This window comes from Hufsiella arboris (assembly GCF_009834875.1).
Classification (GTDB): Bacteria; Bacteroidota; Bacteroidia; order Sphingobacteriales; family Sphingobacteriaceae; genus Hufsiella_A; species Hufsiella_A arboris.
Window position 1 is genome coordinate 114,693 of sequence record NZ_WVHT01000006.1, and the last position, 57,671, is coordinate 172,363.

General features: G+C 40.9%; 57 protein-coding genes and 1 tRNA gene (2 of these 58 cut by a window edge). 22 read left to right on the forward strand and 36 right to left on the reverse strand.

Going from position 1 to position 57,671, the window contains the following annotated elements; translation table 11 throughout:
* From GS399_RS13615 to GS399_RS13675, 13 genes are all read right to left on the reverse strand, one after another.
* On the reverse strand, nucleotides 1–289 hold the 5' portion of the coding sequence (locus GS399_RS13615) for a relaxase/mobilization nuclease domain-containing protein (RefSeq protein ID WP_160845200.1). It extends 923 nt beyond the left edge of the window; only the first 289 of its 1,212 coding nucleotides appear in the window; its start codon is at nucleotides 287–289; the stop codon falls past the left edge of the window.
* A 1-nt stretch (nucleotide 290) separates the two neighbouring features.
* A complete protein-coding gene (locus GS399_RS13620) occupies nucleotides 291–710 on the reverse strand; it encodes a plasmid mobilization protein (RefSeq protein ID WP_160845201.1) in 420 nt (139 codons plus the stop codon).
* 189 nt (nucleotides 711–899) lie between these two features.
* Nucleotides 900–1,499 (reverse strand): hypothetical protein, encoded by a 600-nt coding sequence (locus GS399_RS13625; protein WP_160845202.1) that lies wholly within the window; start codon nucleotides 1,497–1,499, stop codon nucleotides 900–902.
* Nucleotides 1,500–1,681: 182 nt separating this feature from the next.
* Nucleotides 1,682–1,978, reverse strand: a complete 297-nt coding sequence (locus tag GS399_RS13630) for a hypothetical protein (RefSeq protein ID WP_160845203.1) — start codon at nucleotides 1,976–1,978, stop codon at nucleotides 1,682–1,684.
* A gap of 295 nt (nucleotides 1,979–2,273) precedes the next feature.
* The gene (locus tag GS399_RS13635; RefSeq protein ID WP_160845204.1) at nucleotides 2,274–3,245 is read right to left on the reverse strand and encodes a DUF8464 domain-containing protein; all 972 of its coding nucleotides are present in this window, start codon (nucleotides 3,243–3,245) and stop codon (nucleotides 2,274–2,276) included.
* Nucleotides 3,246–3,275: 30 nt separating this feature from the next.
* Complete coding sequence (locus GS399_RS13640; RefSeq protein WP_158993882.1) at nucleotides 3,276–3,551, reverse strand: hypothetical protein; 276 nt, start codon at nucleotides 3,549–3,551, stop codon at nucleotides 3,276–3,278.
* On the reverse strand, nucleotides 3,520–4,059 hold the full coding sequence (locus tag GS399_RS13645) for a DUF8464 domain-containing protein (RefSeq protein ID WP_160845205.1): 540 nt from the start codon (nucleotides 4,057–4,059) through the stop codon (nucleotides 3,520–3,522). The genes GS399_RS13640 and GS399_RS13645 overlap by 32 nt, the downstream gene beginning before the upstream one ends.
* A 274-nt stretch (nucleotides 4,060–4,333) precedes the next feature.
* Nucleotides 4,334–4,615: a hypothetical protein gene (locus GS399_RS13650; protein WP_160845206.1), complete on the reverse strand. Its 282-nt coding sequence runs from the start codon at nucleotides 4,613–4,615 to the stop codon at nucleotides 4,334–4,336.
* A 200-nt stretch (nucleotides 4,616–4,815) separates the two neighbouring features.
* A complete protein-coding gene (locus GS399_RS13655; protein WP_160845207.1) occupies nucleotides 4,816–5,493 on the reverse strand; it encodes a hypothetical protein in 678 nt (225 codons plus the stop codon).
* A gap of 126 nt (nucleotides 5,494–5,619) precedes the next feature.
* A complete protein-coding gene (locus GS399_RS13660) occupies nucleotides 5,620–6,405 on the reverse strand; it encodes a helix-turn-helix transcriptional regulator (RefSeq protein WP_237487949.1) in 786 nt (261 codons plus the stop codon).
* Nucleotides 6,406–6,548: 143 nt separating this feature from the next.
* Nucleotides 6,549–7,115, reverse strand: coding sequence for a GNAT family N-acetyltransferase (locus tag GS399_RS13665; protein WP_160845209.1), 567 nt, complete (start codon nucleotides 7,113–7,115; stop codon nucleotides 6,549–6,551).
* A 251-nt stretch (nucleotides 7,116–7,366) separates the two neighbouring features.
* Nucleotides 7,367–7,636 carry a hypothetical protein gene (locus GS399_RS13670; RefSeq protein ID WP_160845210.1) on the reverse strand — a complete coding sequence of 90 codons (270 nt, stop codon included), beginning with the start codon at nucleotides 7,634–7,636 and terminating at the stop codon, nucleotides 7,367–7,369.
* A gap of 3 nt (nucleotides 7,637–7,639) precedes the next feature.
* Nucleotides 7,640–8,065, reverse strand: a complete 426-nt coding sequence (locus tag GS399_RS13675; protein ID WP_160845211.1) for a helix-turn-helix domain-containing protein — start codon at nucleotides 8,063–8,065, stop codon at nucleotides 7,640–7,642.
* Between the two features lie 153 nt (nucleotides 8,066–8,218).
* On the opposite strand from GS399_RS13675, the gene GS399_RS13680 reads away from it, so the two are divergent.
* The 5 genes from GS399_RS13680 (at nucleotide 8,219) to GS399_RS13700 (ending at nucleotide 15,614) form a co-directional block, all read left to right on the forward strand.
* The gene (locus tag GS399_RS13680; RefSeq protein WP_160845212.1) at nucleotides 8,219–9,991 is read left to right on the forward strand and encodes a HEPN domain-containing protein; all 1,773 of its coding nucleotides are present in this window, start codon (nucleotides 8,219–8,221) and stop codon (nucleotides 9,989–9,991) included.
* Between the two features lie 194 nt (nucleotides 9,992–10,185).
* Nucleotides 10,186–13,599: a DEAD/DEAH box helicase gene (locus GS399_RS13685; RefSeq protein ID WP_160845213.1), complete on the forward strand. Its 3,414-nt coding sequence runs from the start codon at nucleotides 10,186–10,188 to the stop codon at nucleotides 13,597–13,599.
* A gap of 28 nt (nucleotides 13,600–13,627) precedes the next feature.
* Complete coding sequence (locus tag GS399_RS13690) at nucleotides 13,628–14,287, forward strand: helix-turn-helix domain-containing protein (RefSeq protein WP_160845214.1); 660 nt, start codon at nucleotides 13,628–13,630, stop codon at nucleotides 14,285–14,287.
* 62 nt (nucleotides 14,288–14,349) lie between these two features.
* Nucleotides 14,350–15,258: a HEPN domain-containing protein gene (locus GS399_RS13695; protein ID WP_160845215.1), complete on the forward strand. Its 909-nt coding sequence runs from the start codon at nucleotides 14,350–14,352 to the stop codon at nucleotides 15,256–15,258.
* A gap of 113 nt (nucleotides 15,259–15,371) precedes the next feature.
* Nucleotides 15,372–15,614, forward strand: coding sequence for a hypothetical protein (locus tag GS399_RS13700; RefSeq protein ID WP_160845216.1), 243 nt, complete (start codon nucleotides 15,372–15,374; stop codon nucleotides 15,612–15,614).
* A 328-nt stretch (nucleotides 15,615–15,942) separates the two neighbouring features.
* On the opposite strand, the gene GS399_RS13705 is transcribed toward GS399_RS13700, so the two are convergent.
* From GS399_RS13705 to GS399_RS13720, 4 genes are all read right to left on the reverse strand, one after another.
* The gene (locus GS399_RS13705; RefSeq protein ID WP_160845217.1) at nucleotides 15,943–17,280 is read right to left on the reverse strand and encodes a site-specific integrase; all 1,338 of its coding nucleotides are present in this window, start codon (nucleotides 17,278–17,280) and stop codon (nucleotides 15,943–15,945) included.
* 220 nt (nucleotides 17,281–17,500) lie between these two features.
* A tRNA-Ile gene (locus tag GS399_RS13710) sits at nucleotides 17,501–17,574 on the reverse strand.
* Nucleotides 17,575–17,662: 88 nt separating this feature from the next.
* Nucleotides 17,663–18,508 (reverse strand): DUF6515 family protein, encoded by an 846-nt coding sequence (locus GS399_RS13715; protein WP_237487950.1) that lies wholly within the window; start codon nucleotides 18,506–18,508, stop codon nucleotides 17,663–17,665.
* Nucleotides 18,509–18,664: 156 nt separating this feature from the next.
* Nucleotides 18,665–21,283: a T9SS type B sorting domain-containing protein gene (locus tag GS399_RS13720; RefSeq protein WP_160845218.1), complete on the reverse strand. Its 2,619-nt coding sequence runs from the start codon at nucleotides 21,281–21,283 to the stop codon at nucleotides 18,665–18,667.
* Between the two features lie 200 nt (nucleotides 21,284–21,483).
* Here GS399_RS13720 and GS399_RS13725 point away from each other — a divergent pair, with 200 nt between their 5' ends.
* Both GS399_RS13725 and GS399_RS13730 read left to right on the forward strand, forming a co-directional pair.
* A complete protein-coding gene (locus GS399_RS13725; RefSeq protein WP_160845219.1) occupies nucleotides 21,484–22,116 on the forward strand; it encodes an HAD family hydrolase in 633 nt (210 codons plus the stop codon).
* 44 nt (nucleotides 22,117–22,160) lie between these two features.
* Nucleotides 22,161–22,466 carry a phosphoribosylpyrophosphate synthetase gene (locus tag GS399_RS13730; protein WP_160845220.1) on the forward strand — a complete coding sequence of 102 codons (306 nt, stop codon included), beginning with the start codon at nucleotides 22,161–22,163 and terminating at the stop codon, nucleotides 22,464–22,466.
* Nucleotides 22,467–22,523: 57 nt separating this feature from the next.
* On the opposite strand, the gene GS399_RS13735 is transcribed toward GS399_RS13730, so the two are convergent.
* Nucleotides 22,524–23,735 carry a proline dehydrogenase family protein gene (locus GS399_RS13735; protein ID WP_160845221.1) on the reverse strand — a complete coding sequence of 404 codons (1,212 nt, stop codon included), beginning with the start codon at nucleotides 23,733–23,735 and terminating at the stop codon, nucleotides 22,524–22,526.
* Between the two features lie 57 nt (nucleotides 23,736–23,792).
* Between GS399_RS13735 and GS399_RS13740 the strand changes: the two genes are divergently transcribed.
* From GS399_RS13740 to GS399_RS13755, 4 genes are read left to right on the forward strand one after another with little or no spacing between them, the layout of a single operon-like run.
* Nucleotides 23,793–23,999: an RNA-binding S4 domain-containing protein gene (locus GS399_RS13740; RefSeq protein WP_160845222.1), complete on the forward strand. Its 207-nt coding sequence runs from the start codon at nucleotides 23,793–23,795 to the stop codon at nucleotides 23,997–23,999.
* A complete protein-coding gene (aroB, locus tag GS399_RS13745) occupies nucleotides 23,999–25,063 on the forward strand; it encodes a 3-dehydroquinate synthase (RefSeq protein WP_160845223.1) in 1,065 nt (354 codons plus the stop codon). The genes GS399_RS13740 and aroB overlap by 1 nt, the downstream gene beginning before the upstream one ends.
* Nucleotides 25,060–25,989 carry a sterol desaturase family protein gene (locus GS399_RS13750; RefSeq protein ID WP_160845224.1) on the forward strand — a complete coding sequence of 310 codons (930 nt, stop codon included), beginning with the start codon at nucleotides 25,060–25,062 and terminating at the stop codon, nucleotides 25,987–25,989. The genes aroB and GS399_RS13750 overlap by 4 nt, the downstream gene beginning before the upstream one ends.
* A 12-nt stretch (nucleotides 25,990–26,001) precedes the next feature.
* Complete coding sequence (locus GS399_RS13755; RefSeq protein ID WP_160845225.1) at nucleotides 26,002–26,442, forward strand: acyl-CoA thioesterase; 441 nt, start codon at nucleotides 26,002–26,004, stop codon at nucleotides 26,440–26,442.
* On the opposite strand, the gene GS399_RS13760 is transcribed toward GS399_RS13755, so the two are convergent.
* Together GS399_RS13760 and GS399_RS13765 are read right to left on the reverse strand one after the other, a co-directional pair.
* Nucleotides 26,431–26,958: a toll/interleukin-1 receptor domain-containing protein gene (locus GS399_RS13760; protein WP_160845226.1), complete on the reverse strand. Its 528-nt coding sequence runs from the start codon at nucleotides 26,956–26,958 to the stop codon at nucleotides 26,431–26,433. The genes GS399_RS13755 and GS399_RS13760 overlap by 12 nt on opposite strands.
* 158 nt (nucleotides 26,959–27,116) lie before the next feature.
* Nucleotides 27,117–28,103: a potassium channel beta subunit family protein gene (locus GS399_RS13765; protein WP_160845227.1), complete on the reverse strand. Its 987-nt coding sequence runs from the start codon at nucleotides 28,101–28,103 to the stop codon at nucleotides 27,117–27,119.
* A gap of 604 nt (nucleotides 28,104–28,707) precedes the next feature.
* On the opposite strand from GS399_RS13765, the gene smc reads away from it, so the two are divergent.
* Nucleotides 28,708–32,244, forward strand: coding sequence for a chromosome segregation protein SMC (smc, locus tag GS399_RS13770; RefSeq protein WP_160845228.1), 3,537 nt, complete (start codon nucleotides 28,708–28,710; stop codon nucleotides 32,242–32,244).
* A 1-nt stretch (nucleotide 32,245) separates the two neighbouring features.
* Here smc and GS399_RS13775 read toward each other — a convergent pair whose 3' ends face one another.
* From GS399_RS13775 to GS399_RS13800, 6 genes are all read right to left on the reverse strand, one after another.
* On the reverse strand, nucleotides 32,246–32,758 hold the full coding sequence (locus GS399_RS13775) for a DinB family protein (protein WP_160845229.1): 513 nt from the start codon (nucleotides 32,756–32,758) through the stop codon (nucleotides 32,246–32,248).
* Between the two features lie 132 nt (nucleotides 32,759–32,890).
* On the reverse strand, nucleotides 32,891–34,465 hold the full coding sequence (locus tag GS399_RS13780) for a S41 family peptidase (protein WP_160845230.1): 1,575 nt from the start codon (nucleotides 34,463–34,465) through the stop codon (nucleotides 32,891–32,893).
* A 23-nt stretch (nucleotides 34,466–34,488) separates the two neighbouring features.
* Complete coding sequence (locus tag GS399_RS13785; RefSeq protein ID WP_160845231.1) at nucleotides 34,489–35,103, reverse strand: HAD family hydrolase; 615 nt, start codon at nucleotides 35,101–35,103, stop codon at nucleotides 34,489–34,491.
* Nucleotides 35,103–35,522, reverse strand: coding sequence for an ATP-grasp domain-containing protein (locus tag GS399_RS13790; protein WP_160845232.1), 420 nt, complete (start codon nucleotides 35,520–35,522; stop codon nucleotides 35,103–35,105). Before GS399_RS13790 ends, GS399_RS13785 begins: the two co-directional genes overlap by 1 nt.
* Nucleotides 35,522–36,178 carry an ABC transporter ATP-binding protein gene (locus GS399_RS13795; protein WP_160845233.1) on the reverse strand — a complete coding sequence of 219 codons (657 nt, stop codon included), beginning with the start codon at nucleotides 36,176–36,178 and terminating at the stop codon, nucleotides 35,522–35,524. Before GS399_RS13795 ends, GS399_RS13790 begins: the two co-directional genes overlap by 1 nt.
* A 12-nt stretch (nucleotides 36,179–36,190) precedes the next feature.
* Nucleotides 36,191–37,048 carry a ThuA domain-containing protein gene (locus GS399_RS13800; protein WP_160845234.1) on the reverse strand — a complete coding sequence of 286 codons (858 nt, stop codon included), beginning with the start codon at nucleotides 37,046–37,048 and terminating at the stop codon, nucleotides 36,191–36,193.
* A 114-nt stretch (nucleotides 37,049–37,162) separates the two neighbouring features.
* Between GS399_RS13800 and sucC the strand changes: the two genes are divergently transcribed.
* The 3 genes from sucC (at nucleotide 37,163) to GS399_RS13815 (ending at nucleotide 40,222) form a co-directional block, all read left to right on the forward strand.
* Entirely contained in the window at nucleotides 37,163–38,356 is a 1,194-nt protein-coding gene (gene sucC, locus GS399_RS13805) for an ADP-forming succinate--CoA ligase subunit beta (protein WP_160845235.1), read from the forward strand.
* A gap of 183 nt (nucleotides 38,357–38,539) precedes the next feature.
* Complete coding sequence (locus GS399_RS13810; protein WP_160845236.1) at nucleotides 38,540–38,989, forward strand: SRPBCC domain-containing protein; 450 nt, start codon at nucleotides 38,540–38,542, stop codon at nucleotides 38,987–38,989.
* 981 nt (nucleotides 38,990–39,970) lie between these two features.
* Nucleotides 39,971–40,222 carry a carboxymuconolactone decarboxylase family protein gene (locus GS399_RS13815; protein WP_202409464.1) on the forward strand — a complete coding sequence of 84 codons (252 nt, stop codon included), beginning with the start codon at nucleotides 39,971–39,973 and terminating at the stop codon, nucleotides 40,220–40,222.
* A 35-nt stretch (nucleotides 40,223–40,257) separates the two neighbouring features.
* Here GS399_RS13815 and GS399_RS13820 read toward each other — a convergent pair whose 3' ends face one another.
* From GS399_RS13820 to GS399_RS13840, 5 genes are all read right to left on the reverse strand, one after another.
* Entirely contained in the window at nucleotides 40,258–42,135 is a 1,878-nt protein-coding gene (locus tag GS399_RS13820; protein WP_160845237.1) for a PAS domain S-box protein, read from the reverse strand.
* 229 nt (nucleotides 42,136–42,364) lie between these two features.
* Nucleotides 42,365–43,033 (reverse strand): response regulator, encoded by a 669-nt coding sequence (locus GS399_RS13825; protein ID WP_160845238.1) that lies wholly within the window; start codon nucleotides 43,031–43,033, stop codon nucleotides 42,365–42,367.
* A gap of 180 nt (nucleotides 43,034–43,213) precedes the next feature.
* The gene (locus GS399_RS13830) at nucleotides 43,214–45,121 is read right to left on the reverse strand and encodes a DUF294 nucleotidyltransferase-like domain-containing protein (protein WP_160845239.1); all 1,908 of its coding nucleotides are present in this window, start codon (nucleotides 45,119–45,121) and stop codon (nucleotides 43,214–43,216) included.
* On the reverse strand, nucleotides 45,118–45,816 hold the full coding sequence (locus GS399_RS13835; protein WP_160845240.1) for a 3'-5' exonuclease: 699 nt from the start codon (nucleotides 45,814–45,816) through the stop codon (nucleotides 45,118–45,120). Before GS399_RS13835 ends, GS399_RS13830 begins: the two co-directional genes overlap by 4 nt.
* Nucleotides 45,817–46,405: 589 nt before the next feature.
* Complete coding sequence (locus tag GS399_RS13840) at nucleotides 46,406–47,032, reverse strand: class I SAM-dependent methyltransferase (protein ID WP_160845241.1); 627 nt, start codon at nucleotides 47,030–47,032, stop codon at nucleotides 46,406–46,408.
* Between the two features lie 55 nt (nucleotides 47,033–47,087).
* Here GS399_RS13840 and GS399_RS13845 point away from each other — a divergent pair, with 55 nt between their 5' ends.
* The 4 genes from GS399_RS13845 to GS399_RS13860 all read left to right on the forward strand — a co-directional run bounded on the left by GS399_RS13845 (nucleotide 47,088) and on the right by GS399_RS13860 (nucleotide 49,947).
* Nucleotides 47,088–47,783, forward strand: a complete 696-nt coding sequence (locus GS399_RS13845) for a DUF3291 domain-containing protein (RefSeq protein WP_369410126.1) — start codon at nucleotides 47,088–47,090, stop codon at nucleotides 47,781–47,783.
* 22 nt (nucleotides 47,784–47,805) lie between these two features.
* Nucleotides 47,806–48,048 (forward strand): hypothetical protein, encoded by a 243-nt coding sequence (locus GS399_RS13850; RefSeq protein WP_160845242.1) that lies wholly within the window; start codon nucleotides 47,806–47,808, stop codon nucleotides 48,046–48,048.
* 289 nt (nucleotides 48,049–48,337) lie between these two features.
* Entirely contained in the window at nucleotides 48,338–48,670 is a 333-nt protein-coding gene (locus tag GS399_RS13855; RefSeq protein ID WP_160845243.1) for a YtxH domain-containing protein, read from the forward strand.
* Nucleotides 48,671–48,876: 206 nt separating this feature from the next.
* Entirely contained in the window at nucleotides 48,877–49,947 is a 1,071-nt protein-coding gene (locus tag GS399_RS13860) for an NHL repeat-containing protein (RefSeq protein WP_160845244.1), read from the forward strand.
* 54 nt (nucleotides 49,948–50,001) lie between these two features.
* Here the strand turns inward: GS399_RS13860 and GS399_RS13865 are convergent, their stop codons facing one another.
* Nucleotides 50,002–50,217, reverse strand: coding sequence for a DUF3820 family protein (locus GS399_RS13865; protein WP_160845245.1), 216 nt, complete (start codon nucleotides 50,215–50,217; stop codon nucleotides 50,002–50,004).
* Complete coding sequence (locus GS399_RS13870) at nucleotides 50,217–50,825, reverse strand: 2,3-bisphosphoglycerate-dependent phosphoglycerate mutase (protein WP_160845246.1); 609 nt, start codon at nucleotides 50,823–50,825, stop codon at nucleotides 50,217–50,219. The genes GS399_RS13865 and GS399_RS13870 overlap by 1 nt, the downstream gene beginning before the upstream one ends.
* A gap of 136 nt (nucleotides 50,826–50,961) precedes the next feature.
* Here GS399_RS13870 and GS399_RS13875 point away from each other — a divergent pair, with 136 nt between their 5' ends.
* Nucleotides 50,962–52,584, forward strand: a complete 1,623-nt coding sequence (locus GS399_RS13875) for a DUF6600 domain-containing protein (RefSeq protein WP_160845247.1) — start codon at nucleotides 50,962–50,964, stop codon at nucleotides 52,582–52,584.
* Between the two features lie 275 nt (nucleotides 52,585–52,859).
* Here the strand turns inward: GS399_RS13875 and rbp are convergent, their stop codons facing one another.
* From rbp to GS399_RS13890, 3 genes are all read right to left on the reverse strand, one after another.
* Nucleotides 52,860–53,171: an RNA-binding regulator gene (gene rbp, locus GS399_RS13880; protein WP_160845248.1), complete on the reverse strand. Its 312-nt coding sequence runs from the start codon at nucleotides 53,169–53,171 to the stop codon at nucleotides 52,860–52,862.
* A gap of 96 nt (nucleotides 53,172–53,267) precedes the next feature.
* The gene (locus GS399_RS13885) at nucleotides 53,268–53,660 is read right to left on the reverse strand and encodes a DUF1398 domain-containing protein (RefSeq protein ID WP_160845249.1); all 393 of its coding nucleotides are present in this window, start codon (nucleotides 53,658–53,660) and stop codon (nucleotides 53,268–53,270) included.
* Between the two features lie 48 nt (nucleotides 53,661–53,708).
* Entirely contained in the window at nucleotides 53,709–56,129 is a 2,421-nt protein-coding gene (locus GS399_RS13890) for an alpha-ketoacid dehydrogenase subunit alpha/beta (protein ID WP_160845250.1), read from the reverse strand.
* A 126-nt stretch (nucleotides 56,130–56,255) separates the two neighbouring features.
* On the opposite strand from GS399_RS13890, the gene GS399_RS13895 reads away from it, so the two are divergent.
* Both GS399_RS13895 and GS399_RS13900 read left to right on the forward strand, forming a co-directional pair.
* On the forward strand, nucleotides 56,256–56,648 hold the full coding sequence (locus tag GS399_RS13895) for a DUF1573 domain-containing protein (RefSeq protein ID WP_160845251.1): 393 nt from the start codon (nucleotides 56,256–56,258) through the stop codon (nucleotides 56,646–56,648).
* A 67-nt stretch (nucleotides 56,649–56,715) separates the two neighbouring features.
* A protein-coding gene (locus GS399_RS13900; protein WP_160845252.1) for a pyridoxal phosphate-dependent aminotransferase crosses the window boundary here: on the forward strand, nucleotides 56,716–57,671 show its 5' portion. The gene runs 271 nt beyond the window's last position; only the first 956 of its 1,227 coding nucleotides appear in the window; the start codon lies at nucleotides 56,716–56,718; the stop codon falls past the right edge of the window.

Here is a 57,671-nt window from a genome sequence, read left to right on the forward strand (position 1 = left end):
AACCCATTCCCTCTAACCATTTTTCGGCAATACCAGTTAACTCCGATTTGCTGTGATCCCTGCTTTTCGTTGAAATGGTAACATGCAGCTGTGGGTAAACAATGCGTTTATTCTTATCGGTTACAGCCTCCAGGTAATTGACATAATCCTCTGCGCGTGGGTTAGAAAGTCCGGATAATGCGCCGAAATTCTTTACCTCCATCAATTCACCTTTGTCCAGCAGTATTTTGGCAAAACTGTAGCCGACACCCTTAAACGAAGATGCAGGCCTTAAAAATTTTACTATCATATCAGCCCCGGATTAGACGTATAATTTGCCGGAGCGATTTTTCGGTATCGTTACGGATTCGGGCATATTCCCGGAAAAGCAGGTTAAACTCCTTTACCACCATCTCATCAAGCCGCCCCCGCTTGTTAAGGATATTTGCATGCCTGGCCAGCTGGTTAATGTTATTTCCCGCCCGGCCTAATTCTGCGCCCATTACATCCAGCCGATTTAAAACTTCGCGGGCGTTAACCAGTTGTTTATGCTGGCTGCCTAACAGGCGGTGCCGGATCAGGTCGGTATGGTTCATACCGAGTTCCTTTTCCAAAGCAACAAGCTTGTTGTATTCATCCTCGGTCAGCCTCGCCCGGATAAAGCGTTCCTTTTTTCCCTGCTGTAATTCGGGTCGTCCCGATTTCTTAAAAGGCTTGCGGGGTTGATCCATCGGCTTATTTTTTTAAAAGGAAAACCAAGTTGCGCAGGTTTTCCCATCCCATGCCGCTTTGCGGCAATGGGCAAGTAAGTTTTTGTGACACAAAAACACAACTTGCCGCTTGTAAAACAAACGGGGGGCTGTATAAAGGGCTATATGTATATGCGGCTATATTCAGGCGCTGGCAAAAAAAAAGCCCTGTTAAAACAGGGCCAATTGTACTGAATTTATTTGTGCTTGTTTAATCGCATTCAGGGTTAGCAGGATAACACTTTGCTTAAAATTGGTGGTGTCGGTATGGCCGATGACGGCGGTCATTTTAGCCTTTAGGTCATTTAAGCCTGCTGTTAAGGCCTCCTGACGGCTGTTGAATTGTTTATCGTAAACGGAGATACGCGACCCGCCGCCAGCCATCCCATAATTATAATCCAGGGTATAAGTCCATATAGGGTTTTGTCCCCGGCCTAAATAAAGAATACTGTGTTCGCTGAACCTGTCGGGATTCCCTAATATAATATCCTCCCGTTCCAGGAATTTTGGTTGAATAAACCAGCCGTTTTTATCAAAACCTATTTCCGTAAAGCCAAATTCCAGTCCTTTACGATAGGCATAAACATTCATGGTCATGTGCCTCAAATCATTTCCAAAGCTATTAAACCAGTCCAGTTTAGCTTGGTTATTTTGTTCTACCGCTTCGAGCATCTCGTTTAAAAGATGTTTTTCATAAGGCACAAGGCAGCTTTTGTTGATATAATCCGTAATTACGTTTTGCGATTGTGGGCTTAAAATCAGATTTTCCATAACATACATTTAGTTTTTTTATGCAGGTATGAAAAGCGTTTGCCTGACCTGTCAAGGGCCGTGATGCAATCACGGTTTATATACCCTTGACGGGTCAAAAAGGCAAAACGCAATACCTTTGCATACTAAAAAACTAAATGGTTAAGGAAAGCTGGCCAGCAAAAAGAAAAGTATTAAGGACATCAATCAAGCAATTTGTCCTCTAAGGATTTGACCTTTATATCTGAGATTCTATGCTTCTCCTTCAGTTCCGCAATTTGCCTGCGGTATTTTTCGCATTTGATCCGCAATTTGTGACTACCGTGCAGATGTCCCATCTTCCAGCCTTCCGAATAAGAGGACGTTTCATAAAATTCTGTTGGGTCAAAGGGCGCATAACTGCCTGAATACCATTTAAGGAAAGAATAATAAAGGTATCGGCCGGAAAAATAAGTGAGTGTAACGACAATGATTTTTGTCCAGGTGATGGTGATTTCCATAAGTGTTAATGTTTAAATATGAATAGGTAACTATGCAGATAGCGGTATAGGTAGCTATGCCAATAAAGGTCTATCGGACGATATAAATAAGCACATAGCTGTTTAGCTATTTATACCGATAGCTGATTAGCTGAATAGTTATTTATATAAATATTCGGATAGTTGAATATATAATTAAGTGGATATATAACTAAAGAGATATTCCTATAGCTGTATAAACAGCTAAGCGTTTATATAACTTACTGTCTATCCAGTTAGCTGTATATTGGTATATCCGTATATATAGCTAAAGGAATTACCTGCGCAGGCCGGTCTTTACCAGGTTACTGGTATCAGCAGAAGGTAGGCGGTAGAGGTTATCCAGTTCGGATACCAGCCTTTGATTATAATCCTTGAAACCGGCATAATTTGAGGCGCTGTTATGGGTCAGCGGATAGGCATTTAGAAAAGTCCGGCTTGCATCTTCACCGGCATCATCATTATCAAAAAATATGGTTCTATCATTAAAATCTGAAGCCCGTTTGATGGCCGCTTCGATAAATGTTACCCCATTTAATAAAATGACTGTTTCACCGTCATCCCGTTGTTCAAACTTCCAGCTGAGGTAATCGATCATTCCTTCAAACAAGGCCAGCCGAGCAGAGTCACCGGGAATTATGGTTAATCCCTTCGGGCCGAGGCATCCTTTAAAGTAAGGATTGTTGACTTCCCAACCACCATTCTCATTTTTCCAGCCTGCCGAAAAAAAGTATTTGCGGAGTTTTTTCTCATCCTCGATGTAATAATAAACCTCCTTTAAGTGCTGATGAGCAACCGGCCATATGGCCCTGGATTGCAGGTAGTTTGTAATGGCTGGATTATTACCAAGATCCCTTACTTCTGAAATCTTATAATTAGGTATTTTGGTTGCTTTTCTTGGCCTAAAGTTTTCGCGGCTTATAGAGGGTGCTGCTCCTGGTTCTATATTACAGGTTTCATTTATTCTCTCTAATACGTCTCTGAAACCGAGTGGGTACCAATAGGCCAGCGCAAGGTCAATCACGTTGCCGCCTTTAATGCCCGATGGATTAGCGCCACCCCAATCGTACCAAACACCGAGTTTGTCATCAACACAAAAAGAGGGTGTGCGTTCTTCACGCAGCATACTCAAATAAAAAAGTTCTTTGCCGGATTTGTAGGCCGGGTGATAGCCCAACCGGGCCAAAAAGTCAACCGGGGACACCTGTTCCCTGATTTCCTGCGCATTGTAGTTAATTAATGTATTCATTTGTTTTGCAATTTGTAAATGGATCTAATCTTACAGATAGCGTAAAAGTTCGATTGATTTGGCTATCGCCGCTACTTCCAGCCTATCAATGCGCCAAACGGCGGAATGATCCCCGTCTTTGCGTATAGTTAGTATTCCTTTTTCAGCCCAATTTTCGATATTGGCCCGCCCGTATTTTCGGAATGCTTCCGACTTTTTGAGGTAGGGTTTCAGTTTACCTACTTTGGTTAGCGCCTGGATCGCGCCCATTTCGGCAGCTTCCCGGATTATAAGTTTAAGCTGCTGCGTTGATAGGGTCAAATCCATCGCCAGAAGATTTAATGAGCGTTATTTGTTCCTGGTTGAAGCATACCGTTACTGAGTTGAACTTGAGCGCTCTTATTTTTGCTGCGCTTAAAAATTCAGGATAATTCAGGATCAGGATGTTGGGGTAATACTGCTTATTAAAATATCGCCAGTAGAGGTAAGCGGTAAAGTCCTCGAAAATAACGAGGTGGCCAGCTTCACCAGAAATAAAGGTCATTCCTTTGGGGCCAAGACAACCTGTGAAATTGGGATGCCTGATTTCCCATCCACCATTTTCGTTTGGCCAGCCAACTGCGCAAAAGTCCTTACGCTTTTTATTTTGGTCTACTTTATAATAGTAAACCTCCCGAAGGTCAGCGGTTACCAATTCCAATAGTCCCTCAGTTCGCAGACTTGCGCGAACAGCTGGTGTTTCGCCCAATGGAAGCGTTTGTTGAACATGATAATAAGGCAGTTTAGTCGGCTTTCTTTTCCGACAATTACGGTTTTGCTTGTTCGTTGTATTCATCGTATTATTATCTAAATGGGAACCGGCAATGGGTAACGAACCCAAATAATTCACTTTTACCGGTTGATGAAAAATCCGGGATTACGTGCGTTGGCCTGTACAGACCATGCCCAAACGGGCTGCCCAGGGTTCGCTGTTGTCCAGTCCCGCCTGTGCTTTTGCATAGCACGGGTTGCTGTAGCTGCTTCCTGATTCCCGGCACAATGCCGGGTAATGCTTCATCCCATGATGTCAAAAAACGTTCGTTAACCTGCCCGCCGAAGCGGGCGAAAGTTTATCTGTCCGAAACTGGCAGATAGGTTCCGCGATTACTGGCCGCTGCAATAGATTCCAGTTTTTCGCGGTCAATCCCCGATTTTGAGATATAGATTTGGCCTTTTAAAGGTTTGAATAAGCCTTCGGAAATCCAGCGGTCAACCTGTGAGCGGCCATACAGCCGGTAGGCTTCCGCTTTACTGACCATCGCATTTTGAGAGCTTGTTTCTGATAGCGCTTTAGCGGTGCCACCAGTAACAGATTCGAGAAAAATACGTGTCAATTCAGCCTGTTTTATCATTATCCCTTTGGTGATTATGGGAGCAAATAACTCGGTATTTTGAACGCTCAAAAAGCGCAAAATTTTGTTGCGCCCAGAATTGCGCCCTTGCACCCAGTTGATTATCAGTAAATTATACCAATTGGGTTTTTAAGATATATTGAACAGACAAAAAAAAGCCTCCCAGGGATGGGAGGCTTTAAAATGAAAATAGGAGACGGTCAGTAATTTCTAATTTGTATGATGAGTTTTTCAAGGGTCGCTATTGCGGCATCCTTATCGGTTTGCTCGATACGATAAGTGCTTTTGCGCATACTGTCCCAAGAAATATTTTTTATTTTGTCAGTGGACAGATATGGAACTATGGTTCGGAAAACCAAACTTAGCGAACTGGCTATAACCACTTTGGTATCGTCGGCAGCTTTAAGTATAATACCGATCTGGTCTGCGCTGAGCTTGCATAATATTTTAGAAATCAATCCAGGCCGTGGAGGTGTATTATTGGGAGCGTTAGTTGTTTCCACTATATATTTGCCATAGCGCTTTTTAAAGGCCAACCCCATGTCCCTAATGTATAGAACTATATTTTCGCCGGTTGCAGCCAATGGGTGATCATCCGGGTAGGCTGACAGGTTTTGCACAGCCTGGTGTTCCAGTAGCATCAATGAGTCATAATATTGTGTTACCACGGCTTTTATCTTTTTGAAAGAAAAAAGGTAAAAGGTATTCGTTTTTAAATCCTTTAGTACCTCCTGCAGTTCCTGGTCAAATTTACTTTCAATTATTTCAAGCTGCTGGGATTGCAGATCAGCCACTTTTGTTTTTTCCGGATTTAATGTTATTTCAATTACTTCGTCCAGCCATGCATATGGATAGACATTAAAACTCTTGTTTCGCATATTCCATTCCACTAATTTTTATTGTCACACATCTGAACCTTCAAATATCCGTGACCCTAAAAATCAATTCAATAGGTAATTTCCCTCATTTTTAAACAATAGGTGAAAACCACTACCTTGTGATTTTTAGTTAAATAACTTATGCAATAGCGAAACCTTGTTTTTTACATTCGTTTTTTCGTAAATATTTTGAATATGGTTTTCGACAGTTTTACTTGCAATAAACAGTTTTTCAGAAATTTGACGATATGTACAGCCTTGCCGGATTAGCAGCACAATTTCGATTTCACGGTTAGTCAGTTTGTAAAACCTACACAATTCCTCAAACAATTCGTTTTTAGGCTTAAAACTTTCAATTGAAACAAGTCGCTCGTACTCTGCCCTGGCATTCTTTATAGACCGAAAAATAAAAAGTACGGTTATGCATATTATCCCTGTGTTTGTACATAGTACCTCGACTAATTGATTGGTTTCAACTATGCCAAATAATGCTAAAGAAATCCATGGAGTTATAGCGCAATACATCGAAATCTCTTCAAAATACTTGTGATTGGTTCGGTCAGAGATATGCTTTCTCCTGATTGCCTGATACATTACGTAAAGTAAGACGATTGCATAAATTAACGGCGCAATCATTCCGTATTTAATATCAAAATTTAAATTTCCGTTGATGGCATAAACCAATACAAAAAATATTATATAAGGACCTATTAAAAATAGGGGTACGCCAAAAAGTGCATGCCATCGTAAAGTTTGTAAATCGAAAGCTTTATAAAAATAAAACGGAAAGTACGAAGCCATAAGAAATCCACTTCCGTATGCCACCATTTCCTGAACTGAAATAGGTATTTTGATTTTAGGATCGGGGAAAAGTCCGCCAGTAATATTATAAAAAAGTAAAAGTATTAGCAAAATTAGATAAAGCAATCTATTCTTGTCCTGAGGTCGAAATAAATAGTAAAAAAGCTGAAATAAGAACATTCCGGCTTCCAACAGTATGAAGATGAACGTGACTATATGAATTTGAGTGCCAAAGACTAACATACATTTATATATTAGTCTACTTTTAGAAAATAGAGTTTATATCCTAATTCTAATTCAGCGTAAACTTCGAATCCAAATTTTTTGTACCATGGAATATTATTGATGGTTGACGTTTCCAAAAATATTGGCAAATTCTCGGTTGATTTTACTTCAATCAAGTCAGAAAGCAACTTACTTCCGATTCCTTTGTGCTGCCAGCCAGGTAAAACTCCTATAAACCAAAGATATGCCATGTCTATTTTGGGGTGAAGTTTTTTTATGGCACTTTCCCTATTTAAAGCTTTTAAAACCTTTAATATTCCAATAGCTTTAAAAATTAATTTAATATCTAACCAAACCGCTTTTATACTGAAGTGCTTCTTTTGAGGATATAAAATTAAAGCGCAGGCTTTTTGATCATCCGATAGAAAAACATCTCCAAATAAGTAACATTGCTCGAAGGAGTATTCCATCAAGGCGGCTATTTCATTTTTATTTCTCTGATGGTTTATTATATAATTTACGCTTTGATTGTCGTAAAATGATTGTGATAAAATTTCAATAACGATTGTCTTGTCTGAATAATCTGCTCTCTTCATATTATGATAACGATTATGGGTAAATTAATAGGCGTAATATATATTAACTCAACGTAAAAAATAATACGTGATTAAATACCATTACGCAACATTAGACTGATAATGTTGCTTATTAATTAATATAGTTAAGGATATTACGTTATTATGACGATTCGCTAAAGAGTGCGATTTTTAAATGCCCTGGGCGGGCCTTAAGATAATAGGTATTCAAGCTATGTTGAATTATCTTGAATTAGTTGCAGAAACGAAGATTATTCGTTTTCAAAATGTTTATTGTAAAGAGCAATGATATCCTTTTTCAAATCTAATGGAAGATCATAGTTAGATTTCCAAATTAATTTTCCTGTAACAGCCTCGCCTGGCGACGACTGAATAATATCACATCCCTCAAGAACATCTTCCATTTCGTGTATTTCGAGGTAAGGTTCATACTTGTCTTCCATTTTTTTAATTTCTGGATCAGTAACAAATTCCTGCATTCTATCGCTGTAGGATTTCGGTTGTACAAATAATGTTTCCATGTTTTAAAGTTTACTTTTTAACATATCTATCTTTTCTCTTTCACTTGCTAATAGTCTTTCGTAAAGCTTTTTATTTTCCTCGATAACTTCCAACCATTTTTCAATCGGATTGAATGAGCAATGGTAATTTTGCGATCCTACTGCGCCTTGATTAACACTATTATCATTAAATGTATTAAAGTAGGTGACGGCTGCTTGTTCGTCAAAATTTTTGATTGCTTCTACAGGTACTTTGAGGATTTTTGCGACTTGTTGAAGAATATCATCTTCAATTACTTCTTTCTGTTCCAATAATGATACTCTTTTCTGACTCCATTCTTCGCCCAATTCAAAAGCCAACGCCTCTTGCTTTATACCGAGCATTTCGCGGAAACGTTTCACGTTTCTGCCTTGGTGAATTTGATTGGGCTTCTCGGCTGATGAATTCATTTCTATAAGTCTTTTTTAACAAAGGTAAAAAAAATAGCATTGTAAGCTAAAAGCACTTACCAGTGGAGTCAGAATAAAATAGTCGTTTTTTTTTCTAAAGTAATCATTTTCAGAATAGGATAGAAACTCGTTGTAGACGTCTTTTGAACCATTATGGGAACGATAGACTTAAAAACAATTGGAAATGATATCGCCGAAAATATATCGGTCGAAAAAATTTACTGCATTCAAAACCTAAGTAATGACAGTTATTATCTTATTATAATAATAAATCCTGCTTGTGATAAAAAATTTACGGAGCTGGAGCCATTTGTAAAAATGGCTACCGGTGATAGTGATAAGTTTTCTTACAATTTCGTTCATTTTGAGGAATTTTTAAATCAACTAAAAAATGGCAACTTACTATTCCATTTTTTTTGTAACGATGTTAATCTTATCTATAATCGATCAGGATGTGTCAATAAGCCTACATTTTCTTCTGAAGATTTCGTAAAATGGAAAACGGCAGCTAAGTCAAATTTTGAGGAAGGAGTTAGAAAGACGAAAGGCTTTATTGATGGAGCCAATTTTTTCAGCGAGAGAAAAAATGATGGCTTAACAGTTTATATGCTTCACCAATTTATTGAATTAACATTTCGCACACTTGAGTTAGCTTTGCTTGCTAAAGAAAAGAAAACACATAATTTAAGAACACATCAAGAGTTAATCGCTCCGTTTCATCCGCACCTTCATTTATTATTTCCAGAAAATTCAGACGAGGAAAGAGATATTCTTAAAACTCTAAATGAGTCATATTCTTCCGTTCGATACAAACATAATTACCAGGTAAATGAGTCCTACATCCCGTTATTATTTCATCGAGCATACCTTCTACAAAAACGAGCGGAACAAATTTTTGATCATTTCAATCTGCTACTTGATGAAACAATTGTTTTTTTAAATCAATCAGTCCATGAGGCATTGCCTGATAATACCATTTGTAACGACGATGAAACATCTAAAAATGAGATTTCACAATTTGAAATTTTAGGAGATGAAGCAACTTCAAATTATTCAAAAACATTGGATTACTTTTTAGCCGAATTTATTAAAAAATACGCGCCTCAAGTGATTTACAACTTTGGTAATATTCACCACAGTAAATCAACAACTGGCTGCTTTTTAAGACCGTCCAAAAAAGAGTCCGTCCATATGTTTTTGGTGGTGATTTTACCAAACGCCGGAATTCAACTAATGAATGAAATGCAAGAATATGCAAATGCAAATTTTTCCGGGGGGCAGATAACAATTGTCGCTCAAAGTTGGGAGTACATTTTTGCCGCAATGAACAGTGGCAAAACATTTTACAATAATATTCTCCGCAAGGGAATATTATTATACAAAAAAGGAGAATCAGAGTATGACAAACTTGTTATTCCCGAAATTGATCATATAGCTGTTTTAAATTCAGCTGAAAAGGTTTACAAAGTTCGAAAAGAAACGGCAGAAGGTTTTTTATTAGCTGCAAAAAACTGCTTAGAGGCTGGTTACTTCAACAATGCCTTGTTTTTTTTACATCAAGCCACAGAGCAGGCTTGTTTACAATCAATTCGATTACACATCGATTATCGATGTGAGGTACATAATATTGGCCGGTTACTCGATTTGGTAGAATGTTTTAAACCAGGGTTGAAAATCCTACTAAAATGTTCTGTCAATGAAGATAACCGTCTATTCAAGCTATTAAAGGACAGTTACTCATCAAGCCGTTATAGAACTGATTTTAAAGTCGATAAACAAGACGTTATTGATCTTTATGATCAAGTCAATTCTTTTGTTACTGAGGCCGACGTTATAAGTTTTAGTAAGCTTGGACACTTAATAAATTCCGCACACGAATTTGCCCAAGTTCAAAATGATTTGAGACCGGCGCTAACGACGACATAAGCGGGTCTTTACACTCAACTGCTCTCCCCAAAGCCTTTTGAAACATCCGCTATTATTATTGGAGCCTGCCTCCGGTCAGATTGGAATCCCCACTAAAAAACAAATTAGTCATTTCAATGGGTAAAAAGGATGAATATGAATTGAATTATGGGAGTGCATTATAGATAATTGAATCATTCCGAAATCTGTACACCATGGCAAATAAAAATAAATCAAAAACAACTCTTCGTGACTCATCAAGTCCATATCGTCTATCCCTCGATGAAAAAACGCACTTACCACCATTAAGTGAGATTACTTCGTCTGATGATGAAGACGCAAATAAATCCAGATATCTACACTATCGCCCCTCTGACTTTAAACGAGGAACGCTATTCGTTGATGTCCATCTTTCGCAGGAAACTCAACAAATAAAAATTTCGATCAATCCTGATTTTTTGATGGTTTCTTGTGATTGTAATTCGAAAGTACAAAAGCTTTGCCGACACTTATTTAGAGTTTTCTCTGACCTGCTCAAAGAAGAAAAATATAACTTTTTCAAGAGATATACTGAATTCCCTTATTCCGATTACGATTTTTTCGATAAATACTTAAAGCTTGACCATAAATATTGGCGACATACAGAAGCGATACCAAAAACTGAGTTCGGGAAGATATATAAATTTGAAGATTCAATTAAGTCCGAGAATATATTGCCATTATCGGTTTCTATTCCGCCCCCGTACAGAGAAGAAAGCGCTGAAGCAAATTCAATAATCTTTGTGATGTCAGGAATAAGATATGTGGCGGAGATCCCATTTTTAATACCTTGTATTTCAAAATTCAACGTAAGAACTGGTAAGGTTTTGAATTTTATTGAATTCAAACATCCTGGTGACTTATCAACAGGTAAAAATCTTGTACAAAAAGCGCTGAATGCGTTTAGCGAGGATTTCAATCAGCTACTCGGATTTAATAAAAAGCCAAGTGAACACAGAGAAACCGAAAACATATCACAAACGAGGTTAATAGCATTCAATTATTGGAAGTGCTTAGTTCCAATACTCGCGGAGACCGGAGATGTATTTTATTATAGCGGGTTCGAGAGGAAGGTTGATCTAAAAGGAAAACCTAAAAAATCCTACATGGAAAAAATTGATTTTTCTATCGAAAGAACAAAAATCTCATTCACATTAGAACAACACGACGGTTATTTTAAATTGCTCTGTCATGCCCAAATATTAGATAGAAATGTTAAAATAAATTCTGTTTACCCTTATTCATCACCGTTTTTCTTCACGCTTCATGATAATACAAATCTTTACTATCAGTTCAGGTCATTGGAAGAGGGTAATATCATCTCCGAATTCCATAGAGCAAATTACTGTTTTACAATCCAATCGCAAGATCTTGAAGAATTTAACAAAGATATACTCGCACCAATAGCTGTCGATTATCCAGTAGCTTATAAATTTCTTTCTTTTCCGAAAGAAATTCAACTAAATATCGTTGAAAAACGAATTGTCTTAGAGGATCATGGCCATTATGTTTCATTTAATCTATTAGCACTGTATGATAACGGTGCGCTCTTTTCTGTGCTAACAAATGGTAGCGCCAATTTGATTTACAAATTTGAGACGATCCAAATCCAACATAGGGATAAATTAAACGAAGAATTGTTTAAAGAATCTTTCGTCAAGTTGCACCCATCGTTTAAAATCCAAATAAATGACAACGCCCTATTTTTATCAAAAGAGTCTTTATTGGATGAACAATGGTTAGCTAAATGTCAATATTTAATGTCAGATGTAACATTTGTAGGTATAGAAAGTATTATTGACTTGAATCTTCATCTCGGCGAACCAATAATTAAAACAGACGTTCATCAGGGCGCCGACTGGTTTGATGTTTCAGTCTCAGTAAAATTTGGTGAAGAATTAATGACACCTGAAGATATTCACAACGCTTTAAAAAAACGATCTCCGGTTACTAAACTTAAGAACGGCAAAATTGCCTATTTACCGGACAGTTTTTTCAATAGGCTATCCAAACCCTTCAGGCATGGAACTTTAACCGAAAAAGGTGTTAAAATTCCTCGGCAGCAATATACTCTAATTGATAAATTATATGATAAGTTAGCTAAGCCGAATCTTGCAAAATCCCTACTTGAAACTACCCAATTATTTTTAAATATTGACGACGCACCATTAATTGAAGTTCCCAACAACGTAAACGCCATCCTAAGGGGATATCAAAAAATTGGTTTCACTTGGATGGCCAACCTAAGCATTCATAAATGGGGTGGACTACTGGCAGATGACATGGGTTTGGGTAAAACCTTACAAGTTTTAACCTTATTGCAATATATAAAAAATAATGCCCAAATATTCTTTCCTCATTTATTGCTTGCTCCCACATCTCTATTATTTAATTGGAAAGAAGAAGCGGAAAAATTTTGCCCTGAACTAAATGTTCTTTTTTTCCATGGTTTTAGTCGAGAAAAAAATCCCGAGGAATTAAATAAATACGATTTAATAATAACTTCCTATGGTACATCCTCAGTAGATATCGAATTTTTAATGACAATGCATTTTCATTATCTCATTCTTGACGAGGCGCAAGCCATTAAAAATCCTTATTCGCAACGTTATAAGACAACCATGTTAATTCCAGCAGAAAACAGAATCGCGCTAACTGGAACACCAATTGAAAACAGTACCACCGATCTTTATGCTATTATGAATTTTATAAATCCTGGTTTTTTTGGCACCTTAAAAATGTTTAAAGAAAACTTATTGCCAATTGACAATAATGATAATCAGGAACGGAATGATACAATTGCTGAACTGATTCGCCCATTCATACTGAGAAGAACCAAAAAACAAGTTGCCAAGGATTTACCACCTAAGACAGAGATGATTTTATGGTGTGAAATGGAATCAGAACAGCGGAGAATCTATGACGATTATAGAAAGCTATTTAAAAAGAACTTAGTTGAACGAATTGACAGTGAGGGGCTGGAAAGATCAAAATTCTATGTACTTGAAGGCTTAATGAAGTTAAGACAAATTTGCAATTCTCCGCTCCTAATGAAAAATGCTCCACAGTTTCACACTACTTCGTGTAAAATAAAAGCATTAATGGATCATATTTCTGAAAACTCACTTGAACACAAATTACTTGTATTTTCTCAGTTTACGAGCATGCTTAGTTTAGTTAGGAACCAGCTTGAACAGCAATCAATTTCATATTGCTATTTAGATGGCAAAACGACACCTCTAAATCGTAAAAAAGAGGTTGACACATTTCAAAATGACCAGTCTATTAAAATTTTCTTGATTAGCCTTAAGGCTGGCGGAGCCGGTTTGAATTTAACTACTGCCGATTATGTTTACCTCCTTGACCCATGGTGGAATCCTGCAAAAGAGGATCAAGCTATTGATCGTTGTTATAGAATTGGTCAAGATAAGCACGTGATGGCTTATAAAGTGATCTGCAAGGACACTTTGGAGGAAAGGATTCTCGATATGCAACAACGAAAGAAAAGGCTTGCGGAAGAAATAATACCAACCGACGAAAGCATTTTACGCACTATGGGTAAAGAGGAAATTTTAGGCTTATTGGACTAAACTCATCGTTAAAAATAGAAAGTAAAATATGGAAGTTGTAGTAAATGCCGAACGTACTTATAGTGGAATAATTAGTCAGGAAGAATTCAAACGTCGATGGGCGCTTATTAAAGCAAGAATATTAAGTGGCTATTCTCAAGAAGATTTAGCTTTTCTTTTAGGAAAACCGCCATACTTCATAAGAGACTATGAAGACTTGAATGCAAGCTCAAAACTCGCTTTGGAAGATTTAGAAATCTTGTCGGTTGTTTTAAAAAATCTTTACCCAGAGATCTTACCGTTTGACCGCGATGAGACAGGCGAAAATGAAAAACGTCTTGTAAGAGGAGCTGCAAGAGAAATCGCCGGCATATGCTATTACACGTTCACTCATCCCTGGACTATTGATGGCAAAAATATAAAAATTGTAACTGAAGAAAAAGTGCTTTGTGTTGGTGTAAATACCCTACTGGAAATTAACAACAATATTTATGAATCGTTACTCAATTTGATCGCGGAGGGTTGTTTCAATAATTGGTGTCGACCATTGGAATTATTTCAATTGGTCAATAAGCAATTGAATACTCGAAAAGCCTCCATAAGACCGAGTTACTTAATTCCTGCAATTTACAAACTCATAGCTGAAAAAAAGCTTAAAATGACCTCTGACCGTTTTCGCTTTTGCTATAAGGTTCAAGACGAAGAATAACGTTAACTAACTATTAAGCAGATTAAACCCATTAGACAATTTCCTCTTAAATATTAAAAATCATGAAAAAGCAAAAATTAAAACTTTTAAATCCGATTCAGCCAGTCGATGTTGAATCGGCTCAACTTAAATTAATTAGTGATAAGATTCTCCAACAATTTTCAGTTGAAAAAATTATATGTTTTGGAAGTAAAATTAACAATATTCAAACCCGAAGCTGCTTTGCAATAGAACAAGACCTTTCCGCCACTTCAGAAGATTTAAACAGCTTTAGTCTATTAGTTGTACCGGTAACAGGTGAGGTGATCCACGATATTAGCATTCAGCAAAGAATTGAGGAGGATTGCAAATTTATCGCGAATATCGCAGTTGTCGTTGATAGAATGGCTAATATAAATCAAGCCTTATCAAATGGCAGTTCTTTCTACACTACCATTTACCATAAAGGGAATGTGATATTCGACAATCAAAAAGAGCTATTTGTAACTCCGGGAGTTGGCGAGAATACTAATAAAAGAGTAATCAAAAGGGAAAAATTTTGGGAGCATTGGTATTCCCTTTCATCGGGATTTTTGAAAGGGGCCAAATATTTCGGACAAGAACAAAATAATGAACTCGCAGTTTTTATGCTTCATCAAGCACTGCAACATTGCTACTCTGGTATGTTGAGAGTACTAATTGGCTATAGGACAAATAGCAATAGTTTACGAAGATTACTTCAACTTATAGAAAATGCCTTACCAGATTCATCTTTAGCACCCTTTAGAAAAACAACACCAGAGTATGCAAGATTAACCGCACTATTATTGAAGGGTTTTAGTGATGCCAGATACAATGATAAATTTGATGTTAGCGCCTCAGATGTGTCAAAATTAATTAGCCGGATTGAGGAGATTTTAATAAGCGCAAATGCCACTTGTCAAGACAGACTTTTGGCTATAAAAGAAGGTAAGGCTAAATTGGTGGCGTAAAAGCAGTTGAATCAAGCAAAAGTTTGTAGTTACTAAGGAAAGGATGTTCAAACTATTTGGACACCCTTTCAATACTTTGTTATCAAATTACTCAACAACTAACCTTTTTCAAAATGGTCAAAAAAAGATTCCCATTGGTAGCGCTCGCACATTTTAATGATATGGATGCCGCCAAATTGGCGATAGAAATTGAAAATTCCCTAAAACGCTTGTCGCAAATCAAACCCCGCAACCACCGCGAGGAACTTTCACTGAAAAGTAATTATCACCGGGTAGAAGTCCTCAAAATAATATTGAAGTATCAAAAACACCCGGATCTGCAGCCAAGGGTGGAAGATATCGCTACACTCTCGTAATCAAATTCATAGTTGGAGTCAAATGAATATTAGGAACAATATTCTACCATTGGAACTTTTTGTAAATTACTTTCCTGTTTAGGGAACGCATTCTTGCTTTCCTTGTGATAAGGTTTAGGTTAAAGTCCCTGGCAGCGAGTGTTCGGGACTTTTTATTCTACTATCTACTCATCCTTTTCGCAAAATAAACAAGAAACGAAATCCATACTCCAAAACCTACAATGAAAAAAGGTAACTTATTTGGCGACGTAGTAGCGGCAAGGAATGCACCAGTTCCGATTATGCAGGTAAGACAAAATAAAATGAATGTTTTCATGATATATATATTTTATGCGCTTACAAGGCGCATGGTTTTCCGGTGTTCTATTGGGTCATTTAATTCATTTATCGTAGATGTTTGTGGCTTGGCAGGTTTAGGTTTATTCAATCCTCTGAAAAACCTCATTACAGCTGCCTGTACTTTATCAACGATGCTCCAATCTTTTTCGATATAAATGTCTGTGATTTTGTGATCACCGTCTACATGGTTTAACGCTTCTGCAATACTATCTTTATCCATATGGCATTTATTTCTTGCAATGGTTGCAAAGGTGTGCCGCGCCCAATAAAAGGTAATATCTGGAACGCCCGTTGTCGTACGCAATTGTTGCATTCCCTTGCTCAAAGCTGTATCCAATCCATTATAGGTGCTGTATCTATTCTGTAACTTACCTATGTATTTTTCAAGCAATGGTCTTGCTTCGGGAACAATCTTTATACTTATAAATGCATCATCATCGCGAAGACCACTTGTTTTTGATCGGTTGTATTCTAACCTTGTACTTTCCGGTTCATAGCTACTAAGGTTGTAGAAATCTACAGCGTTCATCCCACACATATAAAAGCTTAGCATAAATAAATCCCTGGCCAACTCTGCGCGACTGTCGGGGTTTACCGCACACTTTTTTAGTTTATTGACCTGCTCAGCTGAAATGTTTCTTTTTTTGGTTTTTGGAGGTGCGCCGATTTTATAAACTTTAAACGGATAATGTTTGATTTTAATAACGCCGATATCCTCATTATTATAAATCTTTCTGGCCTCATTGAATAGCGTTCGTAAATCGCGCATATGGGAGTAAATACCTCCGGTCTGCATACCTTTTTCTGTTGTTGTTACTTCCTTACCTAATTGGTTAACCCGCACCATTGTACGGTCGGTTTGCAACCATTTTTCGTAGGAGAATAGCATACCGGAATTAATCTCTGAAATTGATACGCTCTGCTTTTTAAAATAATCAATCAGGCTGTTTCGGACAGCCCGATGATTATCGGCGGTTCCATCTCTTTTAGCTTTCCGTAATGAAGCAATGTGCTGGGCACAAAAGGCAATAAAATCCACCTCTTTGTCCTTGTTAATTAAATAGGCTTTTAAATCATCACAGGTAAAAAAGTCCAATTTGGGAGCAAGGTCGCCAATGGTTTTTCTATAGTCCGTTAGTGTTTCGTCTAACGATTTAAGGATATGTTTATCCTTGATTTTTAAGTTCCCATCAAGTTGCCGGGCGGTTACATAATGGTTGGTTTCGATAAACCGGCGGACATCTTTGTGGAAAACTTTGATTTGTACGTGGAAGGTTCCATCCTCCCTTTTAAATTGGTCATAAACCACAGCATTTACAGTTGCCATAATCTTGTTTTTTTAGGCCACGTAAAAACGTCATGACGGAATAGTGACGGTTTTGCGCGAAGTTCAACAAATAATTATGCAAGTCCTGACGTTGTGAAGTTTTTACGGTGTCAGCGCCGTGGAATAAATCCGACTCAAAGATATTAAAAAAAGGCCGTTTCCGTTACAGAAACGGCCTTTTACCGGAGAAAAACAGGACCATTACTGTCTGTTTCCCTTGTGCGCCCACCTGGGCTCGAACCAGGGACCAAAAGATTATGAGTCTTCTACTCTAACCGACTGAGCTATAGGCGCTGCTTTGATCAGGGTTAGCACCTGATTTTTGCGAGTGCAATTTTAAGAATTTCAGGCGGTATTTAAAAACATTTGATCCCTAAAATTATTATTTAACGCCAACCACCTTATAACCAGGACCAACATTATCTTTGTAATCTTCGTAATAGACACCGGAAGGCGACACATATACTTTCTGATTTTTAATATAAACTTCTTTTGAACCCTCGGGCAGCTCACTTACAATGTCACCGACTTGTGGCACGCGATCGGTTGTGTTTCCAGAAGCGTTGTCGTTAGTATAATCGTCGCCAATAGATTCGTTTCCTGTTGTACTTTCGGTATTTAACACACCATCTTTGCCAACAATTTTGTATTCGGTTTTGCCATCACTGCCTGACTGAGGCTGATAAAAAGTTCCGTTGTATTCGTAATAGTTCTGGTTGTCGATTGTTACTTGTTTTGCCTTTGACGGCAAGTTGGGTATTATCGCACCAAGCGGGGCCGTTACAACTTCATAATTGTCGTTGTTCTGCCGATAAAATGTTCCTCCTGAATAATAGTAAGGCATTCCGCCATACGAGAACGGATAATAGCCGAATGGAAGAACATTAATCCGAAAGCCTATCGCCGGCCCGAAATAATGGTAAGGATAATATGGTCGGTAACCATAGTAACTATAACCGGGACGGTAATAGCCGTAACCGGGACGGTAATAACCTGCTGACGGACGCACATAGACTCTCGTGTTTCCGGCATAATAATGTGAGTAAACTGGCCGACGCTGGTATAATTCTGAATAATGTCCGCCGGAAGAGTAGTTTCCGCCGTTGGAATGGTATCCTGAAGAACCTCTTGTAGGACGCGGACCACGTGGTTGTGCTGTTGCGTTAAACAGTGTGAGCGTTAAAAAAACGGTCGCTACTGCGAGCGAACCTTTATGAAGATAATTCATTTGATCTTATATTTCACGTTTGACGATCAAAGTCGCCAAAAGGTTAATTTGAATAACGTTAATTTTTGTTAATAACGTACGAATTTTCTGCAATCGTATAGGCATTTAAATTTTTGCTTCAATCTGTTAGCAAAGCAACCTAAAGGGTCACTGACGTTACCTGATAATGGTAATGCTTCCGCTCATTGTCCTGTTTTCTGATGCGAGGTCGATCACATAATAATAGGTCGATAAGGGAAGCGGTGATCCGTTGGAAGTACCATCCCAGGCTTGCTGATATCCTTTTGACTCGAACACGAGCATCCCGTTCCGGTTGAATATCCTGACGGTGCAGGCGGGAAAGCTGGCAATTCCGGTTATGTTCCAGAAGTCGTTGATTCCGTCGCCGTTCGGAGTAAAAGTATTTGGAATTTCGACCTTCACGACGATCTTCACCTCAATAGCCTCACTTACCGCGATATTACCGCACACCGCCAAGGGTGTAACTTCGCATGTCACATGGTCTTTATTATTCAGAGAGCTACTCGTAAAAACCTGGCTATTTGCCCCAACATTATCCCCGTTCACTTTCCATTGATATTTAACGCGACTGCTTGCATTTTCAACTGTAGCAGTGAACGTAATCGGAGTTTCCGGGAATACGCCGTTCTTGTCCGCCTGAATGGTTACAGATGGCTGTACCGGGGCAATGAAGCTGAGTTTAATGTCATTTGAGTTTCCAGGAAATCCTGCCACACAGGTGTTATCGTTATTTATACAGCTACAGCTAACTATATCTCCATCCTTAAGGACAGCGGAACTAAAATCAGCAGTTTTATTTCCGGTACTTTTTCCGTTCACTACCCAGTCGTATGAAACGTTGGAGCCGGCGTTTTCTGAAATCGCGTTAAACGTAACCGATGAACCGGCACACTGGCTGTCGTATTTTGCCTCAATCCTCACTTTTGGTGGCTCTTGTAACTTTACAGTCAGAACTTTTGAATCAGGAGCGGCATCGATATAAAGCGAAGGATCTCCATGTTGGGAAATAGTTATTGTTGTCGTCCCTATGGTTTTCACAGTGACTATTCCATCGTTTGAAATGGTTGCTACCGACGGATTGCTACTTCTATATTCAAGAGGCACCACGGCATTGGATCTTAGCGCTCCAACCTGGAACGGAGCGTCACAGATCGTTTTTGATTCTGGCTGCGGCAACAGGACACGCAGGTATTCTTTAAACGTAAGAATCATCTGAGCCGGCGCGGCATCTTCGAACCGATCATCGCCCTGTTGATTGGCTGTGAGAGTAATCACTCCCGGACGCAACACATGAATAAGGCCGTTCTCTATCGGATAAGCTATCGTGGGGTCACTGCTTGTGTAAACAATTGGTGTGCGATTGTTGGTGCTTGTACCTTTCGGATCATAATTGTTATCAGCTTCAAGATCCCCTCCTCGTTGAGGTGGTAGCGTAATAACGGACGGACGTTTTGTAGACGTAGTGTACACTGCAATGTTAACGATGGTTTCGCTACTGCCGCCGGAATTAAATGCGGTAACTTTATAATCAGTGGGCGGCCACGTTGTTGTCGGCGTACCGGTGATGGCACCTGTCGCAGAATTAAAAGTCAGTCCCGGCGGTAGCTGTTTGTCGATGGTAAACCCAGATATGGTCACTCTTCTCACAATGCCGATATCTCCTAAATACATATAGCCTTTTCCGTCCAGGGTGAGTCCAATAGGGCCGGTAAGTCCGTATGGAACTACCGTTGAGACTGAACCGTTTGGAGAAATCCTTTTTATACTGTATCCGTTCTGTTCGGCCACATAAATGTTCCCCGTCGCATCGGCGCGCAGTTCACGGGGGAAACTCAAACCTGTAGCTAACGTGCTGACCATGCCGTCGGGTGTTATTTTACGCACGGCGCCGTTACTGGCATCTGAAATATAAATATTCTGCCCGGCATCGACGGCAACCGCGGTTGGCGTGTTAAAGCGGGCAGACTGGCGGGGGCCGTTCGTAAATCCGGATGCCTGGCTACCTGCGAAGGTGGCAACTACTCCGTCCGGCGTTATCTTCCTGATTGCATTATTAACCTGGTCGGCAACGTATAAATTGCCTGCCCCGTCAAGTGCAAGTCCGCGCGGATTGTTGAAACTTGCATTGCTGCCTGTCCCGTCGACTAATCCTGAGGCGCCATTTCCGGCCAGGGTTGAAACCATCCCGGAAGGACTGATCTTGCGGATCTTGTGATTACCCTGGTCGCTTACATACAAATTGCCGGCGTCATCAAGCACCAGCGCGTCAGGCTCGTAAAAAGTTGCAGCGGTTCCCAGCCCATCGGTCGAGCCGGATGCACCATAAGCGCTGCCGGCGAAAACAGACAACACGCCTGTCGGGGTTAGCTTCTTTATCTGGTTTAAATTCCAATCCGCAATAAAAACATTTCCGTCTGCATCCACCGCAACTCCGGTTACTGTCGAAAAACCATATGAAGCAATATCCAACGTTCCGTAGGCACTTGGAGGAATAGTCCCGCCGGTATTAACCGGAGTTAAGACAGGAATGGGTTGATTAATAATATAGTTTTGCGGCGAATCGTAAACGATCTTCGGGGGCGGCGATGTGAGGGCAATATCCTTTACAGTAATTTGATCGCTGTTTACTTTCATTACAGTCTTTGCTATATCACCGTTCGGCTTTATAGTAAATCTGGAAGAAAGCGTTTGGGAATATCCCACAGCTGTAGCAAGGCAAAAGAAGCTTGCGATGGATGCTTTTAAAGCATTCATAAATGTGATAATTCGGGTTAGGTGCTAAAATAAACGCCAATGATAAAAATATTAACTGAATAAATTAACCTTAAATCCTGTTTAGGGCAGAGCAAAAACATCCTGTCAAAAAATCTGCTTGCTGTCATCGACAGGGAAATTAAGATTCGCACTTTTACAAAACATCCGCATATTTGCCGTCACAAAAGCACGACAGCTCTATGGAGAATATTAAAAACATCATTTTCGACTACGGCAATGTGATCTTCCTGATCGATTTCAAAAAAACTCAGCATTCCTTTACAGAACTTGGCATTGAAAACGTCGAACGATTTTTCGCGCATACCGGGCACCACGCTATTTTCGACCAGTTTGAACAAGGACAAATCACCGCGGCACAATTCCGTGACGGCATTCGTGAAATCACCGGCAAACCGGATCTAACGGATGATCAGATCGACAATACATGGAACTCGTTGCTTATCGGCATACCACCTGCCAACTATGATATCTTAATGCAGGCAAAAAAGAAATACCGTACTTTTCTATTAAGCAACATCAATGAAATTCACCTGGATTACATTAACAACTACTTGCAGCAGGAATACCATATTCCCTCAAATGATGTTTTTTTCGAGAAGATCTATTACTCTCACCTAGTTGGCAAGCGAAAACCTAACAGGGAAATATTTGAACAGGTTCTCAGTGAAAATAACCTCAATCCGGCTGAAACCTTGTTTATTGACGACAGTCCGCAGCACCTGAAAACCGCCGCCGAACTGGGTATTCAAACGCATTTAATGACGGCGGACGATTCGCTGGAAAAATTCATGGACAGGAATAATTTATTGTAATATTATTCCTAAACAATTGGGAAAATCTAACTGTTAATGTGGGTATGAAAGATTACAGGACCATGGTAGATGCTTTAAACGACTTGAAAAGTCGTGGCTTTACCCTTGATTTTAACTTGGCCAAAGATGCGTTGCACAGCAGCGATAAGACGATAACTCTTCACCCGGATGATTTTGAGATTGCTGAACTTTACAGATTTGAAGGCCCGTCTGATCCGGCTGATAACTCAATCGTTTATGCGATTAAATCAGATAAGTACAACATTAAAGGAACCTTCATAGACGCCTACGGTGTGTATTCCGACGATATTTCGGAAGATCTGCTGAAAAAGCTGAACACACCCGGATAAAAAACTTGAGAGGTCAGCGTCAAAGCAATTATTAGCAACGATGCTGACTTCTCATTACTAACTTCTCCCCGATCTCCTTTTCTTCTCCTTAATTATCAGGCCTAACTCCCGGCTGGTTTGGCCGGCAATCGAAGTATTCTCCTGTGCTCTCCTGAATAAATAAGGAAGTACGGCCTTTACAGGACCATATGGAACATATTTAGCGACATTATAACCGGCGTGGGACAGGTTAAAGCTTAGATTGTCGCTCATACCTAATAATTGTGAAAAGAATATATTGGGATGATTATGCCGCACAGACAACTTATCGGCAAGTTCTGCAAGCAGTTTGCAGCTATTTTCGTTATGAGTGCCGGCAACAAAGGCAACGTGCTCAAGATTCTCCATACAAGCCTGCACTGCCAGGTTATAGTCGCGGTCTGTCGCTTCTTTATCAGGCTGAATCGGTGAAGGATAACCTATTTCGGCTGCGCGCTTCCGCTCCTTTTCCATATAAGCGCCCCGTACAATTTTTGCCCCTAAAATAAACCCGTTGCTTATTGCAAATTGTATATCATCCTTTAATGATTGGAGCTTATCATGACGGTATAGCTGGTAAGTGTTCAGCACGATGGCCCGGTCGCGGTTATATCGGCGCATCATATCAACAGCAAGCTGATCGATCGTTTTCTGAATCCAGCTTTCCTCGGCATCGATCATCACAGGAACATCAGACTCGTAAGCCGCCTGGCAGATCATACTTACACGGCCTTTCAATTTGATCCACTCAACCTGCTCGGAATTATTCAGCTCGCCTTCTGAATCCAGTTTTTCAAGGATGCCAAAACGGCCTACTCCCGTAATTTTGAATACTGTCAGAGGCACTTTTTTATCGCCTTTAGCGCGTTTTATGGTTTTTATAATTTCATCAGCAGTTTCGATAAATACCCTTTCGTCTTCTTCGCCTTCAACAGAATAATCGAGAATTGTCCCGACATGTCCTTCAGCGAGTTGGTTGATCGTATGTTCGCATTCGCCGATGGTTTCGCCGCCGCAAAACTGGCTGAAGATGGTCGACTTAATCAATGGGACGATAGGTAAGCCAATTTTAAGCGCGGTATTGGTGATCGAAGGACCGATCTTAGTCAGAAAATTGCTGCTTATTATTTTAAATAGCCAATATGCTCTTTCCATCTCCGCGGGCGATTTGCCCTTAAAAGCAATCTCAGTGTTATCAAAATTCAACTTCGCTGATTGACCAACCTCGGGGTCTGATACGTTCTCTACCATCCGGCAAAGTTATGAAATGCCAAATGAACATCTGTTAACATTTTGTAAGTTTGCGCCATGATTTCATTCAAACTTGAGGGCGATTTCATCCCCTTAATACAGCTTCTCAAGGCTGTAAACCTTGTTCAAACAGGCGGCGAAGCGCAGATGGTTGTTTCGGAAGGACTGGTAATCTGCAACGATGAGGTTGAAACCCGAAAGCGTTACAAAGTGAAACGCGGTGATGTCATCGAATTTGAAGGAAACAAAATAACCGTATCATAATGCAGCCAATAGTAAGCGACCAGTACTCAGTTTTTTTCGATGATACGCTAAGTTCCCTGCGTTCATTTATCAGCGAAAGCAATTATTCAAAGATCTTTTTTCTTTGCGACCGGATCACAAGCGAAAAATGCCTGCCTTATGTGGTAAGCAATCTTCCTGATCTTACGGAATACGACATCATTGAAGTAGATGAAGGAGAAGAAAATAAGAATATTGATTACTGCATCGGTATATGGAACATGCTGCTTGATTTCGGCGCCGACCGCAACAGCCTTGTCATAAACGTTGGCGGAGGCGTTATCACAGATATGGGAGGTTTCGCTGCAGCCACCTATAAACGCGGGATTGACTTTGTGCAGGTTCCCACGACCCTACTTTCGCAGGTTGATGCCTCTGTTGGCGGAAAAACCGGCATCGATCTTGGCTCTGTTAAAAATATCATCGGCACCTTTACACTGCCAAAAGCGGTGTTTATTTCGACCAGGTTCCTGGAAACACTAAATCGCAGAGAGTTGATCTCAGGCTTTGCCGAAATTATAAAGCATGGTTTAATTTATGATCGCTCCTATTTTGAGCTGATATCGGAAACATATCCTTTGAAAGTCGGCCAGGAAATTATTTACCGTTCGGTAGCTATCAAAAACGAAGTAGTAACAATCGATCCGAAAGAAAAAGGATTACGTAAGATCCTGAACTTTGGCCACACGATCGGCCACGCCGTTGAAAGCTACTTCCTCGATAAAGGCAAAAATGCGCTGCTTCATGGCGAAGCTATCGCGATCGGAATGATCTGCGAAGCCTTTCTATCACATAGCTGTAATAATTTGCCGAAAGAAGATCTGAACCTGATTTGCCAATATCTTTGTAAAGTTTTTCCGGTTAGAGCTATCGACGAATCGGTTTATCCCGACCTGATAAGCGTCATGCAAAATGATAAAAAGAACGAAAAAGATAAGATTGGATTCGCGTTACTCAGCAAGATCGGAAAGTGCGACTTTAACATTTACCCGGATGAAAAACAAATTATCGAAAGCCTTGGCTTTTATAATGATTTGTTAAAATGAACGACCACAGAAATATTTACGTTGTAGCTCTGGTGAGCATGCTGGCTATACTTACCATAGCCGAAATGTTCTTCAGCTACCTGCATAACAGGAAGTATTATTCCAAACAGCATACCTGGGCGACCATTTACCTGACGGCTGTCGCCATCGTGGTGAACTTTTCGATGAAAACGGCTACGTTCTTTGTGCTCGATTACTTTTACCAATTCCGTTTTTTCGAAATTCAGAACGTCGTTTTATATTGGTTTGTATTAGTAATTGCGCAGGATTTCCTCTATTGGGCGCTGCACGCACTCGGTCATTTTTCACGGTTCTTCTGGGCCGTCCACGTTACGCATCACTCATCGTCGGATTTTAACCTGGCAACCGGTTTCCGCTCAACGGTTTTTGAGCCGATATACCGCATGCTTTTTTATGTTCCGCTTGCGCTGATGGGTTTTAACGCGCTCAATATTCTCTTCGCATACCTTGTGACGCAACTTTACGGAAACCTTGTTCATACACAAACTATTCGTAAAATGCCCAAGTGGTATGAGTACATTTTTGTAACGCCTTCTCACCACCGGGTCCACCATGCCAGCAACATTCGTTACCTTGATAAAAATATGGGCATGATCCTGATCATCTGGGACCGCCTGTTCGGCACTTTCCAGGAAGAGCTGGATGATGAAGAGGTAATATATGGAATTACAAAACCTGTAGAGCCCGGGCCTGTAAATATCATCTTCCATGAATTTAAGGACCTGGTAAATGACATGAAGAAGTCGCCCTCTCTGAGAGATAAAATCAAATATGCACTTAATGCCCCGGGATGGAGCCACGATGGCAGCACACAAACCGCCAAAGTGATGCAAAAAGAGCTTCTTGAAAGGGAGAAAGGCTTGTCCCAGCCGGATAAGAGGCAGATCGCCGATTTCGCGAATTAATCAACGCTATCTATGGATTCTTTCAGTAAAAAAATTTCGATCCGCTGGGCTGACCTCGATCCGAATTTTCATCTTCGCCACAGTGTTTACTATGATTTTGGCTCGCAATTTAGAGTTGAATTACTCAACCAACACGGTTTAACATTGAAGGTGATGCAAAATGAATCTATCGGCCCCATTCTTTTCAGGGAAGAATGTGTTTTCCGCCGGGAAATTGTCTTCGGTCAGGACATCACCATCACCGCAAAGATGTCGAAAATGAGAAGTGATGCTTCGCGCTGGACAATTCAGCATGAGTTTTTAAATGATGAAAATAAACTATGCGCACTGCTGACACTCGACGGCGCATGGATGGATACACAGAAAAGAAAACTCGCCTCACCTATCCCGCAGATAGTCGTGGATGTTTTCAATAAGTTTCCTAAAGCGGAAGATTTCACTTTACTCACTTAAACTTAGCGCTGAATTCAGAGGCTTTAAATGGTTCCTGTTCAGGATCCGGATAAATGATTTAACCTGTTTGTTAAAATTTGACTGGCTGATCCGCCTGTTCTCATAAAGTTCTGGGTGATCGTCCTGGAACTGAAACAGATCATCCGCACTGTTCAACTTAAGCAGTTGCGTCGTATTGTGAATGAAGCCTATCGTTTCAAATGTCACAGGTTCCAGGATAAAACAAATCACCTTGTCAGACAACACCCAAGCCGCTCCCATTTCGTTTAAACACACCTCGCTCTGTTTGTAATTTTGTGTGATTACCTGGATTACGGCAGCGGAGCCGATGATCTTACTTTTTATCGAATCCTTAAAATCGCTTCCGCTTTTCGGACCGGTATCCTTCGCGGAGCTGTAAAATATCCGGTCGCGGCTAATACCCAAGCCGATATTTAGTATTTTTTCTACAAATGGGGTGACGATCTTTTCGTCTTTGCTTGAATGGCTTATAAAAATTGGTCTCTCGCTTAACATATTAATTTAAATTCCGTTCCACACTTCCTGATCTGGTATTCCTAATTTGAGAGCAGAACAAATATACTAATATTTTTAGTAAAATGTATTAAGACAGCTTACAAAAAAACCCCAGACCGATAATAGGCTGAGGCTTTCAATTTGTCCGGAAAGGTTATTTAAAATTGCGGGGCTTCCGGTTTATTCTGAAGTACTTCTTCAATTTTTGCCATTACGTCATCGTTTAACAACCCCACCACATCCAGCGCGGTAAGATTTTCTTTTAACTGCTGAGTTTTAGATGCGCCCAGGATAACAGTACTCACATGCGGATTTTTCAAACACCAGGCCAGGGCAAGTTTGGGAAGGCTTGTTCCCAGTTCGTCGGCAATGGCTTTTAGTTTTCTGGCCTTTTCAATATTTTCTTCCGTCAGGCGTTTATTTTCCAGCCAGCCCAGCGATTTAATAGCACTGAACCTGGTATCGTCTGGGCGTGAGTCGTTGTATTTTCCCGAAAGCAGGCCGGATGCAAGCGGGGACCATATCGTAGTACCAATTCCGTGATCCCTGAAGAGCATCGAATATTCGTTTTCTAGTTTATTACGTTCTATCATGCTGTATTCCGGCTGTTCCATCGTGGGTCCGATTAAATGATATTCTTTCGCTACCGCAATTGCCTCACGGATTTCATAAGCGCTCCATTCGGAGGTACCCCAGTACAGTATTTTCCCCTGCTGCAATAATGTATTCATTGCCCAAACGGTTTCTTCTATTGGTGTATCCTTATCCGGGCGGTGACAGAAGTACAGATCCAGGTAATCGACCTGTAAGCGCTTTAACGCAGCATGACAGGCTTCAATGACATGCTTCCGCGATAAACCCACCCTGTTTACGCCCTTGGGTTCCGCGCCGAAAAACACCTTGCTGGAAACGATAAATGATTCGCGGTCCCAACTCTTGCTTTTTAAAATGTTCCCCATCACGATCTCTGATTTTCCTCCTGCATAAGCTTCAGCGTTATCGAAAAAATTAACGCCCTGCTCGTAGGCAATACTCATCAGCTCGTCGGCAACTTTATCTTCAATCTGGTTGCCGAAAGTGAGCCAGCTGCCAAGTGACAGTGCACTTACCTGGAGTCCGGATTTTCCTAAACGTCGGTATTCCATATACAATGATTTTGATTTTTAACCGATGTACTGAGTAAATGTTTAGCGGTGACAGCGTGTTTATTTACCAGCGAAGGGTTTGTCCCTGATTTTTAAACCCGGGTGAAGCGGCAGACCCCGATATTAAATCGGGGCTACAGCGGAACACGGGGCTATCGGCAGCTAAGGAAAGTGGAAACTGCTTTTCAAATAACTAACTTACTAATTGATTTATCCCTTGATGAGTGCATTTATTTTACTTACATCATTCTCATGTGCCCTGGAGTTAACATAATTGTTAATCAAGTCTTATAATTTGGAAAGCAATACCATTGCTAATTGGTTATGACAGCCCCGTTTAGCTTCTACTCCTTGCTCCAACGCACAATCAGGCCGCCGCTCCGGGTAACCGCTTCACCCTCTAGGTTTAAAGATGAGCGGTTATGCTTTTATTGTCAAATCGCACTGGTCCATGCATCCTGACCATAATGTCAGCGAGTTTGCTCCATTGCCATAAGTGTAATTGCTAACTTACCTCGTAAAAATTCTGTTAGACAAACCATTAAATTTATTAATTTACCCCCCTGTTTTTGAGTTTAGAATTTCGTAAATCCGTTTTTAACGCATGCAATTAAACCGACTGGAAATCAAAGGTTTTAAGAGTTTTGGCGACAAGATCACTATTAACTTCAATGAAGGAGTTACGGCCATTGTTGGGCCAAACGGCTGCGGTAAATCGAATGTTGTAGACTCAATACGCTGGGTTTTAGGCGAACAAAGTACGCGCATGCTCCGGTCGGAGAAGATGGAAAACATCATCTTCAACGGGACAAAAAGCCGCAAGCCTTCAAATCTCGCTGAAGTTTCGCTGACTTTTGACAACACAAAAAATGTCCTTCCTACGGAATTTTCGCAGGTTACCATTACACGTAAATTATATCGCAGCGGAGAAAGTGAATACCGGCTAAATGATGTACAGTGCCGCCTGAAGGATATTACTGACCTCTTTCTGGATACAGGCATCGGCCCCGATTCTTATTCTATCATTGAGTTAAAAATGATCGACGAGATCATCGCCAACAAAGAAGGATCACGACGGGCCTTGTTTGAAGAAGCGTCAGGTATTTCCAAATATAAGCTCCGTAAAAAACAGACCTTCAGTAAATTAAAAGACACGGAGGCAGATCTGAGTCGTGTTGAAGATCTCCTGTTTGAAATTGAAAAAAATTTAAAAACACTTGAAAACCAGGCAAAAAAAGCCGAGCGTTATTATCGCCTGAAAGATCAGTATAAAGAGTTAAGCATACAGCTCGCCTCTTTCAAAATTACCGGATTTCGTGATTCGCTGAATACGCTCGAAAAACAGGAAGAAGAGCAAAATACCGGGCGGAGTGAAATTACCACATCGATTGATAAGCTCGAAGCTTCTTTGCAGCAGTTAAAGCTCGACAGCCTGACAAAAGAAAAGAACCTGTCAGCACAGCAAAAGGTCACAAATGAGTACACCTCTAAAATCAGGGCTTACGAAAGTGAAAAGAAAGTCAAGAACGAACAGTTACGCTTTTTACAGGATAAGGAAAAGCGTTTAACCGAAGAACTTGAAAAAGACAAGGGACAGCTGAACCACGTCCTTTACAATATCAAACGTTTAACGGAAGAGCATTTCCAGGAAAATGAGAACCTGATCCTGGTAAAATCTTCCCTGGAGGATAAAAAAGAAGAACTTGAAGAACTGCGTGTGCAGCAGCAGTCGTCAAAAAATAAGCTTGACCAAACCGCAAAAGAGAATAACGATCTGCAAAACCAGCTTTACAAACTGGAGAAGGATATCGATATCCTGAATATCCAGCAGGAAGCATTGCAGCAGGAAAGCTTGCGAAACGTAGCCGATACAGAATCGCGGGAAATTGAGCTGAATGAGTTTAACAAGGCTGTGGCCACTCTTGAAGAAAAGTTAACGTCGCTTGAGGCCTTGTTTTCCGATAGCCGGCAGTACGAAGATGATTTGCAAGCCAACATTGTGAACAGCCAGGAGCTGATTCGAAGCAAAAGCGAGCAGATCAACGCGGAAGGCCGGCGAATGGATGCTAAACAGAACGAATACAACCTGACAAAATCGCTGGTGGATAACCTCGAGGGTTTTCCGGAGTCGATTCGTTTTTTAAAAAAGGCGACGGGCTGGGCAAAACAGGCGCCTCTTTTTTCGGATGTGTTATTTTGCAAAGAGGAATACCGCATTTCAATCGAAAACTACCTGGAACCGGTGATGAACCACTACGTAGTTGAAACTGCTGCTGAAGCTGTTCATGCAATCCGGCTTTTAAGCGATTCGGCGAAGGGGCGGGCAAACTTCTTTGTACTCCAAGCTATAGAACCGATTGCACCCACCTCGGAAGCCCCGGATCGGGGAAATCTTATTCCGGCCTTGAGCATTATCGAGGTCGAAAAGAAATACCGCCCCCTTTGTGAGATGCTGCTTCAGAACGTTTACCTCCTGACCGGTTCGGAAGAAGAAGAACTTAACAAAGGAATTCCATCCGACCGGGTGATCTTGAGCGCAAGCGGCAAATTTTCGAAAACCAGGACTGGTATATCAGGCGGATCGGTAGGATTGTTTGAAGGAAAACGCATCGGTAGGGCTAAAAACCTTGAAAATTTATCCAAAGAAATAAAAACGCTCGAATCATCCATCAGCGGCTTAAAAAACACCGTTGCGGAAGAAAATGAGCGTTTGACTGTTTACCGGAATTCTTCAAAAAGAGAAGAGCTGGCGGAACTGCAAAACACGATCAATCGCACCAACCAGGAGTTAATCTCCGTAAAAACAAGGCAGGAACAATACCTGGAATTTATTCAGAACAGCCGCAACCGCAAACAGGATATTGAAACGAAGATTGCGTCGATAAAAGTTGAACTGACAGAAGCCCAACCCAGGATCATTGCCATCCAATCTGAAAAAATGATTAAAAGCGCCGACCTGATTGACATGCAGCAGCAATACACTGAGCTTTCGGAGCTGGTGACTGTAAAATCCACTGCATATAACCAGGAAAATATCCGCTTTCACCAGCAGCAAAACAAAGTTTCGGGACTGGAAAAAGACCTCGAATACCGGGAAAGCCAGCAAAATAATCTTGATGTACGGATCCAGGGCAACCAGGCAGAACTCGAGAAAGCACTGGATGAAATCAAAGTAACACTTTTGCATGTAGATCATTCTGACGAGGACCTGATGGATATGTACCAACAAAAGGAAGATCTTGAAAAAGGCGTGCAGGAGATGGAACAGCATTATTACGCGATCCGAGGTATTATCAACGACACGGAAACAGAAATAACGGCCCAGCGCAGGCGAAAAGAAAACGCAGAACATTTGGCGGCCGAAATAAGAGATAAAAAAACAACGCTCAAACTCGAACTGAATAGCCTGAAGGAACGTTTATCGGTTGAATTTTCGGTCGATATCAGCGACCTGCTTGATGGTGAAGTTCCGCCGAATGAGAACGAACAGGATCTGCGGGAAAAAACCGACCGCATGAAAAGGCAGCTTGACGAGTTCGGTGCCATTAATTCCATGGCGATGGAGGCTTACCGCGAGATGGACAGCCGTTATAATTTCATCCTCGGTCAGAAGAAAGACCTTCTCGATGCTAAAGCGTCACTGCTGGAAACGATCAAAGAAATTGACGACACTGCGAAGGAGAAGTTCATGGACGCTTTCACGAATGTCCGCGACAGTTTTATCCATGTTTTCCGCTCCTTGTTCAATGAAGAAGACAGCTGCGACCTGGTTTTAAGCGATCCGGAAAACCCGCTTGACTCGGATATTGAGATCCTGGCGCGTCCGAAGGGAAAAAGGCCATTATCTATTAATCAATTATCCGGAGGCGAGAAAACCCTTACCGCTACTGCCCTGCTGTTTTCTTTGTATCTGTTGAAACCGGCGCCTTTCTGTATTTTCGACGAGGTTGACGCACCGCTCGATGATACCAACATCGATAAATTCAATAATATCATTCGTAAGTTTTCGGACAGATCACAATTCATCATCGTATCACATAACAAGCGTACTATCGCCAGCACCGATATAATTTATGGTGTTACGATGGTCGAGCAGGGAATTTCGAGAGTTGTGGCGGTTGATATGAGGGAAGTCGCTTAAGCTAAGACCGGCTTACTTTTTCGTAGATGTTTTGTAGTTGATGAGTATGCCGTTGCGTATGGAAAATTATAAAATAAATCCACTCCTTCTGTGTCAGCGTTCCGAAAACAGGTAACTGGAATCCTATACAAATTTCATCCAGGTCGTAATCGTTTATCACTTTCGTAATTTCCTGTTTGCGCTGCTGTAAGGCTGCAATGATGGCATCTTTCTCAAGATAATCATCCGTTGGCCAAACGAAATCGGGTGATTGCATTTTGATTGAATGGTCAAGAAAAAGCTTTTTTAATGGTTCAACTTTTTCGCCAGGATCGCGATCAGCTTTAACCGTTACTCCGCCAAAAAGCTCCGGAATACCCGATTGGAATTTCGTCACATGATCTGCCACCTGGGCGCCTGTCCAGCTGTCTTTAAACGGAACAGTATTTATCTGCTCGTCCGAGAACAAATTAATAGCATCCAGGAGTTGTTCCTCAGTTCGCTCGAACTGTTCCGAAAGATTCGACTTGTCCATTGTTTATTCTTTCGAATAAAATTAGACACTCTTTATATCTTAAAATAGGTGGCAATCCGACAATAAACGGGTTGGAAGCGACAATCTAAATAAGAAAGGCTTGCAATTGCAAGCCTTTAAAGAACGTAATAGTTATCTCTTTCCCCGGAGATGATCGAGGATCATACCGTTGAATTTACCGGGATCTAACTTTCTGTTTATGGTAGCCTGCTCAGTCGCTGTAAGATCAGTAGCAGCGTTTTGCTTGCTCAGCGTAACTGCTTTTGCACCAGCGATGACTACCGCCGTACCGGTGAACGAACCAGTACCCGCATAATTCAGCGCATAGCGAAGTTCTGTTTCGTTAACATCGCCCCAGTCGTGTGTAACATCGTCGACCGCGTCCTGGTCAACTTTCATTCCTGAATAATAGCCCCCTGTATTACTCTGATTCTTGGTTTCGAACTCAGGCGTATAGATATCGATCTTATCGATGTGAATTCCAAAAAACCCAACAGGTTTTCCGTAAGTGGTGGTTCCAATCAATTTAACTTCAGAGAGTACGGGCCGTAAGTTATTTATCAGCAACTCACTAGCAGAGGCTGTAGAACCGCTAACAATAAAATAAACCCTGTTAATGTTTAATCCACCTTTTTTAGAAAAGTGCTCAACATTACCCTGGTTGTCAGTTGGCTGATATCCCACATCTGCGTAAGTATAATACTTTCCGTTGATGGCCTGCGAACTAGGCTGGATTTCACCATCTTCATCCAAAATCGGCTGATGAATAAGCACTGATGACTTTCTCTGAGTGGTTGTTAAATTCTGCAGGTATTGGTTAAAGTAATAAGTAAACATCACCTTACCGGTTTGAGACGCCGGAGCAATTGAATTAGCCATATAGCCCGATGTGCTTACATATCCACCGCCATTATATCGCAAATCAATAACTAACTCCGAAACACCCTGGCCTTCAAAACTTGAAAAGGCAGACTGAATTTTAGTGGTATCTGAAGTGAAACTGTTGTACACAATGTAACCTACTTTCTTAGCGCCGACCGTGTAAACATGTGTGTATAAAATTGGATTTAAATTGTAGAATCCCCGTGTAACGGTTACATCTTTTGAAGCCCCATTATTATCAACCACAGTCAGTTTCACGTTAGAATTTCCGCCAAAAATTCCATTGTTAATCGCATCAACACTGGTTTGCGAAGTTAAATCAACCGTTGTTCCATTAACTTTGGTAACCTTGAAACCACGTTTTAATCCAGCTGTAGCGGCCGGTGAAGTAGCATAAACTGAACTTACTCTTACATTTCTGTCCGGGTCCGCCTTAACCGAAAATCCGTAATCGCCACCCTGTCCGCCGAGCTGTCCCGACACAGTTCCGTCATCGATAAATGAATACTTAGGCTCCTTTCCATCCACATATTCGTACGGTTTACTTGTTTCAGGATTGTTTGAAAATTGTGTCAAAGCGAACAATTCAGCCTCATTTGAGCTGTATTTGCGAGGATTGAACGTGGCGTAATCAGGGAGACTGGAGTTCCAGTAATAAAGCTCCTTTGTATATAGATAGATAGAATCTTTTGTCAGTTCATCGCGGGTTCCGGTCGTGGGTGGGCCGCTTGGAGTTCCGGTATCTTTTTTGTCTTTTTTACAAGATTGCAAGGCTGCTGAACCTGCCAATAAAAGAGCGAAAAAATAAATAAGTCGTTTTCTCATATACTTCAAATCATACTATAAATCTAACGAAAATTAGTAACATCCAAATAATCGGCACCGGCTGCCGCGGCAAAATCCTCATCACTATTCGTAGCGCCAATTATCAAAACATCCCGTCTTAAAAGCTGATGTTTTTCAAGGATATACGTAAAGACATCCGAGTCTGGTTTAGGTTTTATTTCATCTGCGAAAAAAACCCTAAGATAGTTTTCAAGCCCGTTCCATTCTATTTGTCTGATCTTGTTGAGCTGCTGTTCCGGATTCCCGTTGGTTACTATAAAAATAGACTTGCGATCAACTACAATTTCCTGTAACAACGACAGCATCTCCGGAAACAAAATAAGCTTCAGGGGCAGACGGGCCGTTATATGCAAACGTTCAAAGTTGTCCTGATATTTTTTATCTATCGCAAAAGCTTCGCTTGCTTTTTCAAAAATCCGGTCTGAGCCGTAATTTTCATAAACTTTTTTCATGAAAGCGGTCAGATCAGCGGCCGGAGGAACCGTTTCTGTATATTCAATAAAGCTGGCAAAGAGGTAATAAACCTGTAATAAATAGTCCTTTTGCGGATACAATACATCATCAAGCTCAAATATGAACGCTTTCTTTCGAGGGTCCAGGTCAGCGTATTTAATCATCAATAGGCAATATAAATTTTTAAAGAGTCAGCGGATTCCGAGAAAATACCACATGGTTGCACATCTCGTATAACAGGATTCCCCTCTTGAGTTGTTTCAAATTTATGCAACACGCTTGCTTCAGGGGTAAAAACAGTAATTCCGTATTCGCTAAACAACTGTTTTGATTCTGCAAGTAATCTAATTTCCTGGTAGCATAAGGGATAAACCATTGTAATTCCGTTGTCAAGACACAAAGTCAATAATTCATGTGCAAAACTTAGCGACGCAGAAGATGGAATCTTAATAAAACAAATTCCCGGTAATTTTACAGATGGAAGCGGTTTATGATCGCCTAAAAAAACGTCCCCGTCATCTGCAATTAACGATTTCAATTTATAGGCCTGTGATGAAGATCCCGCAGTTATTAATCCCGCCATTATTCAGTAACTATTTTTCCGTCGCGCATAAGTATTTTACGATCTGCCATTTGCGCCAGATCCTCGTTGTGAGTTACGATAATAAATGTCTGTCCGGTTTTCTCCCGCAGTTCAAAAAAAAGCTCGTGAAGGCTTTGAGCGTTTGCTGTATCCAGGTTTCCGGAAGGTTCATCGGCCATAACAACGGCCGGTTGATTAATTAGCGCCCGTGCGATGGCAACCCGTTGCTGCTCTCCACCGGACAGTTCCGACGGCTTATGCTGGGCACGATGTTCCAGACCGAGCATCTTCAACAGCTCAAGCGCACGTACCCCAGCCTGTTTTTCGTTTTTGCCAGCGATAAAAGCCGGAATACAAACATTCTCCAGCGCTGTAAATTCAGGCAGAAGATGGTGAAACTGGAAAATAAACCCGATATACTGATTCCTGAAAATACTTAATCGTTTGGAGGAAAGCTTGTTAATACTGATCTTATTGATCAGAACTTCACCTTTATCGGCTTTATCGAGCGTGCCGATAATATGCAGTAAGGTACTTTTTCCCGCCCCTGAAGGTCCAGTTATAGTAACAATCTCACCGGTAGATACATGAATATCTACTCCTTTTAAAATTTCCAGCTTATTATATGATTTGCTGATTCCTGTTGCCTGAAGCATGCTGCGAAAATACTATTTATGACTTTCATTCTTAGCCGAATTCGGATTGTTTTCCCTGCCGGCAAGCCATAAAAGCGAATTAATGATAAATTGATTTTGATAAGGCTCGGAAAATGTATGAGACAATGTTTTGGTATCGGCGCCAAACTTATGTTCATAGTCCATATCATTATGCCCCATATTCAGGTAAACCATTCGGTATTTTTTGTTCGTCCAGGCGACAGGATAATAACCCGAATGCCATATTTCGGACTGCTTGGGCCCCGTGCCTAATGGAAAGCTCGTTGAATCGATGGCAAGCAAAATGTCAATATCTTTATTTTTTGTGAGATCATTTTGCCAGCGATACCATTCATTAGCCGCTGCCTTAAACTTCACCGGAAGCTTTTTGCAAACTGCATGCTGTTTATCTTCTACCTTTAAGATGGCTGAGGTTGGCCGCCATGTATTGCTGCCATACTGACCCGAACCTAAGAATTGATTATGGTACCAATCCCAGTTCTGGTTATAGTCGGACGGGGTTAAAGCAAAGGCCGAAAAATGAAATCCCATCCACGCTCCGCCATTTTCCATATATCGTTGAAAAGCATCTCGCTGTTCGGATTTCTCCGGTCGCGTGTCAAGAAACAGAACTACCTGGTATCCCGATAGAAATTTATCATTAAGATTATTCCAGTTACTCGTCGTGTCGTACCTGAATTGATATTTCTTAGCAACTGTGTTAAACCAAATGTTTGCTTCGCGAACAAAGCTTACATGTGCCTGGTCGTTTATTCCGGTAAAAAAGGCAATAACATTGAATCGCGGAACATGAGCCGACGTTTCCAGCGATGCGATTAACAGAATGCATAGAATAAGTTTATATTTCATTCGGTATCGGTTGATGTCATGAGAGCTTAAACCGCCGACAATTTAAACAAATGCACATTACTTGCCGACAATTTATTTTTTTTGGTAGTTTTACCCGCAAATAGTTTAAAAGCAATGAACATTCACGAATATCAAGGAAAAGCCATTTTAAAAAGCTATGGCGTACGCATTCAGGAAGGTATTGTTGCCGATACGCCGGAAGAGGCTGTTGAGGCTGCAAAAAAATTGAAAGAGGATTTTAACTCTGACTGGGTTGTGGTAAAAGCACAGATCCATGCAGGCGGACGCGGAAAAGGTGGTGGCGTTAAATTGGCAAAAAACCTTGATGAAGTGAAACAAAGAGCATCCGACATTATCGGCATGCAATTAATTACTCCACAAACTGGTGTTGAAGGTAAAAAAGTAAACAAGGTTTTGGTAGCTCAGGATGTGTATTATCCCGGCGAAAGCGCAACCAAAGAATTTTACATGAGCGTTCTGCTGGATCGCGCCAAAGGACGTAACATAGTGATGTATTCAACCGAAGGCGGTATGGATATCGAAGAAGTTGCCGAACACACTCCTCACCTGATCTTCAAAGAAGAGATTGATCCTAAAGTTGGTCTGCGTCCATTCCAGGCCAGCAAGATCGCTTTCAATTTAGGTTTGAGCGGAGCAGCTTATAAAGAAATGACCAAATTTGTTGCCGCATTATATAAAGCGTATGAAGGAACGGATTCATCAATGTTCGAAATTAACCCGGTTCTGAAAACATCCGATGACAAAATTTTAGCGGTAGACGCAAAAGTAAATTTGGATGATAACGGATTATTCCGTCATCCGGATTACGCTGCTTTACGCGACACGACTGAGGAAGATCCAACCGAAGTTGAAGCAAGCGAAAGCAACCTCAACTACGTTAAGCTTGATGGGAATGTTGGCTGTATGGTTAACGGTGCCGGCTTAGCGATGGCGACGATGGACATTATTAAACTTGCCGGCGGCGAGCCTGCAAACTTCCTGGATGTTGGCGGTACCGCAAATGCGCAAACTGTTAAAGCTGCATTCAACATCATCCTCAAAGATCCGAACGTAAAGGCTATTCTGATCAACATCTTTGGTGGTATCGTTCGTTGCGACCGTGTTGCTCAGGGTGTTATTGATGCTTACCAGGAAATCGGCAACATTCCGGTTCCGATTATCGTTCGCCTTCAGGGTACAAATGCTGAAGAAGCTAAAAAGCTGATCGACGAATCAGGACTGAAAGTTTATTCAGCAATTTTACTTAGAGAAGCGGCTGACAGAGTAAAAGAAGTTCTGGCGAAATAACAACGCAAACTGATATAGAAAGCCTTCCTAAGAAATTGGGAAGGCTTTTTTTTTATTGACAAACGCAGACAGCGTTTGGAACGTTGTCTGCATTACTAACCGTTTAAATAAATTTTAACTGCGGCTATAAAGCTATTAGTTTCGTTCTATAACTTTGATTTGTTGACATAACACAAACTAACCATGAGCGATAAAACATTAGAGGCATCAGCCAAAATTCAAATTTCGAAATCACCTGCTGAAGTTTTTGAAGCAATAGTAAACCCAGATAAGATGTCGAACTATTTCATTGCAGACAGCAACGGGCGGCTGGAAGAAAGCAAAGAACTAATCTGGCATTTCCCCGAGTTTAAAGATGATTGCCCGGTGCGTAGCAGCAAAATTACCAAAAACGAATTTGTATCGTTTTATTGGGGACCTGATGAAGATGAAACCCTGGTTGAAATTTCTTTAACGGAAAAAAATGGTGGAACCGTTGTGTCTGTCGCCGAAAAAAGCAAGGAAAACAACGAAGCCGGAATTAAATGGCTGCGTGGCAACACCGAAGGCTGGGCTAACTTCCTGGCTTGTATGAAAGCTTATCTCGAATATGGGATCAATCTCCGGAAAGGCGCTTTCGATTTTATGAAATAATTAAATAAACCTTTGTTTTTCTTCGATTTTAAGCCTGCCTGATGTATTGCGAAAATCGTTAATATAAATAGTTGAATAATTATTGGTGGGACACCAACAAAGGCGTGAGGTTTATTGACGACACTGCAGTTCTTCTATGTTCAGCTTGCCCGGCAACTTCCAAAAATCAGGGAACAGCCCCTGCATTTTAGCCCGGATTGAAGCGGATACCGGCCCAAGTGGCTAATGCCTGTGCAGTATAAGCGGAAAGCCGGAACAAACATCAATCGTCGAACTGCCACTGCGCTTCAAAAATATAGAATAACTAACTTATTTTGTGAGGACTTACAATAAAATAACCGCTGAAAGCCGGAACAACATTAATCAACAAACTGGCACTGCGCTTCAAATAAGTTATGTAAATGATGTATAGTGAATTATTAGAACGCAGATCATGTCATAAGACATTGTTCGATAAACGGTGTTTTTGAAAAGCATAAACTGATATTCTTCGGCTGCTTCAGTCCCACTGTTTGCTGTAGTTTTGCTGGTTATGCAAAAATGATCGCAACTGCTGAACGACGCAAAAGCTGCCGCTACCATTGGGTTTATTGATGGCAGGACAGTTCTTCTATGTTCAGCTTGCCCGGCAACTGCCAAAAATTATGGAACAGCCCTTGCATTTTAGCCCGGATTGAAGCGGATTCCGGCCCAAGTGGCTAATGCCTGTGTAGTATTAGCGGAAAGCCGGAACAAATTTCAATCATCGAACTGAAGTTGCGCTTCCAATCAAACGGAATTATCGGTAAATAAGCAATTAAGGTTGAGATGATTTTCAGGCTAAACTAAAAGCTGATATCTTTTTGTAACTCCATACTTTTACAGAAATTGAAATGATCAATTATCAAATCATGGCGCATATTAAATTAACAAACGAAAACCTTCCGGGAATAAGCGGATTATTAAACTACCGGCCTGAGACAGCAAAACCGTTATTAGAGCTTGCAGAAAACTTTGTTAAGAGGCGAATCAACGCTTACAAGCGGCGAAAGGGAAATTATTGCCTCATCGGTGTCGTATAAAAACGACTGCCATTTTTGCCATACATCGCATGGTGCGGCTGCCGCTACACATTTAAACAAAGGCCCCGAATTTATTGATGATATCAAAGCCGGATTGGGCGAAACTGAAATAAGTCCGAAGCTAAAAGCGCTGTTAAACATTGCACACACCAATCGCGAAGCAACTGTTTGATATGTCACTCAAGTAGCCAGGTTAATTAAATCTGGTTACTTAATTTCCAGGTCTTCTTTCATAAAAAAATAAAACGTCGACCCTTTCCCTTCACTGCTTTCTATTTTTATTTCGCTGTCATGGTAACGCAGCAATTCTGCGACCAGGTATAATCCAACGCCAAATCCGGAAACATTTTTAAGCTTTTCATTTTCAACCCGATAGAATCTTTCGAATAGCTTTTTCTGATCGACCAAAGCGATACCAATGCCGTTATCGCTAACGAATATTTTGACTCCATCAGTAGTTTTTTCCGAGCCAATCGCAATTGTCCCGCCTTCCGGTGAATATTTAATTGCATTACTAATCAGATTGGTCAGCACCTGGCCAATCTTTTCTTTATCAGCAAAAAGAGTTAAGTCGCATCCGGAAATAACAATATCATTATAAGCTGTTAATAATTTAGCTTCACTTACAATCTCTTCAATCAAAGGCTTCAAATTAAAATACTCTTTGTTGATGTTGATCTTGGCTTCCTCAAGTCTCGCAAGATTCAAAAAATCGCTAACCATATTTACCATTTTTTTTACCTGCACCTCGGTACGCGTAAGCGCGTGAGTCCGAAAACTATCCCCGTCCTTTTTCGCCTGTGCAAGCAATACCTGGATATACGATTTGATCGACGTTAACGGTGTTTTCAGTTCGTGACTTACCATCGCGATGAAATCATTCTTCTTAGCCTCTTCTCTTTTCTTATCAGTGATGTCACGTGCTATTTTAGAAACGCCTATTATGTTACCCTCAAAGTCCTTTACCGGAGATATTGTCAAAGAAAGATCCAGCAATTTGTTGTATTTCGTAATGCGTTTCGTTTCAAAATGATCGACACGCTCACCTCGTCTCAAACGAGCGAGTATTTGTGGTTCTTCGTTTTTACGGTCATCCGGAATCAGCTTTAGAACCGACTGCCCGATAATTTCATCAGCGGAATAACCAAAAATCCGCTTTGCCGAATCATTCCAGCTCGTAATAACACCATCCAGCGTCTTACTGATTATGGCATCGTCAGACGATTCAACAATCGCAACCAGCCTTGCGCTTTTTTCTTCCGCGAGTTTGCTGTCAGTTATGTCGGCTACAGTTCCTATAAACCGCTGGGGCTTACCTTGGTTGTTGAAATATACCTTCCCCTGCGACCTGATCCATCTTTCCGTATTGTCATCGAAGCGAATAATTCGATGTGAATTGTCATACAAGCCAGAAGAACCGGCATTCATAACTTGCTGAAGCTTTTCCAGTACTGCTTCTCTATCTTTACTTGATATGTGGTCTGCGAAAAGCTCAAAACTAATCACAGTGTCAGGTTCAACTCCATATATCCTTCGGCATTCATCAGACCATATCAACTCTCCGCTTATCGGGTTAAAATCCCATGTCCCCAGGTTGATATATTCCAGGGCCATCTTAAGCCGTGCTTCACTATGTTCCAGGTTTGCTAACAGTTCATCTTTTTCGTCATCGCCTTTTTTTAAAATACTAACATCGGTAACGAAACATTGTAAATAAGTAAATCCATTATTCGATTTAACAGGATCGGCTGTAAGTAAAACATTTACCAGCGAACCATTTTTGCATTTTAGCACGGCGGCAAAATTTAAAAGACCTTGTTTTTGCGAACGACGGCTGCTTATTTCCTGGAATGCTTTTCGACCGATACAAAACTTATCTATCGGCTGCGCTATGTATTCTTCGTCAGTGTAGCCTAATAGATCAAGCAGAGCGCTGTTTGCATGCGTAATAATTCCGTTTACATCCAATAATTGACAAGGCATGGACATATTTTCAAAAGATTCCGGCAAGTTATCTGGTTGACGCGTTTGTACTTCGTCGTCGCAAAGTGCCGGGTTCTCTTGTAAAACCTTTTTGTTATTCATGTTTTATTGCAGTCGAAATTATCACAATCGTCATACGTTAACGAAAATACAATTTTGATTGTATAGAATTAACATTTTCGTCACGCAGAACTGACCGGCAGTTTTTCTCATCTGGATATTTTGTGGATGAATAACAGCATCGGAAGATTACTAATTAAATAGTCAACCCGGTGCTGATAACAAACAGATACTAACACCGAATTTGCGAGTAGCAGCTATTTTTTTGACTTTAACTGATAAGTCTGTTGCGCATGGCAAACCTAATGAGCGCCGCGGTATTACGCATGCCTGTTTTATCAATCAGACTTTGCCGGTGGCCTTCAACAGTACGTTTGCTGGTAAACAATTTATCCGCTATTTCCTGGTTGGTGAGTCCCTCGGCAATATGCTCTAAAATCTCCATTTCCCGTTTCGAAAATTCGAGGCCAGTTACCCATTGGGTGCTTTCTTCAGTAACTGGTAGGTCAACAAGCCTGTCTAAAAAGCGTAAAGCCAGCTCTGAACAAATATACCGGCTGTCTTTGTGTATAAATTTTATAGCAAAAATAAGCTCGTCTGCGGTTACATTCTTTAAAAGATATCCTTTAACACCCATACGAAATGCTTTGATGACATATTGTTCATGATCAAGCATTGTAAGCAAAATGACTTTCGGTACATCAGGCAAGGACCGTATTTCTTCGGTCATTTGCAGTCCATCCATCATTGGCATGTTCATATCTGCAAGTATGATGTCAGCAGAAGTTCCATTTCTGATCAGCGTCAACGCTTCGAGTCCATTGAGTGCTTCACCCACAACCGTAAGTCCGCTGTCTGTATTCAGTAAATTACGGATTCCGTTTCGTACAATATTATGGTCCTCGGCCAGAATAACTCTGATCTTTTTTTCATTTGTCATTTACAAAATTGCCGCTATTAATTGGTGTGATATGAACGCGTTACTTCAGTGGTATCTGTCATCAAAACGAACAACCCATATAAAAATTTGTTCGGAACAACTCAAGCAGAAAACCATCCAGACGGTAAGCCCGTCAAAACGCCAGGCTACATGGTAACAACCTTAAGCTTAACAATAAAACTATCCGAATATTGTGTTAGTAAACTCGAGCCTGATCTTTGATTGAAAATCGCGGATTGTTTTGAAAATCTCTACCAGCGTTACCTGTTCGATTTTCGTAATGCTTTTCAAGTCGATGTCGTTATCCGGCTCTGTATGATCCTGAGCTATCTGCCGGGCCTGGCTTCTTAGTCTCATTCCCATCAGGTAATAGTAAGATTGCATTAGTTCGTGATATTCTTTTTCCGTAAAGACACCTTTCTCACATAACACTTTCAGCCGCTCTCCTGTATTAACTTCAAATACACGATTCCTTAATGCATAAACACGTACCAGGTCGACAATTGGTGTCATTGTCTTTTTAATATCGAAAACTTCCCGGTCGCCTTTCGTAACGGTTTTAATGCTCTTGAAAAATGTTAAAGGAGGTTCGTACTGCAACGCATTTTTTGCCATAAAGAAAAATAGCTTTTGCATAGGATTTTCAAGCGCGCTATCAATAAACTGTTGCAATTCGTCAAAAATCGACTTATCTCCGTAAATGAAACGGCAGTCGAAAAAAGTTGAAAATTGTATAACTGTTTCGGGAAGCGAATCGCTCATCCAGCTTTCGTAGTTACGTTTCCAGTGCGATAAAGAATGCGTCCACTTGGGGTTTTTGGCCATGTAATCGCCCGTACAAAAGCTGATGCCGACGAAATCAAGGCTAGTAGAAACCATATCTGCAAAACGGAGAAAATATTCCCTTACTTCTTCCCTATGCTCATTTGCTTTATCCTCGTAAATAATTGCATTATCCTGATCCGTTTTAAGGGTCTGTTCCTTTCGTCCCTCGCTGCCCAGCACCATGAAAGCGAATTTTGCCGGCGGCTGACCAATTTCCGCAATGGCATTGTCAATTACTTTTAGCGAAATTGTGTCTGCGATGGTTGTTATAACCTGATTGACAATTTCAGCGTGCACTCCTTTTGTAAGCAACTGTGTTACAAATTTCGGCACCTGATTCCATTTCCTTTGTAATTCCTCAGTTGAACGTGCCTGCTTAACGGACTGAATAAATACGAGAGGTGATTCGGCCTGTTCACTTAAAAGCTTATTCCGGCTCAGAAATCCAATGTAATTGCCCTTATCTTTAATCAGTAAATACCTGGTTTTCGTATTGAACATCCGCAAAATGGCCTCGTACACGTAGGCATGCGAATCGATACTGACAATTGGATTGTCCATTACTTTTACGATCGGTTGAGCAGCGTCGGCTTGCTTGGCCGTCACATTGTCCCGCAGTGTGATGTCTGTCACATAACCGGAGATTTCGTCCTTTTCATTTTTAACAAACAAACAGCTTACTTTATTTGCCGCCATGATTCGGGCCGTCTGGTAAATCGGCGTGTCTTCCCGGCACCATACGATCTCGCGGTACTCAATACTTTCTATCCGACGCGAATACAATTGTTCGGACGCGATATAACTTTCCTCGAACGCGATCGGTTTCTTAAAAAAATGAACAAACTCCTCGTCGAGCATCCGGTTGCCGAACTGCGTGGTAAAATAGTGGAAGAACTCTTCAAATCCGCGGCAAAGCGCCCTAAACTCCTTACGCGGAAGAAAATAAATAACAGTACCTTTCTTCGCGATAACGGTTTTCAGCGAGCGTTTCCGGTTAAGTAAAACAGAGATTCCGCCGTAACAGTAACCTGCATGATGAATTTCAAGGGAGCGTTTATTTTGAGCACTGTCATAAAAGAAAGATTCATACTCGCCTTCCACCAAAATATCAACACCCTTCATTTTCGTAACTTCCTGCTGGTAAATGAAGGTATCTTTTGTATAAGTTACTTTTTCAAGGACATCGGCAACACCGATCAAAACATCGTCTGGTAGTAAACTAAATGGAAGATGGTTCTTTAAAAAATCGATCTGACCAATCATAAGCAATATAAAATAATTATACCTACCAGGAAAAAGATGAAAGCCGGAAGTTTCCATCCATTTTGCGGTGCAACCTGTGGTAAATTACTAAATACTTTTTTTTGTGAATCAATAAGGCTTTCAGAAAAATCACCGCGGTGCAACAGCTCAAAAAAACATTCGGCAGTAGATCTTGCATCGAAAAATGCGTCGTGTTGTTTTTCAGGCAGTTTGGTAAAAAGTTGCTGGTACAAATTTCCGAGCTTTAAAAAACCTGCTTGTGGATTGCGAACAAGGTATGAAGTTGCCAGCATGGTACAAAACGTTTCAACTTTCTGCAAAGGGTTGGAAAGTTCAGACCTATAATACTCGGCGCCAAGAATCCGATAATCAAGCTCGATAAAATGGCCAACGACCATTGGTTGATATTCTTTTATATCCGAGGCAAGCTGCTTTAAAACTTCTTTTCTGCCCTCTCCATTGTCTTCTAAAAACTGGCGTGTTATACCATGGATAGCGGCTGCATCATGGCTTATCGGAGCATTGGTATTAGATATGTAATGATTTGCCTGTTTGACCTCGGTACCATTCTTACGATATATTACCCAAGCAATTTGAAGTACATGCGGCCAGTTTGCATCTGCCGAATAAGGCAAATTCCACTTTTTTGGTAAGCCGGAAGCCTCCGTATCGATAAACAGAAGGTATTCGTTCAATGGTAACTGGTTTGCGTTTGCAATAGTAATAAAATGCGTTTACATTTTGTTTCGAAAAACGCTATAACCTTTTTGGGGCAGTAAATCAAAACGGGAGCTACTACTAACGCAGAGCTCCCGTTTTATACTTTAACAACCATAGCTGCTAAAGCTTTCAAGTTTAAATTACGTATCTGATTGATCAACTTTTCCCCAATCCTTTTGAAACTGGGCGAGTAACCGATCACACGTTTCTTTACCGTATAGTTCCTTAAAACGCGGGTAAATTCACATGCGCCCTGCCGGTGCTTATATCTTTCCAAATTCGTTCTGAACGCTGTTGGAGTAGAGCCGGCTCAAATAATACCACTCTCAACGAGATGGTGATTTATTTTCAGGCTTTCAAAGTACGTCTTACTTGTTTAAACTAAGTTAGTTCTCTTTTGTTTTTCGTCAAAATAAATTTGCCTATAATTTACTAACAGATTTTAAACGTAAATATCTGACTTATAAACATATAGTATTGAAATAAAAATAATGCCTTCGATATATTGACGCATTAATTTGCCGTTGTATGTCGCAGATATCAACATTTACATTTTCAACACATTCAACTTTTTTGGTAAACTAATGATTCGATGAATCCGGCATAAAAATTCTTTTTTCCCTGTAACAGAAAATTGTATTTAACAAATAAGGCCTGAGCATCGAGGGGATTAACGCCCTCAATTTCAAAGAACAGCCTAAAGAAAAAATACATTGATTTTAAAAGGAGTGTCTTCCAAATGATGCTATTCTTTTCCGTGTTGAAATCGGCATATAGCCACTGGCCGTTGTTTTTAAGCATTTTATTTAAATGAGCGAATACAAAAGCTCCCGTTTCCGCTGAAAAATTGTCAAATAAAAAGCTGGTTATGATAACATCAAATTTTGTGGCCGAATTAAAATCCTGAATAGAAGATTCCACAAATCTTACAGAATTTCCGCCTGTGTTTCTTTCAGCCGACTTCTTTAACATGTTCGCTGAAAGCTCTACGTAAACAATTGTTAAACCGGACTGGTGGATTCTCGTGATTTCTTCGAGAATCCATCCGGTGCCACCCCCGGCAATCAGCACAGCAGAGCCCGGAGAAATACATTTTAAAAAAGCCACCTGTGCCTGTATCAGTTTACGGCCAAAGACCAGTCTTGATAACGGATCATAAAAAGAGGCAACCGGATCATAATTGTTTTGCATCCTCAAAATTATTCAACAGCAAGTGATTTCACGTCAGATGTTTTATTTTTGACGGGTGATCACCTCCCTGGTAATTGTCCGATATAAAAAACAATTTATTCCACTCGCTCTCATCTCGATGGCCATCCATCGCTTGCCTTTAGCTTTAAACAAAAAATGCAGTTTTTGGAAATTATTGGGAAGCGGTAAAAACGGAACTTTTGATTTACGGCCTGATTGGCAACAATGGGGATTGTTATCTGTATGGGAATCAACCGAAGCCTTGCAGGAATTTCAGCAAAAATCAGTTATCAGCAAATGGTGGAGGCATTTTACCTGCGAAAAGCTAAATATCATTTGTTCAGTTATTTCAAGTCACGGCAAATGGTCGGGCGAAGAACCGTTCCAGGCAGCACAGGAAATGACTCAGCATAATGGGCCGGTTGCAGTTTTAACAAGAGCGACTATTCGGCTAAACCGTTTAAAAAACTTCTGGCAAAACGTAAGTCCGGTTGCAGCCGTAATGAACAACGCTCAGGGTTTTATCGCTTCAATAGGTATTGGCGAAGCGCCGGTATACAAACAAGCGACCTTCTCTATCTGGGCAAGCATGGATGATCTAAAAGCCTTCGCGTATCGTTCAGTTGAACATAGTGAAGTTATTAAAAAAACCAGGCTTGAAAATTGGTATTCCGAAGAACTCTTCGCACGTTTTAAAATCATTTCTATCGAAGGAACTTTAAACGGCAAAAAAATAGATCTAGATCTTTAAATCGATAGCTAAACAAACTATTATGAGAATTGTAGCAGAACTCCCTCGTCCTGATTGTAAGATAACCATCTTCTCAATGAATATGAAATATCTTGTAAAGTTCGAAAAGGGGACCTACGAGCAAACTTATAAACTTGCTGAGATGAATTTACTCGACGGAATAAATAGCGTTTTTGAGCTTCTTGACGAAGAGTTTATTCAAACAGTACTTGCCCGTTTTGACAGCATGCGTACTGATTTTAATGCAACGTATAATCGCCATTAGTACTTAACTTAATTTTCTTAAATCATTCAAATACAGGTAATTAATTATTTATTCCAAATTAAATTTGGCGGTGATAGGTATTTCTGAGATTACAAAAAATTTAAAATAAACAAAATTTAAATATAATCTGCATAAAAATCTCATTATCAATCAAATATTTATTTAAACAGAATTAAATTTGCTTATTTTTTTTACACTTTTAAAGCGGTAAATCGGTCAAAATTGCCTATTTGGCAATATTTAAATCTTTGGCTAAGTTTTTGTGTTATACTAACTAAAGAATCTTACTATGAATGATAAATCAAAAATTGCATCGGTAGTGTTGGCTGGGCTTGCGGCCGGTGCGGTAGCCTGGTATTTATTTGCTACAGAAAGCGGCCGGGATACAAGAGAAAAATTAAGCGACTCGTTTAGAGACCTGAATGACTCCTTTGGAGATTTGAAGGAAAATCTGAAGGCGAAAGCTAAAGATACTTATGATAAAGTTAAAGGTCAGGCAAGTGATCTTGCAAGCGATTTAAAAAGCCAGGCAGGAGATTTAAAAAGTCAAGCCAGCGATGTAGCTTCATCCGTTAAAGACAACGTAAAGACTACTGCAAATAAGGCGCAAGCCTCGGTATAAGATTATTTAACTGTTAAAATAAAGGCATCTCAAAAGGATGCCTTTTTTCGTAAAACAAATAATTAATGCCTGTAAATGAAAGCGCAGAACCTCGCTTCTCATACCTAGTAGCTTTCTCAAATTTCACAATTATTGCACATTGTAAGCGCTTCTATAGGACACACCTTTGATATGTAGGTAATTTTATTTAATTAAAACTTACTCTTATGAAAGCGACTAAATGTATGGTGTATGTTTTATGCTGCACAGGCTTGTTATTTGCATGTAAAAACAGTGACGATCTAACCTTAACTAAACTCCCCTCTTCATCAGCAGTGGCCACCACCTCTACGACAGGCGTTCATGAGCCGTTAACAGTAATAACTATAGCTGGGAAGGCGTGGGAAAACGGCAGCACCGACGGCCCTGGCAAACAGGCGAGATTCTCCTACCCGAACGGAATTGATGTGATGGACGACGGCACAATATATGTCGCGGACGAGTTTAATGATAAAATACGCAAAATATCAAATTCTGATATTGTATCGACCGTGGCAATTCCCAAGAGCTCAGATGGTGAGTCACTTAGTTCTCCTGGCAGAGTGCGCATAAAGAAGGACGGTACGATAAACATACTAGCCTTTGATGCCTATTCGGTTCCGAAACATAAAATATGGATTATCAAACCAAGCGGAGAGGTTTTAACTCCCGGATTGAAGCCTGAGAACATGCCAGCCGGTTTTAGTCCCTACCACTATGCGGATTTACAAAAAGATCCATACAATAATTTGTTATGGATCAGTGGATCATATAACGATGCATCTAAAAACCGTGGTGTGCTGGAAAAATTTTATGTAAACAACGGAAATATCGGAACATCTCCTTTCTTCCCGCCTGTCGACTCGCTGACCGCTGAAGGTAAAAACAACCCTTCAATCAGCAGTTTTTTTTGCGGATATAACGGCGTAAAATACATGGTGATCAACGGTAACTATATCTACAAATACACATCTTCGGGCGTATTTACCCGCATCTATCGAAACCTTGCTTTTCATGGCATTACAAGTATCGTTGCAAATAGAGACAGCCTAGCAATTTACATCGCAGACGATGGAAAAATTAAGCGGATCGTCAAGAATACGCTTCAAACCCTCGTCGGACCGCAACCTGCACTCAATCGAGCTGACGGCGTAGGTTCAAAAGCGGACGTTTATGCAAATCAACTGGGTCTTTCAAAGGATGAAAACACACTTTACTTTACCGATGACAACATGGTTAGGAAACTCCTGCTTAAATAACTCAACAAATCCTTTTTGCCAGATGCAAAGAAATGCCAGAACCGGATTACGATGTTACGGTTTATCTCTTAGGGGTTTCAATAAATAAGTTAAGCCATTCAGCCTGATTTCGTACATCGTTGAAAGCAACATTCCGAGCTTGCCTGCCGGAAAACCATTTTGTTTGAGCCAAACAAGATAATGCTCAGGAATATCGGCTATTAAAACTCCTTTGTATTTTCCATAAGGCATTTTATTACGGACAAGATCAATCAGAATTTGTGAATCCATTAGGTTAAGTTCTCTGCTTTTAAAATTTTCATGTGCTCATCGAGCTCATAAAGCCGCGGAACACAGGTAAGGATGTCGACTTCGGCAATCGCATCTTTGCTGATGTCCTCAAGATACATCATTAACGCTCTGAGGCTGTTCCCGTGGGCAACCACTAAAATATTTTCGCCATGCCTCAAATGTGGTTCAATTTCTTCATGGTAATATTTCAATACCCTTACCTGCGTATCCTTAAGGCTTTCGCCATTTGGCGGTGCAATATCAAAACTTCTTCGCCATAAAGCAACTTGCTGTGCGCCGTATTTTTCGGCTGTATCCGCTTTATTTAGCCCCTGGAGATCGCCGTATATCCGTTCATTTAAGGCAGCACTCTCATATACCGGAAGGTGTTCCTTCCCGATCACACTTAGTATAATATCCAGCGTTTCCTTGGCACGCTTAAGCGCCGAAACAAAGCAAGCACTAAAATGGATATTTTTAAGACGTTCACCTGTTATTTCAGCCTCATGGCGGCCCTGTGCGGTAAGGTCAATATCGGTACTTCCCGTAAAACGGTTTTCAAGATTCCAAACAGATTGTCCGTGACGAACGATTACTAACTTGCTCATTTTTTTAAAGATTTGATATTGACGTCAGCTTAATGTAACTAATCTCGTAAAATTAATAGACCAAATAAACGTTTGCTTAGTTATCATCGTCATACCTTACAAAAAGGATAACCTCCTTGCGACTGATAACTTGAATATGAACAAATGGTTTAAAAAATTGGGAACTTGCCTGCTTGTGGTGCTCGCCTTCAAAGTGGTATCTCCCGACAAAGTCCTGGCAAGGCCAGGCATTGGTGTTTCTTTCCAGGTCTTTTACGACAACCTGCAGCCTTATGGTAGATGGATCAATAACCCACAATATGGTTATGTCTGGGCACCCGATGTAGATCAGGATTTCGTACCATATGGAACCCGTGGCCATTGGATATCCAGTGAATATGGCAATACCTGGGTATCTGATTATGACTGGGGCTGGGCTCCCTTTCATTACGGAAGATGGACGTTCGACGATTTCTACGGTTGGATATGGATTCCCGGTGAAGAATGGGGACCGGGCTGGGTTAGCTGGCGGCAAGGCGGCGGCTATTATGGCTGGGCACCACTTGGCCCTGGCATGAATATCGACGTATCATTTGGCCTGGCATCGTTAAGATGGGTTTTCCTGCCACAACGATATATCTGTTCACCTCGTCCATGGGATTATTACGACAGAAGGCCACAGGTAATTTACCGGAATACCACTATCATTAATAACGTTTACGTTTATAACAACAATCGTTATTATGGCGGGCCGCGCCCGGGCGAAATAGAACGTTATACAAACTCGCGGGTTAACGTTTACAGGGTTAACGATTATGGACGACCCGGACAACGTATATCAAATAATACAGTAAACATTTACAGGCCACGCGTCGATAAGTCGAGAGACAATGATCGTCCAAAACAATATGCCGATTATGATCGCTATAAAAACGACCATCCCGACAAAAGAGTTGCTTACGATAAATACAACAGGCCATCTTCAAACCAGCGCCCTGACAAAGGCAACCGAAATGACGGCAATGATTATACAGGAAGCTGGAAGCACCCTGATCAGCCTGGAGATAAGCGGGACGACAAAAATAATCACGATTATAGAAACAGGACAAATAACCAGGCGTCTCAGCAGGATCAAAACCGAAGAGAACAGTCGCAGAATGAGCGACAAAATGAGTGGAATCAACAAAATCAGCGTGATCAGAGAAATCAGCGTGATCAGAGAAATCAATGGGACAGACAAACACAACAGGCGGAACAACGACGCCAGCAAAGTGATGAACAACGGCGCCAGGTACAGCGCGACCAGATTAATCCAAACGCAGATCAGCAGCAGCAAAGAGCTCAACGCGATCAACAACGTCAATGGGATCAACAAAGACAACAAGCTCAGCAGGAACAGCAACGTCAGCAAGCTGATCAACAGCAAAGAGCTCAGCGAGAACAGCAGCAACAAGTTCAACGTGATCAACAACAACGTCAACAATGGGATCAGCAAAAACAACAGGCTGATCAACAGCGACAAGCTCAACGCGATCAACAGCAACGTCAGCAATGGGATCAGCAAAGACAACAGGCTGATCGGCAGCAACAAGCTCAGCAGGAACAGCGACGTCAGCAAGCTGATCAACAACAACGAACTCAGCGGGAACAGCCGCAACGCCAACAGTCAGACCAGCAAAGGCAATGGGCTGATCGTGAAACCAGGCAACAATCACAGCCAAGACAGGAGCGTCAGCAATCTGATCGTGGAAACAGGCCTTCGAGAAGTAACTTTATGTAACTAACAGTTAGATTAGAGACTAACGCTTTTAATAAAAGAGGTTGTTCATAACTGAGCAGCCTCTTTTATTTAAAATCATTTCGCAAAATAATTCTGCTTAAGAAACTAAAACTCACCACAAACAACGTAAAAAAGTTTATGGCAATGCTTACGCTTCAATGCATCGAAAACATCATTGGCATTACAAAATCACGAAACTGCTGCAGTTGGTAGACGTACAGAAAATTTATGTCGTAAAAAAGCCCGTCTTCCGGGTTTGGAGACAGGCTCTGTTACTAATTGAAATTTCTTTCGCTTCTTCTATTATTGTTGCTACGGAAGTTTTTGTTTCCGCCAGCTGCATTTGGTCTTTCTTCTGCTTCTGCAACACGAATCCTTCTTCCATTGTAATCTCCACCATCCATTTTACGGATAGCTTCTTTTGCCTCATCATCATTAGGCATTTCAACAAAACCGAATCCTTTGCTTTGGCCAGTTTCACGATCTTTAATAATTCTTAAAGATTTAACTTCACCAAAATCGCTGAACACGGCTGTCAGCTCGGCTTCCTCAACATGGTAAGGTAAACCTGCAATAAATATTTTCATTAACTTTTCTTAAATTTCTACAAATATAGGATTAACACGGGAATTTATTGTAATATGAAAATCCTATAAAGATTAATTTGTTGTTAAATATTACGGTTAGGGAGATGGTATTTTCTCTTCTACCATTGTATTTCCGAATTTATCGTAGTAGATACAACTCATTTGATCCATCGAAACCGTCCATTTTTCAACGCCAGTTTCTGCGGCTTCCCGCCGAAATGTTGGATAGTCGGTTCCACCTGACTGGTGGATTTTAAGATTCCGTTTGAACACGTTTGGGTCAGCCAATTCCGCAACACTCAGTATTTCTCCTTCAGATCTTGAACTTATTGCAAAATTATCACGCCCTAGATATTCCGTATGTCCGTCATTCACATACGTATTGAATGCTATAACCCCCAACTCAGCAATTTCCTGGATATATTTAGGAAAATCAGCACCGCTTTTCACTTTGGAATGCGCGCTTTTAATCTGGTCAATCGTAAACATCTTTAGTTTTCAATTAAAACAATCCGATGAGCTAACAGTATATCCAACTTATTTATATAAATCCGGAAACGCAGATGGATTCGAATCGTGCATCATCTCATAAATTTTTTCCACTACATCATCAGAAGACGGTTTGCTAAAATAGTCTCCATCTGTCCCGTAAGGCGGCCGATGCGCTTTTGCGGAAATAGTAGCCGGACGCGAATCGAGATAATAATATCCGTTTTGTTTTTCCAGTATCTGTTGCAAAATATAAGCGGAGGCGCCTCCCGGAACATCCTCGTCGACAACGAGCAATTTGTTCGTTTTCTTTAGCGATTGCGCACAAAGCTGATCAGTATCAAAAGGATCTAAGGTTTGCGGATCAACAATCTCGACAGAAATGCCCAAATTTTCGAGTTCCTCAGCGGCTTCCTGTACAATCCTTAACGTGGACCCGTAACTCACTACGGTAATATCGGTGCCTGTCCGTATAATTTCGGCTTTGCCCAAAGGGACTGTAAACTCGCCTACATTAGTTGGTAGCTTTTCTTTCAGACGATAACCATTCAAACACTCGATTACCAAAGCCGGTTCGTCGCCGCGCAATAGCGTGTTATACATTCCGGCAGCTTGTGTCATATTTCTTGGGACACATATATGAACTCCTCTTAACGCCCCAAGTATCATACTCATAGGAGAACCGGAATGCCATATACCTTCAAGTCTGTGGCCGCGCGTCCTTATTATGACTGGTGCTTTTTGACCAGCTTTTGTCCTGTAACTTAGTGATGCCAGATCATCACTTAAAACATTTAATGCGTAAAGAAGATAATCCACGTATTGAATTTCGGCGATCGGTCGCAATCCCCGCATGGCCATTCCTATACCCTGGCCAGCAATTGTCATTTCGCGAATACCTGTATCAAAAATACGTAAGTGACCAAATTTATTCTGAAGCCCCGCAAAGCCCTGGTTCACATCTCCTATCGCGCCAACATCTTCACCAAAAGCAATAATTCGTGGATCACGCTGGAAATTTTCATCAAAACAAGCGTTAAGTACCTCTCTCCCATCAACAAGCTTAGACTCTTCACTGTATTCAGCAGCAATAACCGCGATTTGATGTGGCGAATCCGCTCCTTCTGTAAAAAGCTTACTATTGTACCGTTCGGAATTAGCTTCCAGCTCCTTTTTATACCAGTCTACTAGTTCAGACTTAGCTTCAGCGGAGCTATTACGCAAAGTAATGACAGCCTTACGAACCGTCGTAAATATATCCCGGCGGGTTACATCGCTGACGCTTTTAAGCGCCTCGGCCATCTTTTGAATTTCCGGATCGTTCGTTTTATGAAGCAATCCATACACTTCTTCTGATTCTTTCTTTATGATCAACGCATTCTCATCCCATGCTTTTTTTTGACACTCGCGAACATAGGTCTTTGCTTCTTTCTCGATCTCCTGCAGTTCTTCCTCGGTAATTATCGCCGAATGGATCATCCATTTGCGCATCTGTACCAAACAGTCAAATTCTTTCTCCCAGGCAAGCCGTTCAGCAGATTTATAACGTTCATGGGAACCGGATGTTGAATGCCCTTGCGGTTGCGTCATTTCCGTGACGTGAATCAGTACCGGAATGTGCTTTTCACGGCAGATCGAGATCGCTTTCTCATAAGTTTCGCATAGTCCGGGATAGTCCCATCCGCGTACCTTAAATATTTCGAAGCCTTCACCGTTCTCGTCGCGCTGGAAGCCTTTTAATATTTCTGATATATCGCCTTTTGTTGTCTGTATCTCCGCTGGTACCGAAATTCCGTAACCGTCATCCCAAACTGAAACCGCCATCGGAATTTGCATAACACCGGCGGCGTTCATTGTCTCAAAAAAGACACCTTCGGAAGTTGATCCGTTACCGATGGTACCAAAGGCTACTTCGTTTCCACCGATTGAAAAATGAGTTAAATAGGACAAGTCAGGGTTTTGCCTGTATAATTTTGAGGCCTGTGCAAGGCCAACGAGACGAGCCATCTGCCCGCCTGTAGTTGATATATCTGATGCCGTATTTTTTGTTATGGTCTGATCCCGCCAGCTTCCGTCTTCGTTTAAAGTACGTGTAGCGTAGTGGCAATTCATCTGCCTGCCGCCCGAAGCCGGATCGAAATCGACGTCGGGGTGTGCGTATAATTGTGCAAAAAACTTTGTCAGATCAGACATGCCCGAAGCCATGATAAACGTCTGATCCCGATAGTAACCCGAACGCCAGTCGCCATCTTTAAACGCCTTTGCCATAGCAAGTTGAGCAACTTCTTTTCCGTCGCCGAAAATACCGAATTTAGCCTTACCAGTGAGCACTTCTCTTCTCCCGATGATACTTGCCTGCCTGCTTTCGTAGGCAATCTGGTAATCTTTGATGACTATCTTCTTAAAATCATCAAAACTTAGCTCAGAAAAATCAAATGGATTGGTTGTTGTTAATTGGTTTGTCTGCATACACGTAAGAGCAAAGGTGTTCAAAAAACATTAAAATAACAACGTATCCTTTCAAGAGTTCTTACCGTATAGATTGGAATATTTTTTGATTATATTTATTACATTTGTATTAAACTCTTAAACACAATGAAAAAATTCATGATTTTATGTGCCGTGTTAGTTGGCTTTACCGCGTTTACGGCATTCCAAACTAACAATCAGGCTGAATTTAAATTTGAATCTGAAACCCACGACTTTGGTAAGATCCCTCAGGGAAAACCAGTAAGTGTTGATTTTAAGTTTACTAACATCGGCGAAGAGCCCTTAATAATCAGTTCTGTTGAGCCTACCTGCGGTTGCACAGTAGCGAAATTTACTAATACGCCTGTTAAAAAAGGGGGCAGCGGTGTTATTTCGTTAACTTTTAATGCAGCAGTAGCTTCTCCGTTTACTAAAGCAGTAACCGTTAAATCGAATGCTAAAACCCCGGTAAAAGTTCTTTACATTAAGGGTGAAGTTGTAGCAAGCAACTCCAAGTAACAAAAATTATACTTTATTGCGAAAACCTCTCTGTGCATACAGGGAGGTTTTCTTATTTTTGTGCCTTATGCCAAAAATTTCATCAAAGGGAGAGCATATGCCGGCATCTCCTATAAGGAAACTAACTCCTTATGCAGACCAGGCTAAATTAGAGGGGAAGAAAGTATATCATCTGAATATCGGCCAGCCGGATATTGAAACTCCGGAAATTATGCTTAACGCAATTAAATCGATTGATTTCAAAGTGTGGGCTTACACTCCATCTGAAGGTACGCTTAGCTATCGTAAAAAGCTGACTGAATATTATAACAAGCTCGGCTATAATATCAGCCCAGAAAATATCATTGTAACGAACGGCGGTTCGGAAGCAATTACTGTCGCTTTACAAACCTGCCTTGATTCTGGCGACGAAGTGATAATTCCCGAACCTTTCTACGCTAATTACAATGGCTTTGCCTGTATGGGCGATGTAATTGTAAAGCCAATTCTGTCGCATATTGAAAATGGCTTCGCGCTTCCGCCAATTAGTGAATTTGAAAAGCTGATTACAGAGAAGACGAAAGCTATCATGATTTGCAATCCAAATAATCCAACCGGATACTTGTATTCAAACGATGAATTGTCTGAACTTAAAGACCTTTGCATTAAACACGACTTGTTTTTGTTTAGCGATGAAGCGTACCGGGAGTTCTGTTATGATAACCGCGAATTTCGTTCGCCAATGCACCTTGAAGGCCTTGATGAACACGTTATCGTTTTGGATACCGTATCAAAGCGCTATAGTGCCTGCGGAGCACGTCTGGGTTGTATGATCACGAAAAACAAAGAAGTGATCAATTCCGCTTTAAAATTTGCTCAGGCCCGACTTAGCCCGGGAATGGTCGCGCAGATTGCCGGAACTGCAGCTGTAGACACGCCATCATCCTATTTCGAAGAGGTTAACCAGGAATATACAGAGCGCAGGAATATTTTGGTAAACTCCCTGAATAAAATAGATGGTGTTTTCTGTCCGAATCCGGGCGG

Excerpts from the sequence above, each read along its gene's own strand:
- GS399_RS13715 (WP_237487950.1), bottom strand. The coding sequence starts at position 18,508 with ATGAATTATCTTCATAAAGGTTCGCTCGCAGTAGCGACCGTTTTTTTA.
- GS399_RS13780 (WP_160845230.1), bottom strand. The coding sequence starts at position 34,465 with ATGAGAAAACGACTTATTTATTTTTTCGCTCTTTTATTGGCAGGTTCA.
- GS399_RS13690 (WP_160845214.1), top strand. The coding sequence starts at position 13,628 with ATGGAAGTTGTAGTAAATGCCGAACGTACTTATAGTGGAATAATTAGT.
- GS399_RS13885 (WP_160845249.1), bottom strand. The coding sequence starts at position 53,660 with ATGTTTACGATTGACCAGATTAAAAGCGCGCATTCCAAAGTGAAAAGC.
- GS399_RS13875 (WP_160845247.1), top strand. The coding sequence starts at position 50,962 with ATGAACAAATGGTTTAAAAAATTGGGAACTTGCCTGCTTGTGGTGCTC.
- GS399_RS13695 (WP_160845215.1), top strand. The coding sequence starts at position 14,350 with ATGAAAAAGCAAAAATTAAAACTTTTAAATCCGATTCAGCCAGTCGAT.
- smc (WP_160845228.1), top strand. The coding sequence starts at position 28,708 with ATGCAATTAAACCGACTGGAAATCAAAGGTTTTAAGAGTTTTGGCGAC.
- GS399_RS13625 (WP_160845202.1), bottom strand. The coding sequence starts at position 1,499 with ATGGAAAATCTGATTTTAAGCCCACAATCGCAAAACGTAATTACGGAT.
- GS399_RS13680 (WP_160845212.1), top strand. The coding sequence starts at position 8,219 with ATGGGAACGATAGACTTAAAAACAATTGGAAATGATATCGCCGAAAAT.
- GS399_RS13670 (WP_160845210.1), bottom strand. The coding sequence starts at position 7,636 with ATGGAAACATTATTTGTACAACCGAAATCCTACAGCGATAGAATGCAG.
- GS399_RS13895 (WP_160845251.1), top strand. The coding sequence starts at position 56,256 with ATGAAAAAATTCATGATTTTATGTGCCGTGTTAGTTGGCTTTACCGCG.
- GS399_RS13640 (WP_158993882.1), bottom strand. The coding sequence starts at position 3,551 with ATGGATTTGACCCTATCAACGCAGCAGCTTAAACTTATAATCCGGGAA.
- GS399_RS13800 (WP_160845234.1), bottom strand. The coding sequence starts at position 37,048 with ATGAAATATAAACTTATTCTATGCATTCTGTTAATCGCATCGCTGGAA.
- GS399_RS13775 (WP_160845229.1), bottom strand. The coding sequence starts at position 32,758 with ATGGACAAGTCGAATCTTTCGGAACAGTTCGAGCGAACTGAGGAACAA.
- sucC (WP_160845235.1), top strand. The coding sequence starts at position 37,163 with ATGAACATTCACGAATATCAAGGAAAAGCCATTTTAAAAAGCTATGGC.
- GS399_RS13790 (WP_160845232.1), bottom strand. The coding sequence starts at position 35,522 with ATGGCGGGATTAATAACTGCGGGATCTTCATCACAGGCCTATAAATTG.
- GS399_RS13665 (WP_160845209.1), bottom strand. The coding sequence starts at position 7,115 with ATGAAGAGAGCAGATTATTCAGACAAGACAATCGTTATTGAAATTTTA.
- GS399_RS13750 (WP_160845224.1), top strand. The coding sequence starts at position 25,060 with ATGAACGACCACAGAAATATTTACGTTGTAGCTCTGGTGAGCATGCTG.
- GS399_RS13645 (WP_160845205.1), bottom strand. The coding sequence starts at position 4,059 with ATGAATACAACGAACAAGCAAAACCGTAATTGTCGGAAAAGAAAGCCG.
- GS399_RS13855 (WP_160845243.1), top strand. The coding sequence starts at position 48,338 with ATGAATGATAAATCAAAAATTGCATCGGTAGTGTTGGCTGGGCTTGCG.
- GS399_RS13870 (WP_160845246.1), bottom strand. The coding sequence starts at position 50,825 with ATGAGCAAGTTAGTAATCGTTCGTCACGGACAATCTGTTTGGAATCTT.
- GS399_RS13890 (WP_160845250.1), bottom strand. The coding sequence starts at position 56,129 with ATGCAGACAAACCAATTAACAACAACCAATCCATTTGATTTTTCTGAG.
- GS399_RS13830 (WP_160845239.1), bottom strand. The coding sequence starts at position 45,121 with ATGATTGGTCAGATCGATTTTTTAAAGAACCATCTTCCATTTAGTTTA.
- GS399_RS13655 (WP_160845207.1), bottom strand. The coding sequence starts at position 5,493 with ATGCGAAACAAGAGTTTTAATGTCTATCCATATGCATGGCTGGACGAA.
- GS399_RS13635 (WP_160845204.1), bottom strand. The coding sequence starts at position 3,245 with ATGAATACATTAATTAACTACAATGCGCAGGAAATCAGGGAACAGGTG.
- GS399_RS13730 (WP_160845220.1), top strand. The coding sequence starts at position 22,161 with ATGAAAGATTACAGGACCATGGTAGATGCTTTAAACGACTTGAAAAGT.
- GS399_RS13820 (WP_160845237.1), bottom strand. The coding sequence starts at position 42,135 with ATGAATAACAAAAAGGTTTTACAAGAGAACCCGGCACTTTGCGACGAC.
- GS399_RS13755 (WP_160845225.1), top strand. The coding sequence starts at position 26,002 with ATGGATTCTTTCAGTAAAAAAATTTCGATCCGCTGGGCTGACCTCGAT.
- GS399_RS13735 (WP_160845221.1), bottom strand. The coding sequence starts at position 23,735 with ATGGTAGAGAACGTATCAGACCCCGAGGTTGGTCAATCAGCGAAGTTG.
- GS399_RS13760 (WP_160845226.1), bottom strand. The coding sequence starts at position 26,958 with ATGTTAAGCGAGAGACCAATTTTTATAAGCCATTCAAGCAAAGACGAA.
- GS399_RS13725 (WP_160845219.1), top strand. The coding sequence starts at position 21,484 with ATGGAGAATATTAAAAACATCATTTTCGACTACGGCAATGTGATCTTC.
- GS399_RS13865 (WP_160845245.1), bottom strand. The coding sequence starts at position 50,217 with ATGGATTCACAAATTCTGATTGATCTTGTCCGTAATAAAATGCCTTAT.
- GS399_RS13740 (WP_160845222.1), top strand. The coding sequence starts at position 23,793 with ATGATTTCATTCAAACTTGAGGGCGATTTCATCCCCTTAATACAGCTT.
- GS399_RS13860 (WP_160845244.1), top strand. The coding sequence starts at position 48,877 with ATGAAAGCGACTAAATGTATGGTGTATGTTTTATGCTGCACAGGCTTG.
- GS399_RS13675 (WP_160845211.1), bottom strand. The coding sequence starts at position 8,065 with ATGAATTCATCAGCCGAGAAGCCCAATCAAATTCACCAAGGCAGAAAC.
- GS399_RS13700 (WP_160845216.1), top strand. The coding sequence starts at position 15,372 with ATGGTCAAAAAAAGATTCCCATTGGTAGCGCTCGCACATTTTAATGAT.
- GS399_RS13785 (WP_160845231.1), bottom strand. The coding sequence starts at position 35,103 with ATGATTAAATACGCTGACCTGGACCCTCGAAAGAAAGCGTTCATATTT.
- GS399_RS13705 (WP_160845217.1), bottom strand. The coding sequence starts at position 17,280 with ATGGCAACTGTAAATGCTGTGGTTTATGACCAATTTAAAAGGGAGGAT.
- GS399_RS13685 (WP_160845213.1), top strand. The coding sequence starts at position 10,186 with ATGGCAAATAAAAATAAATCAAAAACAACTCTTCGTGACTCATCAAGT.
- GS399_RS13850 (WP_160845242.1), top strand. The coding sequence starts at position 47,806 with ATGAGAATTGTAGCAGAACTCCCTCGTCCTGATTGTAAGATAACCATC.
- GS399_RS13630 (WP_160845203.1), bottom strand. The coding sequence starts at position 1,978 with ATGGAAATCACCATCACCTGGACAAAAATCATTGTCGTTACACTCACT.
- rbp (WP_160845248.1), bottom strand. The coding sequence starts at position 53,171 with ATGAAAATATTTATTGCAGGTTTACCTTACCATGTTGAGGAAGCCGAG.
- GS399_RS13765 (WP_160845227.1), bottom strand. The coding sequence starts at position 28,103 with ATGGAATACCGACGTTTAGGAAAATCCGGACTCCAGGTAAGTGCACTG.
- GS399_RS13720 (WP_160845218.1), bottom strand. The coding sequence starts at position 21,283 with ATGAATGCTTTAAAAGCATCCATCGCAAGCTTCTTTTGCCTTGCTACA.
- GS399_RS13810 (WP_160845236.1), top strand. The coding sequence starts at position 38,540 with ATGAGCGATAAAACATTAGAGGCATCAGCCAAAATTCAAATTTCGAAA.
- GS399_RS13825 (WP_160845238.1), bottom strand. The coding sequence starts at position 43,033 with ATGACAAATGAAAAAAAGATCAGAGTTATTCTGGCCGAGGACCATAAT.
- GS399_RS13795 (WP_160845233.1), bottom strand. The coding sequence starts at position 36,178 with ATGCTTCAGGCAACAGGAATCAGCAAATCATATAATAAGCTGGAAATT.
- GS399_RS13620 (WP_160845201.1), bottom strand. The coding sequence starts at position 710 with ATGGATCAACCCCGCAAGCCTTTTAAGAAATCGGGACGACCCGAATTA.
- aroB (WP_160845223.1), top strand. The coding sequence starts at position 23,999 with ATGCAGCCAATAGTAAGCGACCAGTACTCAGTTTTTTTCGATGATACG.
- GS399_RS13650 (WP_160845206.1), bottom strand. The coding sequence starts at position 4,615 with ATGATAAAACAGGCTGAATTGACACGTATTTTTCTCGAATCTGTTACT.
- GS399_RS13840 (WP_160845241.1), bottom strand. The coding sequence starts at position 47,032 with ATGCAAAACAATTATGATCCGGTTGCCTCTTTTTATGATCCGTTATCA.